General features: G+C 58.1%; 49 protein-coding genes, 1 CRISPR repeat array and 1 riboswitch (1 of these 51 running past the window's edge). Of the genes, 33 read left to right on the top strand and 16 right to left on the bottom strand.

Annotated features, from left to right (window positions below; all coding sequences use genetic code 11):
• A protein-coding gene (locus BUA15_RS09600) for a PLP-dependent cysteine synthase family protein (RefSeq protein ID WP_072715779.1) crosses the window boundary here: on the bottom strand, positions 1–671 show its 5' portion. It extends 283 nt beyond the left edge of the window; the window shows 671 of its 954 coding nt (coding positions 1–671); its start codon is at positions 669–671; the stop codon falls past the left edge of the window.
• 771 nt (positions 672–1,442) lie between these two features.
• Between BUA15_RS09600 and BUA15_RS09595 the strand changes: the two genes are divergently transcribed.
• The 4 genes from BUA15_RS09595 to BUA15_RS09580 all read left to right on the top strand — a co-directional run bounded on the left by BUA15_RS09595 (position 1,443) and on the right by BUA15_RS09580 (position 5,221).
• On the top strand, positions 1,443–2,765 hold the full coding sequence (locus BUA15_RS09595) for a nucleotide sugar dehydrogenase (RefSeq protein ID WP_072715778.1): 1,323 nt from the start codon (positions 1,443–1,445) through the stop codon (positions 2,763–2,765).
• Complete coding sequence (locus BUA15_RS09590) at positions 2,762–3,697, top strand: Gfo/Idh/MocA family oxidoreductase (RefSeq protein ID WP_072715777.1); 936 nt, start codon at positions 2,762–2,764, stop codon at positions 3,695–3,697. Before BUA15_RS09595 ends, BUA15_RS09590 begins: the two co-directional genes overlap by 4 nt.
• Complete coding sequence (locus tag BUA15_RS09585; RefSeq protein ID WP_072715776.1) at positions 3,694–4,272, top strand: acyltransferase; 579 nt, start codon at positions 3,694–3,696, stop codon at positions 4,270–4,272. The genes BUA15_RS09590 and BUA15_RS09585 overlap by 4 nt, the downstream gene beginning before the upstream one ends.
• 193 nt (positions 4,273–4,465) lie before the next feature.
• On the top strand, positions 4,466–5,221 hold the full coding sequence (locus BUA15_RS09580) for a hypothetical protein (RefSeq protein WP_072715775.1): 756 nt from the start codon (positions 4,466–4,468) through the stop codon (positions 5,219–5,221).
• Positions 5,222–5,308: 87 nt separating this feature from the next.
• Here the strand turns inward: BUA15_RS09580 and BUA15_RS09575 are convergent, their stop codons facing one another.
• The 5 genes from BUA15_RS09575 to hemG form a co-directional block, all read right to left on the bottom strand.
• Positions 5,309–6,151 (bottom strand): sulfurtransferase, encoded by an 843-nt coding sequence (locus BUA15_RS09575; RefSeq protein ID WP_072715774.1) that lies wholly within the window; start codon positions 6,149–6,151, stop codon positions 5,309–5,311.
• Positions 6,152–6,308: 157 nt separating this feature from the next.
• Positions 6,309–7,052 carry a precorrin-2 dehydrogenase/sirohydrochlorin ferrochelatase family protein gene (locus BUA15_RS09570; RefSeq protein ID WP_072715773.1) on the bottom strand — a complete coding sequence of 248 codons (744 nt, stop codon included), beginning with the start codon at positions 7,050–7,052 and terminating at the stop codon, positions 6,309–6,311.
• 2 nt (positions 7,053–7,054) lie between these two features.
• Positions 7,055–7,870 carry a uroporphyrinogen-III C-methyltransferase gene (gene cobA / locus BUA15_RS09565; protein ID WP_072715772.1) on the bottom strand — a complete coding sequence of 272 codons (816 nt, stop codon included), beginning with the start codon at positions 7,868–7,870 and terminating at the stop codon, positions 7,055–7,057.
• A 257-nt stretch (positions 7,871–8,127) separates the two neighbouring features.
• Positions 8,128–9,288, bottom strand: coding sequence for a trans-sulfuration enzyme family protein (locus tag BUA15_RS09560; RefSeq protein WP_072715771.1), 1,161 nt, complete (start codon positions 9,286–9,288; stop codon positions 8,128–8,130).
• Positions 9,289–9,434: 146 nt separating this feature from the next.
• Positions 9,435–9,545: riboswitch (SAM riboswitch) on the bottom strand.
• 54 nt (positions 9,546–9,599) lie between these two features.
• Entirely contained in the window at positions 9,600–11,009 is a 1,410-nt protein-coding gene (gene hemG, locus BUA15_RS09555) for a protoporphyrinogen oxidase (RefSeq protein WP_072715770.1), read from the bottom strand.
• Positions 11,010–11,123: 114 nt separating this feature from the next.
• On the opposite strand from hemG, the gene BUA15_RS09550 reads away from it, so the two are divergent.
• From BUA15_RS09550 to BUA15_RS14090, 4 genes are all read left to right on the top strand, one after another.
• Complete coding sequence (locus BUA15_RS09550) at positions 11,124–11,597, top strand: hypothetical protein (protein ID WP_072715769.1); 474 nt, start codon at positions 11,124–11,126, stop codon at positions 11,595–11,597.
• Positions 11,598–11,673: 76 nt separating this feature from the next.
• On the top strand, positions 11,674–11,865 hold the full coding sequence (locus BUA15_RS09545) for a general stress protein CsbD (protein ID WP_072715768.1): 192 nt from the start codon (positions 11,674–11,676) through the stop codon (positions 11,863–11,865).
• 103 nt (positions 11,866–11,968) lie between these two features.
• Positions 11,969–13,651 carry an acyl-CoA carboxylase subunit beta gene (locus BUA15_RS09540; RefSeq protein WP_072715767.1) on the top strand — a complete coding sequence of 561 codons (1,683 nt, stop codon included), beginning with the start codon at positions 11,969–11,971 and terminating at the stop codon, positions 13,649–13,651.
• A gap of 83 nt (positions 13,652–13,734) precedes the next feature.
• On the top strand, positions 13,735–13,860 hold the full coding sequence (locus tag BUA15_RS14090; protein WP_072715766.1) for a 30S ribosomal protein THX: 126 nt from the start codon (positions 13,735–13,737) through the stop codon (positions 13,858–13,860).
• A gap of 17 nt (positions 13,861–13,877) precedes the next feature.
• Here BUA15_RS14090 and BUA15_RS09530 read toward each other — a convergent pair whose 3' ends face one another.
• From BUA15_RS09530 to BUA15_RS09500, 7 genes are all read right to left on the bottom strand, one after another.
• Positions 13,878–14,426: a hypothetical protein gene (locus tag BUA15_RS09530; protein ID WP_072715765.1), complete on the bottom strand. Its 549-nt coding sequence runs from the start codon at positions 14,424–14,426 to the stop codon at positions 13,878–13,880.
• A gap of 89 nt (positions 14,427–14,515) precedes the next feature.
• Positions 14,516–15,085, bottom strand: a complete 570-nt coding sequence (locus BUA15_RS09525) for a hypothetical protein (protein WP_072715764.1) — start codon at positions 15,083–15,085, stop codon at positions 14,516–14,518.
• Positions 15,086–15,160: 75 nt separating this feature from the next.
• On the bottom strand, positions 15,161–17,977 hold the full coding sequence (gene ppc, locus BUA15_RS09520) for a phosphoenolpyruvate carboxylase (RefSeq protein WP_072715763.1): 2,817 nt from the start codon (positions 17,975–17,977) through the stop codon (positions 15,161–15,163).
• Positions 17,974–18,846, bottom strand: coding sequence for a 2,3,4,5-tetrahydropyridine-2,6-dicarboxylate N-succinyltransferase (locus BUA15_RS09515; protein WP_245771999.1), 873 nt, complete (start codon positions 18,844–18,846; stop codon positions 17,974–17,976). Before BUA15_RS09515 ends, ppc begins: the two co-directional genes overlap by 4 nt.
• A gap of 107 nt (positions 18,847–18,953) precedes the next feature.
• Positions 18,954–19,850, bottom strand: a complete 897-nt coding sequence (gene dapA / locus BUA15_RS09510; protein WP_072715761.1) for a 4-hydroxy-tetrahydrodipicolinate synthase — start codon at positions 19,848–19,850, stop codon at positions 18,954–18,956.
• A gap of 5 nt (positions 19,851–19,855) precedes the next feature.
• On the bottom strand, positions 19,856–20,620 hold the full coding sequence (dapB, locus tag BUA15_RS09505) for a 4-hydroxy-tetrahydrodipicolinate reductase (RefSeq protein WP_072715760.1): 765 nt from the start codon (positions 20,618–20,620) through the stop codon (positions 19,856–19,858).
• On the bottom strand, positions 20,617–23,253 hold the full coding sequence (locus BUA15_RS09500; protein WP_072715894.1) for a bifunctional aspartate kinase/diaminopimelate decarboxylase: 2,637 nt from the start codon (positions 23,251–23,253) through the stop codon (positions 20,617–20,619). The genes dapB and BUA15_RS09500 overlap by 4 nt, the downstream gene beginning before the upstream one ends.
• Before the next feature lie 182 nt (positions 23,254–23,435).
• Between BUA15_RS09500 and BUA15_RS09495 the strand changes: the two genes are divergently transcribed.
• Both BUA15_RS09495 and BUA15_RS09490 read left to right on the top strand, forming a co-directional pair.
• Entirely contained in the window at positions 23,436–24,092 is a 657-nt protein-coding gene (locus BUA15_RS09495) for a hypothetical protein (RefSeq protein WP_072715759.1), read from the top strand.
• A complete protein-coding gene (locus BUA15_RS09490; RefSeq protein WP_072715758.1) occupies positions 24,089–24,655 on the top strand; it encodes an endonuclease dU in 567 nt (188 codons plus the stop codon). The genes BUA15_RS09495 and BUA15_RS09490 overlap by 4 nt, the downstream gene beginning before the upstream one ends.
• Positions 24,656–24,705: 50 nt before the next feature.
• Here the strand turns inward: BUA15_RS09490 and BUA15_RS09485 are convergent, their stop codons facing one another.
• Positions 24,706–26,970 carry a methyl-accepting chemotaxis protein gene (locus BUA15_RS09485; RefSeq protein ID WP_072715757.1) on the bottom strand — a complete coding sequence of 755 codons (2,265 nt, stop codon included), beginning with the start codon at positions 26,968–26,970 and terminating at the stop codon, positions 24,706–24,708.
• Between the two features lie 331 nt (positions 26,971–27,301).
• On the opposite strand from BUA15_RS09485, the gene BUA15_RS09480 reads away from it, so the two are divergent.
• Positions 27,302–28,435 (top strand): T9SS type A sorting domain-containing protein, encoded by a 1,134-nt coding sequence (locus BUA15_RS09480; protein WP_072715756.1) that lies wholly within the window; start codon positions 27,302–27,304, stop codon positions 28,433–28,435.
• A gap of 19 nt (positions 28,436–28,454) precedes the next feature.
• Here BUA15_RS09480 and BUA15_RS09475 read toward each other — a convergent pair whose 3' ends face one another.
• On the bottom strand, positions 28,455–29,324 hold the full coding sequence (locus tag BUA15_RS09475; protein ID WP_072715755.1) for an NAD-dependent protein deacetylase: 870 nt from the start codon (positions 29,322–29,324) through the stop codon (positions 28,455–28,457).
• A 74-nt stretch (positions 29,325–29,398) separates the two neighbouring features.
• On the opposite strand from BUA15_RS09475, the gene pdxA reads away from it, so the two are divergent.
• From pdxA to cas1b, 22 genes are all read left to right on the top strand, one after another.
• The gene (pdxA, locus tag BUA15_RS09470) at positions 29,399–30,469 is read left to right on the top strand and encodes a 4-hydroxythreonine-4-phosphate dehydrogenase PdxA (protein WP_072715754.1); all 1,071 of its coding nucleotides are present in this window, start codon (positions 29,399–29,401) and stop codon (positions 30,467–30,469) included.
• Positions 30,466–31,230, top strand: coding sequence for a class I SAM-dependent methyltransferase (locus tag BUA15_RS09465; protein ID WP_072715753.1), 765 nt, complete (start codon positions 30,466–30,468; stop codon positions 31,228–31,230). The genes pdxA and BUA15_RS09465 overlap by 4 nt, the downstream gene beginning before the upstream one ends.
• Positions 31,231–31,245: 15 nt before the next feature.
• Positions 31,246–31,929, top strand: a complete 684-nt coding sequence (locus BUA15_RS09460) for a cell division ATP-binding protein FtsE (RefSeq protein WP_072715752.1) — start codon at positions 31,246–31,248, stop codon at positions 31,927–31,929.
• 126 nt (positions 31,930–32,055) lie between these two features.
• Positions 32,056–33,777 carry an alanine/glycine:cation symporter family protein gene (locus BUA15_RS09455; RefSeq protein WP_072715751.1) on the top strand — a complete coding sequence of 574 codons (1,722 nt, stop codon included), beginning with the start codon at positions 32,056–32,058 and terminating at the stop codon, positions 33,775–33,777.
• Positions 33,778–33,779: 2 nt separating this feature from the next.
• Entirely contained in the window at positions 33,780–34,409 is a 630-nt protein-coding gene (gene upp, locus BUA15_RS09450) for a uracil phosphoribosyltransferase (RefSeq protein ID WP_072715750.1), read from the top strand.
• A gap of 7 nt (positions 34,410–34,416) precedes the next feature.
• The gene (locus BUA15_RS09445; RefSeq protein ID WP_072715749.1) at positions 34,417–36,306 is read left to right on the top strand and encodes a Na+/H+ antiporter NhaC family protein; all 1,890 of its coding nucleotides are present in this window, start codon (positions 34,417–34,419) and stop codon (positions 36,304–36,306) included.
• 456 nt (positions 36,307–36,762) lie between these two features.
• Positions 36,763–37,806, top strand: a complete 1,044-nt coding sequence (locus BUA15_RS09440) for a helix-turn-helix transcriptional regulator (RefSeq protein ID WP_072715748.1) — start codon at positions 36,763–36,765, stop codon at positions 37,804–37,806.
• A 12-nt stretch (positions 37,807–37,818) separates the two neighbouring features.
• A complete protein-coding gene (locus BUA15_RS09435; protein WP_072715747.1) occupies positions 37,819–38,547 on the top strand; it encodes a CRISPR-associated endoribonuclease Cas6 in 729 nt (242 codons plus the stop codon).
• Positions 38,548–38,561: 14 nt separating this feature from the next.
• Positions 38,562–40,049 carry a hypothetical protein gene (locus BUA15_RS09430; protein ID WP_072715746.1) on the top strand — a complete coding sequence of 496 codons (1,488 nt, stop codon included), beginning with the start codon at positions 38,562–38,564 and terminating at the stop codon, positions 40,047–40,049.
• A 24-nt stretch (positions 40,050–40,073) separates the two neighbouring features.
• Positions 40,074–41,141 (top strand): type I-B CRISPR-associated protein Cas7/Cst2/DevR, encoded by a 1,068-nt coding sequence (cas7i, locus tag BUA15_RS09425; protein WP_072715745.1) that lies wholly within the window; start codon positions 40,074–40,076, stop codon positions 41,139–41,141.
• Complete coding sequence (gene cas5, locus BUA15_RS09420) at positions 41,138–41,857, top strand: CRISPR-associated protein Cas5 (RefSeq protein WP_178139408.1); 720 nt, start codon at positions 41,138–41,140, stop codon at positions 41,855–41,857. The genes cas7i and cas5 overlap by 4 nt, the downstream gene beginning before the upstream one ends.
• Positions 41,854–44,226 carry a CRISPR-associated helicase/endonuclease Cas3 gene (locus tag BUA15_RS09415; RefSeq protein WP_072715743.1) on the top strand — a complete coding sequence of 791 codons (2,373 nt, stop codon included), beginning with the start codon at positions 41,854–41,856 and terminating at the stop codon, positions 44,224–44,226. Before cas5 ends, BUA15_RS09415 begins: the two co-directional genes overlap by 4 nt.
• Positions 44,227–44,229: 3 nt before the next feature.
• Positions 44,230–44,769, top strand: coding sequence for a CRISPR-associated protein Cas4 (cas4, locus tag BUA15_RS09410; protein WP_072715742.1), 540 nt, complete (start codon positions 44,230–44,232; stop codon positions 44,767–44,769).
• On the top strand, positions 44,747–45,751 hold the full coding sequence (cmr1, locus tag BUA15_RS09405; protein WP_084660572.1) for a type III-B CRISPR module RAMP protein Cmr1: 1,005 nt from the start codon (positions 44,747–44,749) through the stop codon (positions 45,749–45,751). Before cas4 ends, cmr1 begins: the two co-directional genes overlap by 23 nt.
• The gene (gene cas10, locus BUA15_RS09400; RefSeq protein WP_143149598.1) at positions 45,721–48,609 is read left to right on the top strand and encodes a type III-B CRISPR-associated protein Cas10/Cmr2; all 2,889 of its coding nucleotides are present in this window, start codon (positions 45,721–45,723) and stop codon (positions 48,607–48,609) included. The genes cmr1 and cas10 overlap by 31 nt, the downstream gene beginning before the upstream one ends.
• Positions 48,606–49,745, top strand: coding sequence for a type III-B CRISPR module-associated protein Cmr3 (gene cmr3, locus BUA15_RS09395; protein ID WP_072715739.1), 1,140 nt, complete (start codon positions 48,606–48,608; stop codon positions 49,743–49,745). The genes cas10 and cmr3 overlap by 4 nt, the downstream gene beginning before the upstream one ends.
• Positions 49,730–50,653: a type III-B CRISPR module RAMP protein Cmr4 gene (cmr4, locus tag BUA15_RS09390; RefSeq protein ID WP_218587578.1), complete on the top strand. Its 924-nt coding sequence runs from the start codon at positions 49,730–49,732 to the stop codon at positions 50,651–50,653. Before cmr3 ends, cmr4 begins: the two co-directional genes overlap by 16 nt.
• Positions 50,654–50,666: 13 nt before the next feature.
• Positions 50,667–51,083, top strand: coding sequence for a type III-B CRISPR module-associated protein Cmr5 (gene cmr5, locus BUA15_RS09385; RefSeq protein ID WP_072715737.1), 417 nt, complete (start codon positions 50,667–50,669; stop codon positions 51,081–51,083).
• Between the two features lie 324 nt (positions 51,084–51,407).
• The gene (gene cmr6, locus BUA15_RS09380) at positions 51,408–52,298 is read left to right on the top strand and encodes a type III-B CRISPR module RAMP protein Cmr6 (protein ID WP_072715736.1); all 891 of its coding nucleotides are present in this window, start codon (positions 51,408–51,410) and stop codon (positions 52,296–52,298) included.
• Complete coding sequence (csx2, locus tag BUA15_RS09375; protein ID WP_178139407.1) at positions 52,286–53,788, top strand: TIGR02221 family CRISPR-associated protein; 1,503 nt, start codon at positions 52,286–52,288, stop codon at positions 53,786–53,788. The genes cmr6 and csx2 overlap by 13 nt, the downstream gene beginning before the upstream one ends.
• A 9-nt stretch (positions 53,789–53,797) precedes the next feature.
• Complete coding sequence (locus BUA15_RS09370) at positions 53,798–54,496, top strand: ribonuclease H-like domain-containing protein (protein WP_072715735.1); 699 nt, start codon at positions 53,798–53,800, stop codon at positions 54,494–54,496.
• Entirely contained in the window at positions 54,493–55,575 is a 1,083-nt protein-coding gene (gene cas1b / locus BUA15_RS09365) for a type I-B CRISPR-associated endonuclease Cas1b (protein ID WP_072715734.1), read from the top strand. The genes BUA15_RS09370 and cas1b overlap by 4 nt, the downstream gene beginning before the upstream one ends.
• Here cas1b and cas2 read toward each other — a convergent pair whose 3' ends face one another.
• Positions 55,576–55,842 (bottom strand): CRISPR-associated endonuclease Cas2, encoded by a 267-nt coding sequence (cas2, locus tag BUA15_RS09360; protein WP_072715733.1) that lies wholly within the window; start codon positions 55,840–55,842, stop codon positions 55,576–55,578.
• Positions 55,843–56,103: 261 nt separating this feature from the next.
• Positions 56,104–56,462: a CRISPR direct-repeat array (repeat unit 30 nt; unit sequence CTTTTAATCGCACCTATTTGGTATTGAAAT).
• Positions 56,463–56,516 lie beyond the last annotated feature (54 nt).

The following is a 56,516-nucleotide window of genomic DNA, read 5'->3' as shown; positions in this document are numbered from 1 at the left end:
AGGGGAGAGTCGGGCTGCAGGGCGTAACAGCGGATGGCCGGGTTGTGTGCCTTAAGCCTTCGGCTGACCCCGACGAACGTGCCCGTTGTGCCCAGCCCGGCGACAAAGTGGGTGACGCGTCCGCCGGTCTGTTCCCAGATTTCGGCGCCGGTGCCGTCGTAATGAGCGCGCCAGTTGGCGTCGTTGTTATACTGATCCGGGTAGAAGTATCGCTCAGGTTCCTGTTGCACAAGGGCGCGCACGTAGCGCTGGGCGCCGTCTGTTCCCTCCATGGGGTCTGTCAGGATGAGCTCCACGCCGTAGGCCTGAAGCATGCGCTTTCGTTCAGGCGAGGCGTTGGCCGGCATGGCCAGCGCTACCGGAAAGCCCAGGGCGGCCCCCAGCATGGCATAGGCAATGCCTGTGTTGCCGCTGGTAGCATCAATGAGCACCCGTCCTTCGCGCAGCGCGCCACTGCGCAGTCCCTCAAGCACCATGCGCAGGGCGGGTCGATCTTTTACAGACCCTCCAGGATTCAAGTGCTCGGCCTTTACATAAACGGCCACAGTTTCGGGCAAATGGCGCGTCACGCGTCGAAGGCGTATCAGGGGAGTGTGGCCGATAGCACGAAGCAGCTCAGCGCGGGCAACTGCCCGGGGCTCGACGGTCACAGATGCTGTTTCGGTAAGCATACGCTGCGCTGGTTTGTGCAATAAAAAACCCCTCGCGGAAGCTTCCGGAGGGGCAACCTGTGCGTGGCGTTTGGTTTCTCTATGGGCTATCCAGAGCTTTCGCCGGTGCACACGCACCTGTTACCCCTCCAACTGGACGGGCACAACAACAACAGCAACACCGGTGCACGGGCGAAAGCCACCTCATAAACACAACTGGATAGCACAACCGGAAAACTCTGCTCTCCAAACGAAAGGGAACCGGAAAAGTTCTCCCTGTACACCAGGCAATTGCTACGAAAATCGTTTGAGTGTGCCGATGGTACGTCTTTTGAAGAAAGGATAAAAAGTGACAGGGATTCAACGAATGGCGATAGGCTCATGACCAAGTTGCTGTTGTTGGGCGGCGCGTTGCTGCTGACAGGCTGGTGGTTCCGGCAGCAGAGACGCAGGCCCGTTGTAGAAAAAGAAGTATTTCTTTTTGTGTGAGATAGGGTTCCCTTAAGTTTTTCTACGTAGTGCCGATACCCTGTTCAGACGGGGTCATCCACGGCTTGTGGGGTGGTGGTTCACGGGGGACGTCGGCGCCAGCGGTCGTCCCGGAACACAGGTTCCCTTGGTGGATGAGGCGCGCAGGCCCGGTGCTTTTGGGGTGGGCACCGGGCCATTTTTGTAGGGTTTTACTCCAGCAGTGGGGAGGTGGCAGACTGGCCGTATCTTAAATAATCTGCGCTGCGGCTGGCATGCCTTCTGAGAGCGAGCGCATCGTAATGCGAATAAACTCAGAGCATTATGGAATCGCTGGTTGTGGACAAAGCAACGCTTTTGGAGCGGATTCGGACGAAGGAGGCGGTGGTGGGCGTTGTGGGATTGGGCTATGTAGGGTTGCCGTTTGCGGTGGAAAAGGCGAAGGTGGGCTATCGGGTTATCGGGATTGAGCAGAATCCGCGGCGGGCAGCAAAGGTCAACCGTGGAGAGAACTACATTCGGGACGTGCGCGACGAGGAGCTGCGTCGGCTGGTGGCCGAAGGGCGGATTGTGGCCGAGACGGACTTCGAGCGGGTGGCGGAGATGGATGTGGTGGTGATCTGCGTGCCGACGCCGCTGACGAAGAATCTGACGCCGGATTTGCAGTACGTGGAGCGGGTGACGCACGAGATTGGGCGGCGGCTGCGGCCGGGCCAGCTTATCAGTCTGGAGTCGACGACCTATCCGGGCACGACCGAGGAGGTGATGCTGCCAATCTTGGAGGGGGCGAGTGGCTTGCGTGTGGAGCGGGACTTTTTCCTGGCGCATTCGCCGGAGCGGGTGGATCCGGGCAATCGGCGGTACACGACGAAGAACACGTCGAAGGTGGTGGGAGGCGTGGGGCCGGAGAGTCTGGAGGTGGCGGTGGCTTTTTACAGTCAGACGATTGCGCACGTGGTGCCGGTCTCCAGTGCGAAGGCGGCCGAGCTGGTGAAGGTATTTGAGAACACGTTTCGGGCGGTGAACATTGCGTTGGTGAATGAGCTGGCGTTGTTGTGTGATCGGATGGGATTGAGCGTGTGGGAGGTGCTGGAAGCGGCTTTTACGAAGCCGTTTGGGATCATGCCGTTTTGGCCGGGTCCGGGAGTGGGCGGGCATTGCATACCGGTGGACCCGCACTATCTGGAGTGGAAGGCGAAGGAGTTGCATTTCAACACGCATTTTATTGCTTTGGCAGGGGAGATTAATCGGAAGATGCCGGAGTTTGTGCGGGAGAAGGCCTACCGGGTATTGAACCGTCTGGGGATAGCGCCGTCGCGGGCGCGGGTATTGCTGCTGGGGATGGCCTATAAGCGGGATTTGGAGGACTGGCGGGAGAGTCCAGCGCTGGAGGTGTGGCGTTTGCTGGAGGCCGATGGGGTGGCGGTGCGCTACCATGATCCATATGTACCGGAGGTCGTGCTGGGGAATCGGGTGTTGCGGAGCGTGCCGTTGACGTCGGAGGAGGTGTCGGCGGCGGACCTGGTGATCATTACGACGGATCATAGCACGATTGATTATCGGTGGGTGGTGGAGCGGGCGCAGGCAGTGCTGGACACGCGCTATGCGACGCGCGGCATTGAGAGCGAAAAGATTACGTTGCTATGAAGCGGTTTGCGTTAACGGGAGTAGCGGGTTACATTGCGCCGCGGCATTTGCAGGCGATGCGGGAGGTGGGGGGGAAGCTGGTAGCGGCCCTGGACGTGGTGGATGCGGTGGGGGTGTTGGACCGGTACTTTCCGGAGGCGTTGTTTTTTTTGCATCCGGAGTTGTTTGAGGCGCATCTGGAGGATTTGCGGGATCGGGGGGAGGGGGTGGACTATGTGTCGGTTTGCGTGCCGAACTATTTGCATGGGGCGCATGTTCGGATGGCCTTTCGGGTAGGGGCGGATGCGTTGTGTGAGAAGCCGCTGGTGTTGGAGCCGTCGGAGCTGGTGCGGTTGCGGGAGCTAGAGGCGCGCTGGGGGCGGCGGGTGTGGACGGTGTTGCAGCTTCGGGTACATCCGGCGCTGGTGCGGCTTCGGGAGCAGTTGCAGGGCGAGGGCGGGATCAAGGAGGTAGAGCTGACCTACATTACGGGGCGGGGGCCGTGGTATCTGCAGAGTTGGAAGGGGCGTGAGGAGCTCAGTGGGGGGGTAGCGATGAACATTGGGGTGCACTTTTTTGATCTGTTGCACTGGTTGTTTGGCGCGCTAGAGCACGCGGAGGTGCATGTGCGGACGGCGACGACCTGGGCGGGTCGGTTAGAGTTGGAGCGGGCGCGGGTGCGGTGGTTTTTGTCGATTGATGCGCGCTATGTGCCGGAGGCGCTGCGCCGGTCGGGGCAGCGGACGTACCGGTCGATTCGGATTGAAGGGGAGGAGGTGGAGTTTTCGGGGGGATTTACGGAGTTGCACACGGAGGTGTATCGTCGGACGCTGGCGGGGCAGGGGTTTGGGATAGCAGAGGCGACGCCGGCGATTGAGACGATAGCGCGGTTGCGCCGGCTGGAGGTAGTGCAGGCCGGTTCGAATCAGCGACACCCCTTGGTAGCGGTATGAGTTGGTGGAAGCACGAGACGGCGGTAGTGGACGCAGGTGCCCGGATCGGGGAGGGCACGCGGATCTGGCATTTCTGTCATGTGATGGGGGGGGCGGAGATTGGGGCGCACTGCACGCTGGGGCAGAATGTGTTTGTGGCGCGCGGCGTGAAGGTGGGAGACCATTGCAAGATCCAGAACAACGTGTCGTTGTATGAGGGGGTGGAGCTGGAGGACTATGTGTTTTGCGGTCCGAGCATGGTGTTTACGAACGTGCGGACGCCGCGGGCAGCGTTTCCGCGGAAGGGAGCGTACGTGCGGACGCGGGTGCGGTATGGGGCTTCGATTGGAGCGAACGCGACGATTGTGTGTGGGGTGACCATTGGGCGGTGGGCGCTGGTAGCAGCCGGAGCAGTCGTAACGAAGGATGTGCCGGATTATGGGTTGGTAGCCGGGGTTCCGGCGCGGCTGGTAGGCTGGGTGTGCGAATGTGGGATTCCGTTGCGTTTCGAAGACAGGCAGGCTACCTGCCGGGAATGCGGACGACAGTACGTGCTGGAGGATACGCAGACCGTGCGTCGGGTGGAGAAGACGTAAACTCACTTCAAGCACTTTTCAACTGACCACGCTTCCTGTACCGTTCAGCATGACTTTTTGACCAACGAGCTGGCAGAACCTTGCATTTTCCCGGCGGTTATCTTTGTGTTCTTCATCCCTGCTTTACAAACCATGCCAGGGGGCCGATATTGCCTGTAGAAGAAGTTTCACCAACGGTTGGGCGCGTAGTACCATGGAACGTTCGTTTGCGCGTGGTGAAGGCAAAGGGCTGCGTCTGGAGCACTTTTTGAGTGGCGTCTCGGATATGGAGCGGGCTCAGTACGAAATCCTGGCCGCGCTGCAAGAAACCCACCGGGAGTTTTCGCGCAATGTCATCTATCCTTATTTGAGCGATCTGATTCACCTGTTCGAGCAACTCCAGCACATCCTGCGGGGGCTGGAGGGTATTCGGAATGCGGCTCCTGGTGAAGTGCGCCAGGTGGACTGGGAAGCCTGCCGCGTGATCTATGAGCGGCCCGCTTTTGATGCAGACCGGATTGCGGCAGTCGAAGAGCTGATTCGCTGGGCACTTCCGCATATTCAGGAAGCTATTGAGGAAGGCCGGACCATCTTTGAATTCGTGGAAGAGCATCTGCATATGGAACCGGTCGGGATTGTGCCTTCCTATCAAGAGGAGGGGTACCTGATCGTGCCAGATCAGCGAGGCCAGATGCTGCACATCTTGCAGTATCAGCTTTCGGTGGTCAGTGGAGGTTCGGAGCGTTACCGGACGTTGCGGACTGTGCATCTCAAGCAATTGCCGCTGCGGGGTGTGTACCCGGCTCCCCAGCGCATCAAGCTAGATCTGATTGCCGAGCGGCGCGAGCTGCCGAATCCGGCTACTTACTTTTTTGCTACGGATCTGGATTTTCCCTTTGCGCAGACGGTGCTGCCTGTGGCCAAACGCAAGCTCATGCGCCATCTGTTCCTGCAGATTGGCCGTGCCTGAAAAGGAAAAAAAAGACCGGACGGCATCCAGCTCCGTCTATCGCGCTGGCGCGGACGCCGTCCGGCGTCTGGCGTTTGTGTGCGCGGCTCAGCGCTCGATAGGAGCGCCTACCAGGTTGCCCCATTCGGTCCAGGAGCCGTCGTAGTTGCGGACATCTGGATAGCCCAGTAGCTCGTGGAGCACAAACCAGGAATGCGAGGAGCGTTCGCCAATGCGGCAGTACGTAATCACGGGCTTGTCGGGTGTTACGCCTTGGCCGGCATAGAGCGCCTGGAGCTCTTCAATCGACTTGAACGTTCCGTCTTCTCGCACGGCCTGTGACCAGGGGATGTTTGTTGCACCTGGAATGTGACCGCCCCGCTGGGCTGTTTCCGACAGGCCGGGAGGAGCCAGGATTTCGCCGCGGAATTCTTCGGGCGAGCGCACATCAACCAGCGCGAAACGCTCCTGTCGGATCAGTTCGGCTACATCATCCCGGAAGGCGCGCAGGTGTGCATTGATACGGGTCACCTTATAATCGGTCGGCTCGTAAGCAGGCACTTCGGTGGTTAGCGGCCGGTTTTCGGCCACCCATTTTTTGCGGCCGCCGTCCATCAGGCGTACGTCTTCGTGGCCATAGTACTTCATGAGCCAGTAGGCCCAGGCGGCGAACCAGTTGTTGTTGTCTCCATAGAGCACGACCGTCATGTCGGGCCGAATGCCAGATTGGCTCAGCAGCCGTTCATAGTCGGCCTGCTGAACAATGTCGCGGCGGATCTGGTCCTGTAATTGCGTTTTCCAGTTCCAGCCTACCGCACCGGGCAGATGGCCCGTTTCGTAGGCGGAGGTATCGACGTCAACTTCGACGAAGCGCACGTTGGGATCGTTCAGGTGCGCTTCAGCCCATTCGGTATCTACCAGAACCGCAGGACGCTGGGAGGTCTGTGCCATGGCTTTTTTCGGGGTTTGGTTTTTAAGGGGTAGCCTATTGTATGTGTTATGGGTGTCAAGGGGTAATATCAAATCAGCGTACTGGGTAGCGGTTGATTCATGGCTTATCGGTATTTTGATTCGAGGTGAGGGAGGTAGAACGTGAGGTAGCAGGGCGTCAGGGAGGAGCGTGGGCGTTCAGGTTAGAAGAAGGGGACCAGGCATATTCGTCCTGATAATGTGCAAAGAGACGGGCCATTGTGTCGGGGTCTGGCAGGGCAGCCGCGACGGGTTCGCCAACGAGTTCGCTAATGCGGGTGCGCGCCGCTGCAAAGCGTTGCTGGCGTAGCAGGTCAAGCACATTGCTATCGACCAGGGCATACCAGCGCGCTTTGCGTTCGCCAAAGTCTGGATAGTGGGTTGCCATTGGCAGGCGCAGCGCTCCCATGAGATCCAGAAAGAGTGCGTATTCAGGCCCCAGGTGCTGCTCCAGCATTTCGCGAAGTCGCACGGCAAGAGCAGGGGATTGGCCGCTGGTCGAGATGGCAATGACCAGCGGGCCGCGACGAACGACCGCGCCGGCTACAAATGTGCAGTGGGGAACATCGTCCATAGCGTTGATCAGGACGCGTTCGCGCTGCGCCTCCTGCCAGATGGGTTCAGTGGCCTGAGGGTCGGGAATGGCCACAATGGTCAGGAAGGCTCCTTTCAGGTCACCCGGCTGGTAGTTGCGGGCATGCCAGGTGAGCCGTCCTTCTCGGGCCCATTGCTGGAGTTGGGGGGTAGCCGTTTCACTGATGAGAACTACGTCGGCGCCGCAGGCTAGCAGGTCGGCCACCTTGCGTTCGGCTTCGTGCGTGCCGCCAAAAACGACGCAGCGACGTCCGTCCAGATTGTTCAGAAAAATCGGGTAAACGCGCATGGTTATGTATCGGAAGGCTGCGGTTCAGGATGCCGGGCAAATGGAGAAGGTGCGGGCGCAGGGTGGAACCAGGCCAGCTCATTGGCCAGGCGGACCACTTCCCCCACAATGACGGTAGCGGGTGTGTTTAAGGAGGTTGCGCGCTCGGCAATGTCGGCCAGCGTGCCGACGACATGCTGCTGGGCCGTCGTTGTGCCATTGCTAATGACGGCGACCGGGGTCTCCGGTGCGCGGCCGTTTTCGCGCAGCAGGCGGGTTAGTTCAGGTAGGCGGCGCAGGCTCATGAGCAGCACCAGCGTATCGATGCGTGCCAGCGCCGACCAGTCCAGCGCGAGCGTTTCCAGGTCGCAGCGGTGGCCTGTTACGACGGCAAATGCGCCCGCTACGCCGCGCTGCGTTACCGGAATGCCTGCATAGGCCGGTACAGCTATGGCGCTGGTAACGCCGGGGACGATTTCGAAGGGAATGCCGGCTTGGGCCAGGGCTCGGGCTTCTTCGCCGCCTCGGCCAAAAACGAACGGGTCGCCGCCTTTGAGTCGGACTACGATCCGGTTGCGGCGGGCTCGGTCGATTAATAACGCCTGGATTTTCTCCTGGGGTAGTGCGTGGCGACCCGGTGTTTTGCCCACATAGATGCGTTCGGCAGTAGGAGGCACTTCTTCCAACAGGGCGGGATGCACCAGTCGGTCGTAAACGACAACCTCCGCCTGGCGCAGGAGCGACAGCCCGCGCACGGTAATCAGCTCGGGATCACCCGGGCCGGCGCCTACCAGATAAACCTTACCGGGCTCGGCAGAACGGTTATGGGGGTGCTGCATGGTGATACAGGCAAGATGCGACAATATTCAACGAAAAAGCCCCTCACCGCATGGCGGGAGGGGCTGCTGTATTAGAGGAATAGCCTGGATTCAAAGCCAGCATCTACAGGTACAGCAGGCCCCTCCCGCGTTGCAGCAACAACACGGACAGCCACTCAGCGGAAGGTAACCTGGCACCTGCATAGACGGCATAGCGTTTTGCGAAAACGAAGCGGATGTTTTCAATTTAACCCTTAAAAGCTACCCTGTGCAACTACTCAGGCCGTTACTGTAGCCGGTTCGTAGGCCAGCGCCTGCTCCAGGTCCGCAATCAGGTCTTCGGTAGCTTCGATGCCGACGGAGAGCCGGATCAGGTTGTCGGTAATGCCGGCGGCTTCGCGTTGTTCCGGCCGCATGGAGGCATGGCTCATGGTGGCCGGATGCTCGATCAGCGACTCTACGCCACCCAGCGATTCGGCCAGGGTAAAGACGCGGGTAGCCCGCAGGATATGATGTACGGCCTCCAGTCCCCCTTTCACAGTGAACGAGACCATGCCGCCAAAGCCTTTCTGCTGGCGTGCAGCAATGTCGTGTCCTTCGTGGGAGGGAAGGCCAGGATAAAAGACACGCTCTACATTAGGGTGCTGCTCAAGGAAACGCGCCACGGCCATTGCGTTGTGTTCATGCTGTCGTATCCGTACGGGCAGCGTCTTCAATCCCCGCAACACCAGCCAGCAATCGAAGGGGCCAGCAATGGTACCATGCGCATTGGCCACGAACTGCAACTGTTCATTTAGCTCCTCGGTGCGCACGATAACGGCGCCGCCGACCACGTCGGAGTGGCCATTCAGGTATTTCGTCGTCGAGTAAACCACAATGTCGGCACCAAACTCAAAAGGACGCTGCTGCAGGGGGGACAGAAACGTATTGTCTACAACAACCAGCAATCCGTGGGTTCGGGCAAACTGACAGAGGGCCTTTAGATCCACGATGCGCAGCAGCGGGTTGGATGGCGTTTCCACCCAGATGATTCGTGAGTTCGGGCGGAGGGCGGCTTCCGCCGCCTTTAAATCCCGCAAATCGACAAACGACACGTCCAGTTTGCCCTGCCGGGCCAGCAAATTGAGCAGCCGCTCGGTGCCGCCGTAGCAGTCGTGCGCACAGATCACATGAATGCCGTGGTCAAACATGGACAGCACCGTTGAGATGGCTGCCATGCCACTGGTCGTGGCTACAGCGCCAACCCCTCCTTCCAGGTCGGCCAGAACCTCTTCGAGGGTGCGGCGCGTGGGGTTGCCACTGCGCGAGTAATCATATCCCTTGGTCTGGCCGACGTCTTCGAAACGGAACGTCGAACACTGATAGATTGGAGGAACGACGCTGTTATAACTGGTGTCAGTCTGCTGACCGGCCAGCGTCAGACGCGTCTGTGGCTGCATAAGCCCTGTCGGTTCTTGATGGTGAGACAAAAACTTCTTACCAGATCTCATCAAGAACCGAGCGACTGGAACCCCGGCAGACGCCAGCAGCTCTCATCTTCCCCGGAACGACACAGCTCGGGAAACAGCAACGCACGCTTGTTTCCGCCCCACGCTCCGGGCAGGATTTAGCACCAGGCGGCATCTTCCTGCCGGTAGAAGATGCCCGGTTGCTACGACGTCATCGGGCCTGTTCCCTCAGTCGTTCTTGATGAGATGATATAAGATAGAGCTGGCTGCTGCGGATAGCAAGCAGACCAATTCTTTTTGACTCAATCTCCCAGGAGTAGTTTGGCCAGGCCGCCGGCAGCTTCTTCTCGTAGATGGAGGATGATCTGCTGAGCAGCTTTCAGGCCAGAGTGCAGGGCATCGACTACGGAGATTCCTTCGCGATAGTTGCCTGCCAGGAAGAGTCCGGGTCGGCTCATTTCGACGTCGCGCACGCAGGCAATGACGGTGTCGTATCCCAGGCGGTACTGAGGAATTGAGCGCTCCCAGCGCCAGATGTGTCGGAACACTGGTGGGCCTGAGATGCCCAGCAGCCGGCGCAGGTCTTGCAAAACCAGGGCCTCCAGCCGGTCGTCGGGCAGCAGCGCCTGCTCGGGGTGACGCATGCCGCCGACAAAAGTGGTCAGCAGCACATGGCCCTCCGGGGCCCGGTTAGGAAAGAGCGATGAAGAAAACAACGTGCCCAGAATCTGGAATTCTCGTTCTACTGCTGGTACCAGCAAGCCAAAGCCGTCTAACGGGTGGGCTACCTGTTCGCGGCGAAAGCCCAGGGCTACAAGCGCGAGGGGAGGATGCTCGACGGTGCTGAGGGGCTGGCGATCCAGAGGGGGAAGAATGCGAATTTGCGCCAGATGGTGGAGGGAGGTGGCGCAGACAATTACGTCAAAAAAGCGTGTGGCCGTGCGACCGTTTTCGCGAAAGCTCAGCGTCCAGGGATTCTTTTCATCCCAGCGGATGGCCAGAACCTCTGCGTTTCGAAGGATTGCCTGGGCAGGCAGCCGATCGGCCAGTGCCCGGGGAAGCATGTGCAGTCCCTCGACAAACGAAAACATCGACCGGCGCGGCGCAGGATGATAGCGCTGCTTCATGCGGTCGCGTATAAAGCCCCAGAACAGGGAGCCGTACTGCTGTTCCAGCTCGAAGAGCTTTGGGAAAGCATGGCGTATGGAGAGGTGCTCCGGATTACCTGCAAAAATACCGGCCACGAAGGGTTCTACCAGATAGTCCAGCACTTCGGGACCCAGGCGGCGGCGGGCAAATTTGGCGACGGACTCCTCCGTGCTCCGGTGGGAGCGTGCAATGAAGGGCTCGGCCAGCAGCCGAAGCCGGGCACGGGGCGAGAGCAGAGGGGTGCGCAGCAGCTCGCGAGGGGAGCGAGGTAAAGGAATGGGACGGCCGCTGCGAACAATAAAACGCTTTGAAGCCACCGGCTGGGCCGCAATACAGGCATCTTCCAGGTCGATGCGACGCAGCAGCTCTTCCAGATCGGCTGAAGTGCGCTGGAGCGTCTGCGGGCCATACTCCACCAGAAATCCTTCCATGCGTTCCGACTGAATAAAGCCCCCAATCCGGTCAGACGCTTCAAAGACCGTAACCTCCAGGCCGCGGCGGTGCAGCTCGTAGGCAGCGGCCAGGCCTGCAATGCCGGCACCAATGATTCCTACAGAAGCCATAAATGTGCGCTTGCCTTTTTAGCGGGGCGCTCTTTTCTTCCAACAATCCGATGCGCTAACGAACCGTGCTGCTCGGAAGGTCGCAAAATCTTCTGGACAAAAATACGATCAGCCATGCTGTTTCTGAAGAGCATCTTTGTCCTGCTGCATATTTTGACCGCGGCGGCCTGGTTTGGACTGGGGCTTCGACTGGCGGCGCAGGCGCGCCGCGCCCTGGCGCTGGAGACGCAAGCTGCGCAGGCATTGCTTGAGGAAGGAGGGGCGACCGTGCGACTCATGGGCGTTTTTCTGGTCGCCACCCTGATTTTTGGCCTGGGCGCTTTGTTGAGTGGCGGAGGATTTGGCGTTTACGGCGCGCCGTACCACACCAGCTTGCTGCTTTTGCTGGTGCTGATTGGCCTTCAGTGGGGCCTGTTGCGTCCGTCCTGGCAGGGCCTGCAGCAAGTGCTATCCGGTCATGCGCCCGATGCCCAGCAGGCCGAGCGCTATCGCAAACGCATTGCCATGGCGACAGGCCTGGGCCATTTCCTCTGGGCAGTCATCCTTGTGCTGATGTACTGGAATACGCTGGTGGCAGCCTCAGGATAAATGTTGGAACCGGCTTTGCAGCCGTCCCGTTTTTTTCAGTCCAGGCAAACGTAAACCAGAAAAACCCCGGAGCATTATGGCCACCAGACGGATGGAGGAGAGCTGGGAGCGTACTAAAGAGCAGATCCGCGTCATCTGGGGCGACGTTCTGAGCGATCAGGAATTGCAAAAGGCGCGTGGTAATCTGCATGCCATGGTTTCACTGATCCACGAAAAGACAGGCGAGTCTCGCGAAGAGATCCTTCAGAAAATGGAAGCCCTTCTTTAAAAGGGCTCCGGGGGATGTTGCGCTAGCGGGCGATTTTCAAGAAGGCAAAGTTTTAGCTTGCCTTCTCAACGCTGGGGCTATATTGGAAGCACTTTTTTGAGCAATGGAGAAAAGTGAAGCGCAGGTGGCCGGCGAATTCGGCTCACCGCTGACCACGAATAACCCTGTTGTACAAAACTGGATTGCTCAACATCGGGCGTTAATCGAAGCACTGCAACGCCAGGCCGAACAGATCCGGCTGGGCGGCGGGGCCAAACGCATTGAGCGCGAACATCAGCGGGGTAAACTAACAGCACGGGAGCGAATTGCTCGTCTGCTGGACGATCCTGAGGAGTTCTGGGAACTGGGGCTCTGGGCCGGCTATGGGATGTACACGGAGGAGGGAGGGTGTCCGGCGGGTGGTACGGTCATGGGATTAGGACGCGTGAGTGGCCACTTATGCATGATTGTGGCCAACGACGCTACCGTAAAAGCCGGGGCCTGGTTTCCCATTACGGTGAAGAAAAACCTGCGCGCGCAAGAAATAGCCCTGCAGAACCGCATTCCCATTATCTATCTGGTTGATTCGGCCGGCGTTTACCTGCCCATGCAGGATGAAATCTTTCCCGACCGCGATCACTTTGGCCGCATCTTTTTTAACAATGCACGGCTTTCCAGTCTGGGTGTGCCGCAGATCGCGGCCATCATGGGCAGTTGCGTGGCAGGAGGCGCATATCTGCCCATTATGAGCGACGAGGCGCTTATTGTGCAGGGCACTGGATCGGTATTTCTGGCAGGGCCTTATCTGGTACGAGCAGCGATCGGGGAAATCGTCGATGCCGAGACGCTGGGAGGAGCTACTACGCACACGGAAATTTCGGGCGTGACCGACTACAAAATGCCAGACGATGAGACGTGTCTGGAGACAATTCGTCGCCTGATGTCCCATCTGGGCCCGCGCCCGCGGGCCGGGTTTCCCCGCAGCACGCCGCGCCCGCCTGCCTTTCCCCCGGAAGACCTCTATGGGCTGGTGCCGCCTGATCTGCAGCAACCCTACGATATGCGTGAAGTGATTGCGCGCATTATCGACGCGGATTCCTGGACGGAATACAAGGCAGGCTATGGCCAGACCATTATTACCGGCTATGCCCGTATTGATGGCTGGAGCGTAGGTATTGTGGCCAATCAACGGTTGGTGGTACGCAGCCGCCAGGGGGAAATGCAAGTGGGCGGCGTAATCTATTCCGACTCGGCTGACAAGGCGGCCCGCTTCATCATGAACTGCAATCAAAAGCGCATCCCTATTGTTTTCTTCCAGGACGTAACAGGCTTCATGGTCGGGAAACGGGCCGAACACGGCGGTATCATCAAGGATGGAGCCAAGCTGGTCAATGTGGTAGCCAACTCGGTCGTTCCGAAGTTCACGGTGGTTGTTGGGCACTCATTTGGAGCAGGTAACTATGCGATGTGTGGACGGGCCTATGAGCCCCGACTCATGCTGGCCTGGCCAACAGCCCGCATTGCGGTGATGGGCGGCAAACAGGCAGCGCAGACGCTGCTGCAGGTGCAGCTTGGCAAGCTCGAACGCCAGGGGAAGACCCTTTCGGAAGAAGAAAAACAGCAGTTGCTGGAAGAGATTGAGTCGCGCTACGAAGCCCAAACCTCTGCCTATTATGCAGCCGCCCGCCTCTGGGTAGATGCGATCATTGATCCGATAGAAACGCGCCGTTGGATCAGTCTGGGTATCGAGATGGCGGATCACAACCCGGACCTGCCCCCCTTTAACCCGGGTGTGCTTCAGGTCTGACAGGACGGCTTGCTCGGCAGGGGCCGTAGATGTTATATTGGGAAGCCTTTTTTCTGGATTGAAACGAAAACGACACAGCACTCATGGGGAAAGGAGATCGTCGTACGCGGCGCGGTAAAATCTGGCGCGGCACTTATGGGAAGTACCGCCCCAAAAAGAAAAAGAAAAAGAAACAGCAACAGGAAGCTGCGGCGGCGGATAGCCAATAACCAGAGGAGTATTCATTTCAGGCATCCGGGGTTGGCTCCTGCGCTAACCCCGGATGCTTTTTGTTTGCTCTGGATGCGAACTCCTGGGGAGGGGTAGCGACAATCTCAAAGGTATCTACATATCCGTGCAGGTAGCCAATCAGGCCACCGCTGAATGCGCCCAGGGGAACAGTGTAAGCACCGGTGACAAGGACAAGGGCAGGGAGCAGCAGGCAACCCAGCCCTTCACAGTCGCTGGTTAGCAGCAGGGCGGGCGGCACCAGGCCTGCCAGGGAACCAACCAAGATCCCACGCCACAGGCCTGCGCTGCGCCGCCGAAACCGAATCCATTCAATTTCGCGCAGCGCATAGGCTTGTCGGGTCGTGACAAGCGTGTCGGGGCTAAGATGTAACACGCGGGCTTTAAACGTCGGGCCGCTGCGAAGCCGAATGGTGGCTGTATGCCGGCTTCCTAACGCCTCAAGCTGTTTGTACGCCTGGTCTGGCACCCCGGGAGTTAGTTGGTAAGTGCTGGCACAGCCTGTGCTTCCCAAAAGCAGCACCAGTCCCAGCACGACGTACCGCATCGGGGTACAGAGCAGGTTCTGGATGCAGGGTGTATAGATTAAACGCCTGACTCCTTTAGAGGAGCTGCACGCGTCTGGCAGGCCACCGGTCAGGGATCCGGTACCTGCTGGGAAGGCGTTTCGGTCGGCCTGGCCGGGGGCCGTGAGGGAGCGATGTAAAACGTGGTTTCTGAGCCCGACAGGTAACCTACTGCGGCCCCGATCATGGCGCTGAGGGGAATGATAACCAGGCCGGTGGAGATGAGCAGCCCCCCTACGATCGCACCGGCTGCACTTGGCGGATCCGTATCGTCAGCATCGTCATCCTGGTCGATCGTCAGGCCACTCAGGATCAGCAAGCCTCCGAAAATTGCCCCGGTCATTGCGCCTATTCGCATGCCGCGGCTCATCTGGGCCGCGTAATTCCGGAAGCGGATCCATTGTACCTCAGCGAGCGCATACGTACCCTGCGTGGTAACCAGTGAGTCATTGCGAAAATGCAGGGTGCGGCTGGTGAAGCGCTGACCTTTCTTTAACTGGATCGTTGCCGTGTGGTGGCGGGCAAGCTCCCTTGCGCGATAGTAGGGCATGTCATACACGCCCGGCGTCAACTGATAGGTGTACGTGCAGCCTACCCCGAACAAGAGGAGCCAGAGCCCTATCCATTGTATCCAGCGCATGGTTCGGGGTGTTAAGTGATAAGTTCATATCTTACTATGGGTTAATGTAGTGTGAAAATTCTGTGATTGCAATAGTTATCCGGTGCTTTGCATGGCGGCTGCAAGGCCGTTAATGCTTAGAAACAGCGCGCGGCGGAGCAACTCCCGGTCGGCTTCGGGCGCCTGGCGATAGCGTCGCATCAGTTCGACTTGCACTAGGTTGAGCACGTCGGTGTAGGGGTTACGAAGCTGCACGGATTTACGGATGATCGGGTCATGATCGAGCAGCTCTTGCTGATCGGTGATGCGCAGGATAGCCGAGCGGGCGCGCTGGTAGTCCTCTTCGATGAGCCGATGAAAGTCAGTCGGGCCGTTGCCCAGCAGCCGGTCGTAATAGGCGGCGATTTCCAACCGAGCGCGTACCATTTCGCGCTGCGCATTCTGTAAGATGGTTCGGAAGAACGGCCAGGATTGATACCAGGTGCGCAGGGTCTGGAGCTGTTCGGGCGAGGCTTGGAGCAGCTCGTCGAGTGCCTGGCCAATTCCGTACCAACCGGGGATCAGGTAGCGCACCTGCGTCCAGGCAAATACCCAGGGGATGGCGCGTAGGCTTTCAAAGTCCACCTCGTGCGCGCTGCGGCGCGAAACCGGTCGGGATGCGATGGGCAGACGGCTGATCTGCTCGATAGGAGTAATCTGGGTGTACCAGGTCCAGAAGGCGGGAGCGTCGATGAGACGACGGTAGGCGCGCATGGAGCGTTCGGCGAGCGCTTCCATGAGCTGGCGGCGCGTGGCCAGTTCGTCAGGGGCCCTGTCGGCAGCAGGTGGTAGGCCTACGGCGCGCAACATGGCGTTGACGATTTGCTCTAGATGGCGGTGCGCTATTTCGGGCAGGGCATAGCGAAAGGAGATCACTTCGCCCTGTTCGGTGAACCGAATGCGGCCGTTATGCACGACCGGGGGCATGGCCAGAATGGCTTGGTTGGCGCGTCCGCCTCCTCGGCCGACCGTGCCTCCACGCCCATGAAACAGGCGAAAATCGATGCTATGACGGCGACACACCTCGGCCAGTTGTTCCTGCGCCTTGTGCAGCGCCCAGTTGGCCGTCCAGTAGCCACCGTCTTTTGTGCTGTCGGAATAGCCCAGCATAATTTCCTGAAAACCACCCCGGGCGGCTACCTGCATGCGATAGACAGGGTGGCGTAGAATGGATTCGAGCCGATGGGCTGCGGCCTTCAGGTCATCAATGGTTTCAAAAAGCGGCACAAAATCGATCGGGCAGTGCACGTGGCCTGGTTGGCCGCTCTGGACAGGGCGTTCGTAGCGCCAGAGGCCTACCTCCTTAGCCAGCAGCATGGGCTCTAGCAGGTCGCTGACGGTGTGCGTCATGCTGACGATGTAGCTGCCCACGCTGCGGGGATCGAGCTGCACCAGCTCCTGGATGACGGAGAAGGTGTCCAGAACCTGGCGCGTGCTTTCCGAAAGCGGGGCGCCCGGCGGCAAAAGCGGACGAGGATTGGTCAGTTCATGGGCCAGTAGCTCCTGGCGGCGCGACTCAGGCAGCGCTCGGTAGTCGTTCTCCACACCGGCCAGGCGTAATAGTTCGGCGACGGCTTCCTCATGAACACTGCTGTGCTGGCGCACGTCCAGCGTGACCAGATGGAAGCCAAACGTCTGCGCCAGCACCAGCAAACGGTTAAGCCGGCCGTAGCGGGCGATGCGCTCCAGGCCGCAGGCCTCAAGGCAGCGCTGAAGCAGGCGAAGATCGTCAACAAAAGCCTCGGCGGTGTAGGCAGGCGGAGACTGGCTCGGATCGTCCAGGGCTTGCAGCAACGCGTGCAGCCGCCCCATGATGTAGGAAATCTTGAGTCGGAAGGATTCATGCCGGAACTGTCGAAGGACGTGTGGCGGGAGCACAACTTCACGAGCATCGCGAGCCAGCGATCTGCGCAGAGCTTCTGGAGGGGGAACGTAGCGGTCGGACAGGCTAAGCTGCCGCCGGAGCTGACGGAGCTCCTCCATGTACCGCTGGAGTACCAGGCGGCGCTGCGTCAGGGCTGTCCACCGGGTGATTTCGGGCGTAACGTACGGATTGCCGTCCCGGTCGCTGCCAATCCAGGAGCGGTATCGCAGGAAGGGGCGAAAGTCCACGTCCGCATTATAATAGCGGCGCAGCGCCCGGCGCACGTCTTCGTAAATGCGTGGGACAGCCTCCCAGATTGTGCTCTGAATGAAGTACAGGCCCTGCTCCACTTCATCGCGAACGGTGGGGCGTTCCTCGCGCACTTCAGCGGTGCCTAGGAGCAGGGCAATCTGGTTATGGAGGTCCACCAGCAATGCTTCCTGCTCTTCTGGCGTGAGCTGGCATCGACGTTGCCGGGCTAGCAGGTGCGCAATATGTTGTTGCTTATAGAGAATGCTGCGGCGGCGGGCTTCGGTTGGATGGGCGGTTAGCGTGGGTTGAATATCCAGGCGTTCCAGGAGGGCCAGCACCTCGTCAAGGGTCCGTCCCTGTTGCTTCAGGGCGCGAATGGCCTCATCAATTGATTCCGGACGCGGTTGTTCTGGAGTGCTGCGCAGGGCCCGTTCTCGGTTGATCCGAATAATTTCCTGTTGCTCTGCCTGGTTGACCAGATGAAAAAATGCCGTGAAGGCGCGCAGCAGCCAGAGCAGTTCATCATAGGTGGCGCTCTGAATGCGCCGGTAGGCCTGCTCCCGTAGCTCTGGGCGATTTTCGAGGGCCGCCTGCTTGCACAGGCGACGCAGCGTTTCGACCAGCTCCAGCATTTCGGAGCCGGCGGCCTCCTGGATGACCTGGCCCAGCAGGCGGCCCAGCAAATTGACATGCTCGCTGAGCGGTCGTGTGATACCGGTACCTTCCACTTCGATCGGGAGGGAAGCAGGCCTGCTCATCGTAGCGTTTCTTCCAGGGCGGTTGCTGCGTTGGTGCGGGCGTCGCGATATTTGACAATAACCGGTGTGTACAGGGAAAGCCCGTGGGCTTCCCCAAAAGGAGAACGTACGGCGCGGGCGCCAGGCACCACCACTGCATAGGGAGGCACCTCTAATGGTTCGCCAGGCGGCGGGGCCAGTATGCGTTCGTGCACCAGATCGTACAGTTTTGTTGAGCCCGTCAGAATGACACCGGGGGCCAGCACGGCACCTTTACGAATCAGGCATCCTTCGTAGATGCCGCAGCCGCCTCCTACAAACACGTCATCTTCAATGATGACCGGCCGGGCGCCCACCGGCTCCAGCACGCCGCCGATTTGCACGGCGGCCGACAGGTGCACGCGCTTGCCAATCTGGGCACAACTGCCGACCAGCGCATGTGAGTCGATCATGGTCCCTTCATCGACGTAGGCGCCCACGTTCACGTACATGGGCGGCATGCAGACCACGCCGGGTGCCAGGTAGGCGCCGGTGCGAATCGACGAGCCGCCTGGCACCACGCGAATTCGGTCGGCCAGGGTGATCGGCTTCAGGGGGTACGTGTCTTTATCGAAGAAGGGAAAGCGTTCCGTAGAATAATCGACCAGCCGTCCAATTCGAAAGCCAAGTAGAATTCCCTGTTTGACCCAGGGATGGGTAATCCAACGGCCGTCTTCAGCAGGCGTAGCTGCTCGAATGGTGCCCTGGTTCAGTCCTTCGAGCAGTTCATCGAACGCTTCCCGAGCGGCGCGTTCATCCAGCGATTCCGTGGGCTGGGTAGCCAGTGCTTCGATGCGCTGGCGCAGCGTTGCGTAAAGCTCAGTCTGCATTGCTTCCAGTGTTTGCCTCATGGACTCCAGAAGTTGTAACGCGCATGTGGGAGCACGAGGAGGCTCTCCGTTGTTCAGGGGCAGGAAGGTGCTGTCGTGCTGGAGTATTTTCGGCCGTAATCCGTCAGTCAGGCAGTTGTCAGGAAGGCTTCAAACGCCTCAAGCACACGGCGGCGGGTTGCTTCGTCAGGCGGTACCAGGGGCAGGCGCAGGACGTCTTCGATCAGGCCCATGGCGTGCAGGACTGCCTTGATGGGGATGGGGTTGGTCGCGTAGAAACAGGCGCGCATGGCCGGCAGCAACTCGAAGTGCAGTTTGCGTGCTTCTTCGAAACGGCCTGCCAGGCCGGCCCGCACCAGCGCGGTAAAGCGTTCAGGCAGCGCATTGCAGACGACTGAAATTACCCCGTCAGCGCCCAGCGCCAGCAAGGGCAGCGTGATTTCGTCGTCGCCTGCGTAGACGGCCAGCTTGCGCGGTCGATGGGCCAGGATGTCACCGATCTGGGCCAGGTTGCCCGACGCTTCCTTGATGCCAACCACTGTAGGTATTTCTTCTGCCAGTTGCAGAACGGTTTCGGCAGTCATGTTGAATCCAGTGCGGCCGGGCACATTGTAGAGGATCAGGGGAGTGTCCACCGCTTCTGCGATGGCGGCTACGTGGGCTCGAAAGCCTTCCTGCGGGGGCTTGTTGTAATAGGGGCCTACAATCAAGAGGCCGTCGGCGCCGGCTCGGGCAGCCTCGCGCGAAAAGATCAGACTTTCGCTGGTTGAATTATTGCCCGTTCCTACAATGACGGGCACGCGTCCGTTCACGTGCTCCAGCGTAAGTTCGACAATGCGACGGCGTTCTTCGGGCCAGATGGTGGCGTTTTCCCCTGTGGTTCCCAGTACGACCAGGGCATCGACGCCGCCTTCGATCTGGCGGTCGATCAGCCGTCGCAGGGCAGGTTCGTCCACGTTGCCGTCGCGCGTAAAGGGCGTTACCAGAGCAGGAGCGGTTCCTCGAAATACCGGTTGTGCAGCCATGGTATTCAGCGCGGGTTGGTTTCAGAGGATATATGCAGCCATTCGTGCAGCATATCATCGAGCGAGAAGAATCCGCGGCGGCCTACAAGCCATCGGGCGGCCTGCAGGGCACCGGCGGCAAAGCCGTCGCGGCTATAGGCGTGATGCTCGAGCGTCAATTCATCAAAAGGTCCACAGATGCCAATGGTATGGCGACCAAAGACCTGACCGGCCCGTGTTGAAGTTACATGCAGCGCATTGGATGCGATGCGCCCATGCTGCGTTTCGGTTTCAATGCGGGTTTTGCGCGAGAGGCCGTCCACGATCAGGTGGGCCAGCATGAGCGCCGTACCGCTTGGGCTGTCGGCCTTGCGGGTATGATGGACTTCATGCACGTAGAGGTCATAATCGGGCAACTGTTCCAGCAAAGGCAGCAGTTGCTTCAGGATGTGCTTGAGCAGGGCTATGCCCAGCGAAAAGTTAGGCGCATAGAGGAGTGCAGTGCCGCTGGCCTCGACCAGCCGGCGCACTTCCTCCAACTGGTCGTACCAGCCCGTAGTGCCGATTACGGCCGGGACGTGCCAGCGGCAGTAGGCGTCGATGTGCGCGCGCACCACGTGCGGCAGCGAGAAATCCATGACCACGTCGGCGCCGTTCAGCACCGATACGTCGGCATGGACCGGCAGCGGATGTGCCGTGTTAAACCGCGCCACAATTTCATCGCCTTGTTGCCGGGCCAGGCGCTCAATGGCCTGGCCCATGTTGCCGGTTCCTACCAGAGCCAGTCTCATACAGATGCTGCGTTTGGGGTAACCGAGGAGGTTGGGTTGGCGGCATCGGCTGGCAGAAAGATTTCGCGAGCTGGCGGCCGTCGATTGTAGTGCGAGCTCATGACCGCGCCGTAGGCGCCTGCCTGGGCAATCAGGAGCACGTCGCCTTCACGCGTGTCAGGCAGCCGGCGGCTGTGCCCCAGCACGTCACCTGACTCGCAGATGGGACCCACTACTTCGACAGTCTGCGTAGCCGGTTCCTCCAGTCGGGTTAGATTAACAATTTCGTGGTAGGCGCCGTAGAGAGCAGGTCGAATCAGGGAATTCATGCCTGTTTCAATGCCTACGTAGCGCACGCCTCCTTTTTCTTTGACCTGCGTGACGCGGGCCAGCAGCACGCCGGCTTCAGCTACGAGAAAGCGGCCGGGCTCTATCCAGAGTTCGAACCGGGGGTGTGCTGCTTTAAAGCGGTGCAGATGCGTCTCGACCGCCTTGAGGTCCAGGCCAGGCAAGCCGGTTCGGTCCGGGACGCCCAGGCCGCCGCCTACGTCGAGGTAGCGCACGTCAGGAAAGTATGTTTCGGCCAGTTCGGCCAGGAATAGCGCGGTTTCGGCCCAGGTTTCCGGCAGCAGGATGCCGCTGCCCACATGGGCATGCAATCCCACGATGCGCATGTTCAGCTCCTCGGCCAGCTTCTGCAGACGTCTGGCCTGGGCAGGAGCGATGCCAAACTTGGACTGGGCGCCGGCGGTGCGCACGTAGCGATGGTGTCCGTCGCCGCGTCCGGGATCAAACCGCACCAGTACCGTGCGGCCGCGGAAAAGCTTGGGCCAGGCTTCCAGGGGGTACAGGTTATCCAGCGTTACGAACGCTTCTAAATCAAATCCGCGGCGATATTCATCGGCCGGGGCAAAGTTGGGCGTAAAGAGGAGTCGTTCAGGGGGCAGGTCTGGAAAGAGTTGACGCACGTGGGCCAGTTCGTTGGCCGATACGCATTCAAAGCCAAGGCCCGCTTCATAGAAGAGGCGCAGTACGTCCGGGTGGTCGTTTGCTTTGAGCGCGTAGAAGAGGCGGTCGACGGAGGCAAGGCGCCGCAGCGCTTCGATTTGTGCGCGCAGTGTGCCTTCGTCGTACACATAACAGGGCGCCTGCGTCTTGGCCAGACTGATCAGCTCGTGGCGACGGCGGTGCCACCAGGGACGGGAGGTTGCAGGCTTGGTGGGAGGGGCGAACAACTCGCGCCAGGTAGGCCCGAAAAGGGTATCGGACTCCACGTGACCGAACAATTCGGCATGCAGCCGCCGCACCAGGCGTTCGGCCTGGTCTTCGTCGACGACAAAGCTGAAGTTCAGATCGCTGGCAGCCTGCGAGATCAAGTACACGTGGTGTGCCGCAAAAATTTCGAAAGCCGGGGTCAGTTCATCCAGCAAGGCGCGGACGTGACGCCCGACCAGGCTTACCACGGCACAGGGGGCAATCACGCGAGCCTGACAGTAGGCGCTGAGATCTTGCACCAGGGCATCGAGCTGGGCAGGCTGCAGCGCATTGGCCAGGGGATCGAGCGAGACCGTAACGTTTGTTTCGCTGGTGGCGATCAGATCGATAGAAAGTCCGTGTCGCTTGAAGACACCAAACACGTCGGCCAGAAAGCCTACTTGCTGCCACATGCCGACGGTGTCCATCGACACAAGGGTGATGCCTGTCTTGCAAGAGATCGCTTTTACGCGCGGATTGACATCCGGGGGATTGGCCGAAACGATGGTGCCTTCCAGTTCAGGATGATCCGTGCATTTAATGTGTAGTGGAATCCCATAGGCGCGTACAGGCTCCAGGCATCGAGGATGCAGCACGCGAGCACCGGTAATGGCCAGTTCCTGGGCTTCATCGTAGTCGAGATGCCGCAGCAGACGGGCCGAAGGAATCTGGCGGGGATTGGCAGTAAACATGCCTGGCACGTCGGTCCAGATCTCAAGCCGCTCTGCCTGCAACTTGGCAGCCAGGTAAGCGGCCGACGTGTCCGATCCACCTCGGCCAAGCAACACGGTTTCGCCTCGGCGATTGCGGGCAATGAACCCCTGCGTTAGCAGAACGTCGGCCGGGATCGCAGCCAGACGGGCCTGCAATGTTGCATCTGGCTGATAATCGCAGGTAACAGACAGGTAGCGGCGCGCTTCGTTGCCATGGGGTTCGTCGAGGGCCTCCAGCAGCTCTCGGGCATCCAGCCATTGCGTGGCAAGGCCCACCTGGTTCAGGTAGGCTGCCCCCAGGGTGGTAGCCATCAGCTCGCCCATCGCCATGACGCGGGCCTGGAGTCGCGGCGTGACGTCGCGCACCAGGGCGGTTCCCATGGTAATGCGCGCGAGCTCTTCAAAGTAGGGGTGCAGCAAGGATTCGACCTCCAGGCCCAGGGCCCGGCCCAGTTCCAGATGGGGCTGGCGGATGGCTTCCAGGGCTGCTTCGCCGCGTCCGGCCATAGCCTCGGAGAGCAGTCGATCCAGCGCATTCGAGATGCCAGAAAGGGCCGAGCACACCACCACCGGCCGCAACCCTTCGGTCAGCCGATGGCGCGCGATGCGGGCAATGGTTTCCCAACGCGCAGGGGTTGAAACGCTTGTTCCACCGAATTTCAGAACAATCCAGCGTGGTACTGCCATGTCGGTGCGTTTGGTTACCATCAGGGGCTCAGCTCGTCCGCCAGAGTGCCTGGTGGCGCTGTTACTAGACAGCAGGCGTCTTTAGAATAGGCACAATTGGCCTTGGAAGGAAACTTTTTGGAGAAAAATATCACATCGCAACATAATTTGTTATATTTATAACAAAAAGGTCAAATCGGCCCATGCGGAAGGTATCCGAGGCAGTGCAGGCCCTGATTGAGGTCAACCCGGCCTTGCAGTTTGGATTGCATCATCGATTGCTGAATTTAAGTCAGGTAGCCCGTTTTATCTGTCCGTTGGTGGCGGCGCGCGTGCGCAAGCCGGTGCGTCCGTCGGCTGTGCTCATGAGCTTGTCTCGGTTGCAGCGACGTTGGGAGGCGCAGCAGCCGGCTCCGCAGCGGCGGTTTCGGGTAGACCGGATCAACGTGCAAGGGGGGTTGTGTGCGTTAACGTTGCCCAAGCAGGTGGCGACGCTTCGCGAGTTGGCCGAACTATTCGGTCGGGTGCAGGAGGAAGGAGGGTATCTAACGCTGACAGAGGGCGTTAGCGAGGTAACAGTCATTCTGGAGCAGCGGCATTTGGCGCTGGTGCCCGATGTGCTCAGCGTAGCTCCGCGTCGGGTGTACCATAATCTGGCCGGATTGGGTGTCAAATTTCAGGAAACGTATCTGGAGACGCCGGGCCTGCTCTACCAGCTCTTGCAGCAGCTTGCGTTGCAGAACATCAATGTCGTTGAGGTAGCCTCAACGACGACGGAGTTCAACATTTACTTAGATGACCGGGACGTGCAACTGGCCTTTGAGTCGATTTACAACCGATTTATCCGCGAGGCTTCATGACGGCCAGGCGACCCCACGTGCTGGGCATTGACGATGCGCCGTTTGAGCGCGAACGGGACAAGGTGGTCCCTATTGTGGGGGTGATGATGGAGGGGGCAACGCTTGTTGAGGGCGTAGCGATCACGCGGTTTCCGATTGACGGCGCCGGAGCAACGGACTTTCTGGCCGGGTGGATTCAGACGTTGCGCTGGAGGCCATCGTTGCAGGCAGTTGTGCTGGGGGGCATTACCCTGGCGGGTCTGGGAGTGGTGGACCTGGTAGCGCTATCGGAGCAACTCGCGCTGCCGGTGTTGGCAGTGACGCGGCGTGATACAGCCGGCAGTGAGCTGGCCGACGCGCTTCAGGCGGCCGGATTGGAAGACCGTCTGGCTATTCTGGAGCGTACGCCTCCGGCCGAACCCATGGGGAAGGGGTTGTATGTGGCCTGGGCCGGGACGGATGCCTTTGAGGCCAGGCAGCTTGTGCAGGCTATGCTGCACAAAGCGCGTCTGCCCGAGCCGCTTCGCATCGCCCATTTGATTGGGGCGGCACTTGTTCGGGGCCAGTCGCGCGGGCGGGTATAAAAAAGCCGCACCCCTGTGCGGGTGCGGCTTGCCTTCCGGGACGGCGATGTTCAGGGGGTAGAGACGAGCGGAGAAGCGCCATCGCCTGCAGGTTCGAGAACCTCCTCCTGTTCCTGATGGTACCGGAAGCGGGCGAGAATTTGCGACAGTTGCTCCAGGCGCTGGCTCAGATGCTCAAAGCGCGTTCGGATGTTGTGGGTGCTGCGCGAGATTTCTCCGATGGCTTCAGTGATGATGACCACGTTTCGGGCCATTTCGTCGCTGGTGCCTGCCTGTTGCTGACTGGCCGCGGCAATCTGCGTGACGAGATCCATTGTCTCCCGGGCATTTTGCAGCAGTTCGCCAAATTTCTGGCGCATGGTTTCGGCCTGTTCCAGGCTGGTTTCTAGTTCGGCATAGCCGCGTTCCATGGTCTCAACGGCCGTTTCGGTTTCCTGCTGCACCCGTAGGATCATGTCGGTAATTTCCCGGGTGGCTTCGGCTGTGCGTTCGGCCAGGCGGCGTACTTCGTCGGCTACCACGGCAAAGCCGCGACCCGACTCGCCTGCGCGGGCGGCCTCGATGGCTGCGTTGAGTGCCAGCAGGTTGGTCTGGTTGGCAATTTCTTCGATGACGGCGACAATCTTGCCGATCTGCTCACCCGACTGCCCCAGTTGCCGTACGCTTTCAACGGACTGGCGCAGCGTCTGGGCAAGCCGATGAATGCTGGTGATGGTCTGTTCGATCGCTGCCTCGCTTTCCTGCGCGGTAACCTGGCTGCGCTGGGCTACCTGAGCAGCCTGGCCGGCACTTTCGGCGTTCGATTCGGCTGTGCGCGCCATTTCTTCAACGGCGGCAGCAACTTCGCTGGACTGCTGCGATTGCTGGCTGGTCTGGTCCACAAGGGTTTCAGTCGCCTGCAGAATATCGTAGGTGTTTTCAAGGAGCTCCTGCATAACGTCTCGGACGCCTGCCAGCATGGCTTCGAGCTGGCGGGCAGCCGTGTTAAAGCCCTCAAAGAGCTGCTGGAACAATGCCTGCGCCTCTTCGGCCGTAGGCGTATCTTCCTGATGGACGTGCATGCGGACCGTCAGATCGCCCTCCGCAAATTGCTGCATGCGCTCCATCATGTAGGCAACGTGCGTCTCAAGGGCCTGCTTCTGCGCTTCGATATGGGCTACGGCCTCTTGGATGCGTTGCGCCTGCTGAGCCTTTTCGGATTCAAGCAGGGAAATTGTTTGTTCCACCGTATCGGCCAGGGTGTCCAGCGCAATGCCTACATGACTGATTTCATTTTCGCTTTCCTGCTCGTGCGTCCGAGCACTCCAGTCACCTTCGCGGAGTTTCTGTGCTACGCTGGCAATCTTTTCAATGCGTTGGCTGAGCAGCAGGCTGCCGCGGCGCGCCAGAATGAGCAGGAGGCCAATCCCGAACAGATTCAAGAGGAATAGCTTCAGGGTTAGCATGTAAACGTCGGCAAACGCCGTCTTTTTCGGAATCTCAAAAGCCATAATGAAGGGACCACTGCGCGCTTTCTGATAATGACCGATGACCTCCCCGTGATGCGCTGTGCGAACAATGCCAAAGAACTGGTCGCTTGCTTCTAACTTCTCTGCAATGTAGGGATAGGTGGGAATTTCGTTCGTTTTAGTATGGACGATTTCGCGTCCTTCCAGGGTAGTCAGGAAAAAGCGCGTTCCTGCAGGCAGGTGCTCGGCTTCCTGGTTCATCCAGTCGAGCAGATACTGGATAACGATCTCAATGCCTACGAGACCCACGGTCTGGCCCTGGCGTGACCGGACGGGGTATAGCACGAGTTGGTGATAGTGATCCTTTTCTTCGAACCCAAAAAAGTCTGTTAACAGGGGTTGTTGCAGGGCCTGCTCAAAGTAGGAAGAGGCCCGAATGGAATGGCCTTCGTGCGCCTTCTGGGCTTGTCCGTGCGGGGGACTGAGCACAACGGTGCCCTCCTGATCGATCAGAAAAATGTGATGATATTGCCCCCATTTAGCCTCCTGTAATTGCTGAAGCAACTGCTGGACGGCTGCTGTGCGCCGTGGAGACTTTCTATAGGCAAACCATGAGATAACAGAGGGATGAGTGGCAATAGAGTGGGCATCTTGCAGCGCATGCTGATAGAACTTGTCAATTGCATGGTCTTTGGTCTCGGCCACCAATCTGAAGGTTCGTTCGATCTGCTTTTTCGTATTGCGCTGCACGTTCCATAAGACCACGCCGGTGAAGATCAACATGGGGGGCACAGTCAGCAGCAGCGTAAACCATATAATCTGCTTCCGGATGGACTTCTGGGAAAACCGCGAGATCAAGTGCCGCATGGTGGTGGCAGGTTGTAGGTGGGTGGGAACACAATCGCTCCCTTTCTATCGGCCATTCTGGCCGGTTTTAAATGGCAAAAAATGGAACCTGCGGCCCAGAAGTCGAAGTGCCTGTGCCGGCACATATGCGTTTGCGCGGAAGTTCTGGCTGGAATATTCTGTTCAACCTGCTATAAATGAAGCAGATGGGAGGAGACTGTTTAAGCAGGCCGCTGTACGTAAAATGGGTGGGTGGTATGCGTGACCCGGCAAAGCGGGTCCGGTGTTTGCGGGGACCACGCGATGTGCCAGGTGCTGATAGCGTAGAAATGCTGCACCATCTACAAGGAGTATGGAATCGCTGCTTTTACGCATGTTAAGGATCGGGTGGTGTTTCTGGCTGGGATGGGCGGTGCCGGTATGGGGGCAGCATTTCCCCAGGCTGGCTACAGAGCCGATCCTCTTTGGTCCCTTCCATTTGCCGGTTGATCAGTTTGGCGCTCCTTTCAGCGGGACGCTGGTGCTGTTGCGGGATACGGCGCATGCCCGGCACGTGCTTGAGGCGGCCCGGGCGCAGGGGATGCAGTTGATTATCAATCTGGCCGGGAGTCGGGCTACCTTTCAGGATGTGGACGGGGCGTTCAGTCTGGAGCGGTTCCGGCAGCGCCTGGAGCGATGGGTGTCGTTTGACTTTACGCCGTACGTCTCGGACGGCGTAATTCTCGCCCACATGCTGTTTGACGAACCCCACGACCCCAACAACTGGAATGGTGAGACGGTATCGCCAGCAATGGTTGACTCGGCGGCGGCCGTGAGCAAGCAGTTGTTTCCGACGATGGCGACCGCGGTCGGTTCGCCTCCGTCCTATCTCTATCAGGGGGCGCCGTTTGCCTTTCTGGATTTTGCCTTTGCGCAGTATGCGGTCCGGAAAGGGGATATTACCGAGTGGTTGAATCGCGAAGTGCAGCGGGTCCAACAGGCCGGGCTTCAACTGCTGCTGAGCATCAATGTGCTGGCGGGAGGCAGTCAGGGCGCTATGACGCCGGCGGAGCTGCGACAGTTTGGACGTGCCCTTGCGCTTGCGCCGCACAAGCGGGCTCTGTTGCTCTGGAAATGGGAGGCCGGTTATTTCGGGCAGGTGGACGTGCAGCAGGTTTTGGAGGAAATAGCCCAGACGCTTCGGGGAGGTGTTACGGCGGTTGCTCCACGCAAGGAGGCACCGGCAGCAGGAATACTGGTCTATCCGCAGCCGTTCCGCCAGACGCTCCGGGTGCGATTCTGGATGCCTGAGCCTGCTCCGGTGCGCGTGCAGCTTTTTGACGTGCTGGGCCGTGAGGTGCAACGCGTAACTTATGGCAGGCGCGAAGCTGGAGAGCAGGTGCTCGTGCTGAAGGCAGTAGGGCTTCCGGATGGGGTCTATGTGCTGCGTCTTTCAGCAGGTCGCCTTCAGGCCACGCAGCGCATTGTGCACCGTCAGATGCCCTGAGGGGCTGCGCAGCGCCACGTTACGGTGGGCAAGGAGGGGGCGGCTCCGGCACGGGCTGTCCGATAAGTGCCGCTGCCAGGCGGGGAAGCACCTCGCCGGTGCGCCCTTCCAACCGCAGCGTAGCGAGGGCATCCCCACGCGTGGGCCCCAGGTTTACAATCACAACAGGTTTGGCCTGGCGCGCTGCCTCCAGCACGAACCGATAGCCTGAATAGACCGCCAGCGACGAGCCGGCGACCAGCAGCGCCTCGGCAGCAGCAACAATCTGGCGAGCCGCTTCTACGCGGTCACGCGGCACATTTTCGCCGAAAAAGACCACATCGGGTTTCAAGATGCCGCCGCAACGGGGACAGTCGGGTACCCGGAAGTGTGCGGTAAGGGCGCGAGGAAGGTCGGCATCGCCATCTGGGGCCAGTTCGGCTGCCTGTTCGGTCCATCCGGGATTCAGGTTCAGCAACCACTGCTGGAAGGCTGCGCGGGGAATGGTGTATTTACAGGTCAGGCAGCGCACCGTCGCCAGGTTCCCATGCAGTTCCAGAACACGTCGACTACCTGCTTTGTGATGCAGACGATCTACGTTCTGCGTGATGAGGCCGGTGAGCAGGCCAGCCCGTTCGAGCCAGGCCAGCGCATAGTGCCCCGGGTTGGGTTGGGCCTTAGCAAGGCGTGGCCACCCCAGGGTACTGCGCGCCCAGTAGTGCGCGCGTGCGGCTGCATCGGTCAGGAACGTCCGGTACTGAATGGGACGTCGGGCGCGGCGACGCGTGCCTTCGCCGCGATAATCGGGAATACCTGATTCGGTGCTGCATCCGGCGCCGGTGAGCACGGCAATACGTCGGTTGCGCAGGTGAGTTACAAGCGCCTGAAACGTAGACGAGGTCGGGTACATAGCGGAGGGATCTCCGGTGTAAGTCCGGCCGTTCCGTTTCAGGGCAATATAGTACGGGTTAGGAGGAACGTCCCATGTCGATAGATCAAGGAAAGAGAAAGTTCGTGCGGCCTCGGATTGCCATAACGCTGGGCGATCCGAATGGTGTCGGTCCGGAGATTGTATTAAAGTGCCTGTCTGATTCTCGTCTGATGAAATTTTTTGATCCGATTATTGTCGGATCGGTCGATGTGCTTCGCCAGCATGCTGAGGTGTTGGAGCTGCCATTGCCGGAGGTGCACGTGGTGGAGACTGTACCTGAGCGGCTGGCGCCCGGGCGACTGGTGGTGGTGGACGTGCGTGAGGGAAAAGCGCTCAGGGTGACATTTGGCAAGATCACGCCAGAGGGGGGAAAGCTGGCCATGGCATCGGTGCGGCGGGCAGTGCAGCTCTGCCTGGATGGAAAGGTTGATGCGATGGTAACGGCCCCTATTTCGAAAGAGGCCATCTCGCTGGCCGGCTATCGGGATCCGGGGCACACTGAGTTTATTGCTCGGTTGACCGGTACCCGACGATATACCATGATGATGGTGTCGGACGAGTTGCGTATCGGATTGGTGACCGGCCACATCCCTATCTGGGATGTTCCTAAGCGGGTTACGCGCCCGGCGATTCTGGAGACGATTGAAATCATTCACGATAGCCTGGTGCAGGATTTCGGGATCGACCGGCCCAAGATGGCTGTGCTTGGCCTGAATCCGCATGCAGGAGACGGTGGGGTGTTGGGACGAGAAGAGAATGAGACGATCATCCCAGCTCTCGAGGAGGCTCGTCGGCGCGGCTACCTGGTATTCGGACCGTTTCCAGCCGACAGCTTTTTCGGGATTGGCGCCTACCGGCTCTATGATGCGGTGCTGGCCATGTACCACGATCAGGGACTGATTCCATTCAAGACGCTGGCTTTTGAAAGCGGCGTCAACTACACGGCTGGCCTGCCCATTGTGCGCACCTCGCCGGATCATGGTACGGCCTACAACATTGCCGGGCAGGGCAAGGCGTCGCCGGGAAGCATGCGCAGCGCCATCTATCTGGCCATTGACATTGCCCGCCGCCGCAGAGAGCGGCACGAAGCGGCAACGACGGCTTCTTCGGCAGCAGCGTCATGAGCGCAGGTGTTCGGGTGCAGGAGGTGGTGCCCTATAGTTTACTGGCGCGCGGGTACGACGCCGTGATGCACTACGTCGATTATGCGGCGTGGGCGCGCTATGTGCATCGCCTGATCCGGCGTTTTCTACCGGAGGCGCGGGTGGTGCTTGAGCTTGGATGTGGGACCGGCTCGCTGGCGCTGCATCTGCAACCGCTGGGGCCTTATAGTTACCGGGCCAGTGATCGCTCGGCCGCCATGCTGGAGGTGGCTCGGGAAAAGGCCGCCCGCATGGGCAGTCCGGTTGTTTTTGAACAGGCCGATTTTACCAGGTATTGCGTGGCAGAGCCAGTCGACGTGGTCTTGTTGCTCTACGACGGGCTCAACTACCTTCTAGAGCCTGAAAAAATTCAGGCGCTGTTTCGGTGCACCTGGCAGGCGCTTCGGCCGGGTGGTTTGTTTATCTTTGATCAGAGCACGCCGATGAATTCGCTGGCGCACGAAGCAGACTTCGACGACGAAGGCGAAACCAATGCGTTTCGCTATGTGCGCCGGAGCCACTATGATCCAGCGTTGCGGTTGCACACGACAATCTTTGAACTGGAGGTAGAGGGCAAGGTATATCGCGAACGGCACCTGGAGCGAGCCTACACGTTGCAGGAAATCAAGTCGCTGTTGTTGGCGCAGGGCTTTCGCATTGAAGCAGCATACGATAACTTTTCGCTGCGCCCGGCTACGGAACGCTCGGAGCGCATACACTGGGTGGTTCGTCGTCCTGCATAAAGCTATCGCGCGGCCGTGATTGTCTTTCGAAATGTCTGCATTTCGTATCCTCTGCCGGATGGCCAGCAGCGTCCGGTATTTGAGAATCTTTCGTTTGAAATTCAACGGGGCGAGCATGTCTATTTGATTGGCCCGACCGGAAGCGGCAAAACCACGCTCATGCGGCTCATCTACATGGATCTGTTTCCGGACGCGGGCTACTGTCAGGTAGGAGACTACCGCTCCGACCGAATCAAACCGACAGAAATTCCCTACTTGCGCCGCACGCTGGGCGTGGTGTTTCAGGACTTCCAACTGCTACCCGACCGCAACGTATATGAAAACGTGGCTTTTGCGCTATATGTAACCGGAAGACGGGGAGCTGAAGTAAAAACCCGGGTGCTGCAAGCGCTTGCGCTGGTAGGCTTGAGCCATAAGCGGCGGCGCTATCCGCACGAGCTCTCCGGTGGAGAGCAGCAGCGCGTGGTGATTGCCCGGGCAATTGTAAACGATCCCTGGATTTTGCTGGCCGATGAGCCAACAGGAAACTTAGACCCACGAGTGGCTGACGAGATTATGGAATTGCTGCTCAGCCTGCATCGCCAGGGGATGACGCTTCTGATGGCTACGCACGACTATCGTCTGGTTAAAAAATATCCGGCACGTACGCTGGCGATTCTGAACGGTCAGCTTGTCGAAGTCGATCCCCATACGCTTTGAGGGGCGGTTCTTTTGGTGGCAGATTGCTATATTAGGCCGAGTTTTGTTGGGGCCGGGCAATGAATGCCTGCAAGCAGGAGCGCCCGGCTCAGCAGCGTGATCTGAAAACCAAGGGCAAGCAAACCCATGGAGCTTTTTAGTCACGTAATTGAGCAGCTAAATAGTTGGCTGGCACCGGTTCTGGTGGTTGGGTTGCTGGGAGCGGGTTTATTTCTGACCTTGCGTTTACGCTTCATTCAACTGCGCAAGCTGGCGCATGGCTTTGCAGTAGCCTCTGGGAAGTATGACAATCCCGATGAACCGGGCGACGTCCCCCACTTTCAGGCGCTGACGACAGCGCTTTCGGCTACGGTGGGCATTGGCAACATTGCAGGCGTGGCAATTGCGATTCATATCGGCGGGCCGGGGGCGCTTTTCTGGATGTGGGTGACCGCTTTTCTGGGCATGGCCACCAAGTACAGCGAGGTAACACTGGCCCTGCACTACCGCGTACCTGTTGAATCGGACGGCAAGGTCTGGGCTGGCTCGGTGGCCGGTGGACCCATGTACTACATCGAAAAGGGGCTGGGCTGGAAGCCGGTGGCCGTCTTTTTTGCCTTTATGCTCATGATCACTTCGTTCATGACCGGCAATGCGATCCAGGCCAATACCATTGCAACCCAGGTGCGGGATACATTCGGCATTGAGACCTGGATCACCGGTCTGGTTACGGCCACCCTGGTAGGGCTGGTCATCATCGGGGGCATTCGCCGCATTGGTGCGGTAACGGGCGTGCTGGCTCCGCTCATGGCGGGTCTGTACGTAACGGGGGCGCTGCTGATCATTTTTGCTAACCTGGAGCACGTGCTCCCTGCTTTTGGAACGATCTTCCGCGAAGCCTTTAACCCGACCGCGGGCGTGGCCGGGACCGGCATGGGGGTATTGCTGACCACGCTCACCTATGGCGTGCAGCGCGGGCTTTTTTCCAACGAAGCCGGGCAGGGCTCAGCGCCTATAGCCCATTCAGCGGCTCGAACAGATGAGCCGGTCTCCGAAGGTGTGGTGGCGTTGCTGGAGCCGTTTATCGACACGCTGGTTATCTGCACCATGACCGGCCTTGTGATCGTGATTACCGGTGTCTGGAATGAGCGCGTGCCCACTACGCTGCCGCTCAACGATGTGAACATCACGTACGTCACCGGTAACGACGAGATCGGCTACACGCGCGTGGCCACGCCTGATTCGGTGCGGTATGTGGACGGGCGGCCGGTGGAGGGGCAGCCGCAACTGGCTTACTTCGAGGTAGGTGTGCCGCGGCTGTTCGTGGATGAGGCCCAGACGCAGCCCTTTACGGGTACCATCTATCCGTTGCAGGCGCAGGCGCGTGGTGACGATGGGCAGCGCTACACCCGGCTTTACGGCGATGCGGTGCGGAGCAGTGCGCCGCTAACCACCCTCGGATTTGAGCGCGGGCTGTCGGCGCTGGGACTGGGGGGCGTTGGCCGCTACATCGTGCTGCTAAGCGTGCTGTTGTTTGCGATTTCGACGGCTATTTCCTGGAGTTACTACGGTGATCGCTGTGCTTACTATCTGTTTGGCACGAAGGGCATTCTACCCTACAAGACCGTTTTCCTGATCATGCACTTTCTGGGCGCTGTGGTGGCCGTGACTACTGTGTGGGATGTAGGCGATGTGGCCCTGTCGCTGGTGACGCTGCCCAACGTAATCTCCCTGGTGTTGCTTTCAGGGACGCTCAAGAAGCTTACCGATAGCTATTTTGAACGGCAACCCTGGAAGGAAGACTACGAAGCGCATCGGCGCTGGGTAGAAACGCGCAGGCGCAAGCAACAGGGAGGGGAAACGCAATAGCCATGAGCACGCTGACCGTCGTTGATCACCCCTTGCTGAAGCGTGATTTAACACTGCTCCGGCGACGGGAGACCACGCACGGGCAGTTTCGGCAGATTGTGGCCGAAGCGGCTGCCATTCTGGCCTACGAGGCGCTGCGGGACCTGGCCGTCGAACCGATTCCTATTGAGACGCCTCTGGAGCCCACCACCGGCTATCGGGTGGCCGAGGAGATTGTGGTGGTTCCTATTCTGCGGGCCGGACTGGGGATGGTAGATGGTTTTGTGCGCTTTGTACCGGAGGCGCGGGTGGGGCATCTGGGCATGCAACGCGATGAGCGTACCAAGCAGCCGGTCGATTACTACAGCAATATTCCGGGCGGCATCGAAGCAGCGCGGGTGTTTGTGGTCGATCCCATGCTAGCTACCGGCGGCAGTGCAGTGCAGGCGATCCATCACCTGAAAGCCCATGGAGCCCGGCGCTTTACGTTTGTCTGTTTGATTGCCGCACCAGAAGGGATTCGAGCCCTTCAGGAAGCGCACCCGGACGTGCGTATTGTTACGGCAGCCATAGACCGCGGGCTGGATGAAAATGCGTTCATTCGGCCAGGGTTAGGGGATGCCGGCGACCGCATCTTCGGAACCGGAGGATAAAGCCGACATGCGTGCACGCACCATTGTCTGGTTGCTGGGAATCATGCTCGGGCTGACCCATGCCGTAGCGGCGCAGCCGCATCTACGGGTGCCCGGCCTTGTGTTGAAGGACCTGCCCTTTACGGTGACCCTGGAGGGTGTCGCGTCCGATAGCGGTTATGCTGTGCACGTAGCCGGCCAGACGTATGCCCTGAAGCTAATCGATGGCGTCCTCAAAGCCGACAGCGTGCGGGCCATGCGCAGCGGTCGGGTTGCGGTGGTGCTGACGCGGGGAGATCGGGTGCTGGCTCAAGCCGAAGTGCGGGTGTTGCCGGGGTGGACCTCGGTGTTGCCGCCTCTGCTGGCCATTGTCATTGCCCTGTTGTTTCGGCGGGTTGTGCCTGCGCTGTTTCTGGGAATCTGGCTGGGGGCCTGGCTGGCCGTCGATTTTTCGCTTGCCGGTCTATGGCAGGGGCTGCTCGACACGTTCGATGTGTACGTCCGCAACGCGCTGGCTAACCCGGATCATGCAGCCATTGTGCTTTTTTCGCTGATGATCGGGGGAATGGTGGGGATCATTTCAAAAAATGGGGGGATGCAGGGCGTGGTCAATCGCATCGTGCGCTGGGCCAGCGATCCCCGGCGTGGCCAACTGGCTACAGCCGTGCTGGGGCTACTGATTTTCTTCGATGACTATGCCAACACGCTGGTGGTGGGCAACACCATGCGGCCCGTCACCGACCGCCTTCGCATCTCTCGCGAAAAACTGGCCTACATTGTCGATTCAACCGCAGCTCCGGTCGCTGCGCTGGCTTTCGTGACAACCTGGATCGGCTATGAAGTGGGACTGGTTGGAACCGCCGTGGCCCAGCTTCCCGGCTATGATGAGAGTGCGTATTCCATTTTTCTGAATTCCATTCCCTACAGCTTTTATCCCTGGCTGGCCCTGCTATTTGTGTTTGCTGTAGCCTGGTCGCAGCGAGACTTTGGGCCGATGTACCGGGCGGAAGTGCGGGCGCGGTCGACCGGCCAGGTGCTGGGACCAAACGCACGCATTGATGAAGCTGCGGCCGAAGGCCGCGAGTTGCGCCCGCCTGCCGACAAACCACACCGCGCGCGCAATGCCCTGATTCCTATCCTCGTCCTGTTTGTTTCGGTGCTGGGAGGGCTCTACGCAACCGGGGAAGGGGAAACGCTCCGGGAGATCATCGGCAGCGCTGATTCGTACCGGGCGCTCATGTGGGGATCGCTGCTGGGCGTGTTAACAGCGGCAGCCCTTTCGATAGGCCAGCGGATCCTGACGCTCGACGAGACCATGGAGGCCTGGTACGCGGGCCTGCGTTCCATGTTTTTTGCCATGATTATTCTGCTGCTGGCCTGGGCGCTTTCCTCGATTACGGAGGAGCTGCGCACGGCCCAGTATCTGTCGTCGGTGCTCAGCGAGCGACTGGCGCCTGGACTGGTACCGGCGCTTGTGTTTGTGCTGTCTGCTGCCACGGCTTTTGCCACCGGCACAAGCTGGGGAACCATGGGTATTCTGCTGCCGCTGGTTGTGCCCCTGGCCTGGCATGTGCTGGCTGCCAGCGGACTGCATACCGAGGCGGAGTATCACCATATCATCTACTCGACCGTCTCAGCGGTGCTGGCTGGCGCTGTCTGGGGCGACCACTGCTCGCCCATCTCCGACACGACGATTCTTTCGTCGATGGCTTCGGGCTGTGATCATGTGGAGCATGTGCGCACGCAGCTCCCCTATGCGCTGTTTGTCGGACTGGTGGCGGTATTGCTGGGCACGCTGCCGACGGGTTTTGGTTTGCCCTGGTGGGTGGCCATGCCTGTGGCGGCAACTGTGCTGCTGTTTGGGCTGCGGTTGTTCGGAAAGAAAGTTCCGGCATCACCTGAGCCCGTTGAGGGATAAAGGGCACCGGTCGTATCCGTTCGCTGAAGCTCGTTTGTCCCGCTATTCCAGAATTGTGCTTAAAAAGTGGCTGGAATACAGGATAGTTGCTGCCTGAACAAGGCGGTTGATGCAGCTAGAAAAACTGTTGCAAATCCAGAAGCGCACAACCAGGATCCTGCTGAGAAGGATCATGACCTTCGCGAGTCGGAAGGTAAAGAGAGGGAGCATGGCCTAAGGGATTGATTTTTTAAGGAGGAAGAGCTTCTAGTCTGAGAGAGACCCCTCGGTTTTTACTGCCTGGTTTGGTGCCTTTTTGCTGGAAGATTAGGCAAGATGGAGGTCTGGCGCTGCGTCTTAGAGGGGGCCATTCCTATTGAGCAAAAAAGTTTTCCACAGGAGGTTATGAAGCTACCCTGCACGGTGTCTATTGTATTATGAAAGCGTTGGGGCAATGAGCTGAACCAGTAGGGTGTCATGGCCGGGCATGCGACCGGCGGCCGCCCGCTTCGAGGGCCGCAGATTTTGCGGTTGCAGCGTCTGATCGAATGGTTACGCAGTGGGCGTCCACTAACGACGGCGCGTGCGGCGCGTCATTTTGAGGTATCTCGTCGCACGATTGCCAGCGACATTGAGTACCTGCGGCGGTTGGGCGTGCCGGTCGCGTATGATCGCCGACGGCAGACCTACTATCTGGAGGAGCCGTTCACGGACAATCTGCCGTTGATTGCGATGGACCGGGCCGAGCTGGCTGCGTTTCTGGTGGCCCGGTTGGCGTTGGAGGCGTTTGGGGACACACCGGATGCAGCGTTACTGGAGGCCGCGGTTGAGCGTCTGGCAGCGCATCTGCCCGAGCCGATTCATGTGGATCCTGACACGCTCACGCGCACGCTACGCTTCGAGATGGGGCCTCGGCCGCGCACGCCACTGCGCTACCTGGACGTGTTGCGCCGGGCGGCTGCTGAGCAGCGGGTGGTCCATCTGCGCTACTATGCCAACTATGCGGACGCCGTTACCGAGCGCGACGTGGAGCCCTATGCCGTCGTGGCTTACCAGAGCCGCTGGTACCTGGTTGCTTACTGCCGGTTGCGGGAGGCCATGCGGGACTTCCGGATCGACCGCATTCGCCATCTGGAAGTGCGGGAGGAGACGTTTACCCGGCGGCCGGATTTCGACCTGGAAGCGTACCTGGGGCCGGCTTTTGGGATGCACCGGGATGAGCGGACCTATGCAGTGCATCTGCGTTTTTCGCCGTATCAGGCGCGCTGGATTCGGGAAGAGCAGTGGCATCCCAGCCAGGTGCTGATTGAGCGTCCGGACGGGTCGCTGGATGTGCATCTGCAGGTGACGGGGCTGGCCGATGTGGCGCGCTGGGTGCTCAGCTATGGGGCCGAGTGCGAGGTGATCGGTCCGCCGGTGCTGCGCCATCGCATTGCCAGCGAAGCCCGCCGTATGGCGGAGCGTTACGGTGCGCCTGTTTATCGGGGGCCGCACACGCCTTCCCGTTCACAGACGACTTAAACGAGGGGACGTATGCGTCTTCGCCTGTTTTTGACGCCTGCTTGCGAGCCGGTACCGTTTACCTATCCTTATCGGCTGGCGGGGGTGCTGCATCGCTGGCTGGGCCAGAATGACTGGCACGATGGATTGAGTCTGTACAGCTTCGGCTGGCTGCAGGGCGGACGATTGGGAAAAGACGGGTTGTATTTCCCGAAAGGAGCTTTCTGGACGCTCAGTTTCTATGAAGGAGAGCAGGTGCAGCGGGTGGTGGCAGGCATTTTTCGGGAGCCGGCGGTGATTGCGGGCATGGCTGTAGCCGAGGTGCAGGCAGTGCCGATTCCGGTATTTGGGGAGCGGGTGGTATTCCGGGTGGAAAGTCCGGTAGTGGCGCGGCGGGTGCGGGCTGATGGGGGGCGGGATTACCTGACCTGGGCGGATGAAGGAGCCGACGAGGTACTCACGCGCGTCTTTCGGCGCAAGCTGACAGCGGCGGGGCTGGGCCATCTGGCGCCGCAGGCGAGCATGCGTTTTGACCGCCGCTACCGAGGGGCCAAGACCAAGCTCGTGCGCATCAAGGGCATCGATCACCGGGGCAGCATGTGTCCCGTGATTGTCGAAGGTCCGCCTGAGGCGGTGCAATTTGCCTGGCTGGTCGGGGCCGGCGAACTCACCGGCTGTGGCTTCGGCGCCCTGGGGGAGCCGATAGGGCCCTCTGTGCGGGTACGCAGACGTCCACGCCCGAAAAGAAAGGCGCGAAACTAAGCGGATACAGCCATATGGAGACGCTCGTTGGTTTGCGTTGGACCGGACACGCGCTGATTGACATGGGGGTAGCTGTTGTTGTACTGGCCACAGGCAATGAGCGGCCTGAGGAAGTTACGCAGCGCCAGTGGGAACAATGGATGGATGAACTGGAGCAGGATTATCAGGACAAATATCTGCAGAAACCCTGTTCTATCTTGTTTACTTTGAATGCCTTTGATAATCCCTCATGGTCTAAAAAGCCAGAAGAGCGAGCTCAGAAGATTACCCGTACCTTTGAAAGTGCTCGCAACGCTGCGTCACTTCTTGCAGAGGCCTGTACGTTTTTTCCTGAACGTCCGGCCGTAGTTCGCGCTGCCCGGGATCTGTTTCCAATGCTCATGGGCCAACAGCAGCTTAACTTCTACCCGAATGGCCGCTCTGAACTCCCGCTTTCGGCGCTTGCGCTGGGGTGTGTGCTTTCGCTGCCGCGCGTTGCGCCCATTGTCAGCGGACGGGCCATGATCGTAGGAGCCGACGATCCGGAGCTACTGCTTGATCTGTGCGAATACTGGAAAGAAGACCTGGATCGAGAGCTGGCACTGCTTCGAGCTGGCGGAGCCTGGAAAGATCGCAAAGCACCGCGCACGCGTCTGCTGGAAGCGCTGGAGGAGGTGTTTGGGCCTGGCCGGATGCGCCGTTTTGCGTCGGATGAGCGTCTGTCAGGAGTGACGTTGTATCATCTGTCTAATAGTGGTAATGGTCCGGCGGTTGACCTTTACACTGTGCGTCCCCTGGTTAACCGTTTTCTAGCGCGGGCCGAAGCAGCTGCCCATCACCCTCGGTGGAAAGCGCTGGTGCGGGCTTTCTGGCGTCGTCCGAAAGATGGGAGCTATGAACAGGCTATCGTGCAGGGCAAGAAAAAGAAAGGGGCGGCCCCGCTTTCAGCGGAAGAGCGGCTGCAGGCCCGCAACGACGTGTATGAGCTATTGCCCGCTTTGCCAGAAAAAGCTGCACGCTTTGTAAAGCACGTCTTTTTGGGGTTTGCCCAGAACCGGGTTGGGCAGCGTAGAGACTTCCGCACCGACGACATTGATATCTGGCCACTGGTTGAACTGTTTTTAACCGAACTGATGCCAACGATGACGCCGGAACGCATTGAAACGATCCGTCGGCTGGCCGATGAGCTGGCCCATGAGATTCACGCCAATAATGATCGACGTCTGTATCGACAGCTAATGGGTCTGGTCTCCGGAATGAATTCTTACGGGGCATTCCGGGCGCTTCTGATTCGGGCGATTCGGGAGCGTCTGCGCCGGACCAATCAGCTTCTGCTGAGTTTTGACGATTATCTGCTTTTGTTTGAGGAAGGAGAGGGGTTCCCGCGGGCGGACTGGCGCCTGGTGCGGGATCTGGTGCGCATTCGCGTGCTGGAGCAACTGCACCGGGCTGGCTTCTTTGCAGAGGCTCCCGAGTTGCTGGAAGAGGTGCCTGAAGAAGAAGAGGTTGAAGAAGAAACGTGAACCCTAAACCATAGAAAAGCGGCCATGGCTTTCATTACGGGAATTCAGGTGATTCATGCGCCAGCTTCGGCCTTGAACAATGCGGGTATGCAGACAGGCAGTGCTACGGAAAATGCCGTCGTGGTCAAAGCGCTTCGCGTCAATGGCCGGAGCTATCCGTACGTATCGGCGCAGGCGTATCGGTACTGGCTGCGGCGCACGCTGGAGCAGATGCAGCCTGAAGGATGGACGGTCGCTCCCATCTTTCGGGAAAAAAAGGTAGCCTATACAGATGCCAATCCAATCGAATATGCCGATGATGATGTGTTTGGCTATATGCGGGCGCCAGGTAAAAGTATTGAAGCGGCCGACAGCCGGGCTGCCTTTGTCGATGCGACCGAGACCAAGGAGACGGTAACGCGCGTGTCGCCTTTCCGTGTTGGGACGCTGGTGGCGATGAGCGATGGTGTGGTGCAGGATTTCGGCACGATGAGTCGCCACGAAGGCGATCCGGTGCCGCATGAGCATCAGTTTTATCGCGCTTCGCTGAAGGGCATGTTCTCCATTGATCTGGGGCGAATCGGAGTATTTACCTACGAAAACCGTACGGGCTTTCTGAATCTGGACGATACGCGTCGGAAATTGGCGGAAGCGCGTGGGTTGGTGCACGACGAGAAAAACCGGGCATATCGGCTTCCGGACCACGTTCGCCTGCAGCGTATTCGGGCGCTGCTTTCGGCCATGCCGGTGGTAGATGGTGGCGCCAAGCAGGCGTTGCATTATACCGACGTGAATCCTGTCGTTGTGGTGATGGCTGTTGTGCGAGGCGGCAATAATCCGTTCTATTACGCTATTGACGGAGATCGCGAAGGACTGGCGCGTCCCGTACCGGAGGCATTTCAAGAAATTGGGGAAATCTGGGGAGACCAGATTCTGTCGCCCCTGTACATTGGCTGGGTAGAAGGGTACGCTCCTGAAGGACGTCGGCAGTTAGAAGCGATGCGAGAGACGTTGCAACAGGCGTATCCGCATGGCGTGGTGCTGGGGCATCCACGCCGGGTCTTTGCGCAGCTTGCCGACGAACTGAGTCGTCATCCGGAATGGCTGGCATGAGCGAAGAGCGTCTTGAAGCTATCAAGGTGGAGTTGGAAGGGCCGGTGGCATCGTTTCGTTATCCGCATTTTTTGATTGGCCGGCAGCCGACGTATCCGATGCCACCTCCTTCCACCATCTATGGTTTGATCAGCGCGGCGCTGGGGTATTTCCCCGATCCTCATGCGTTGCGCTTTGCCTACCGGTTTGAATGCGCCCGGCAGCGCGTCGATGACGTCGAGACCATATGGTTTGTCCAGCCCAACACCGCCACGCGGGGAGAGGCGGCGAAGAAGAATCTGGAGGCGCAGAGCAATATTCTGCCTCGTGAATGGCTGGTGCATCCGCGCCTGACGCTCTACGTAACGGGTCACGGCCTGGAGGCGCTGTACCAGGCGTTTCGCAGCCCCTCCTATATCCTGACGCTAGGGCGTTCCCAGGAGCTGGTCAGCGTGCGACGTGTTGAGCGCGTTGCGCTGCGTCCGGCTCAGAAAGGGTGGCTGACGCCAGGTTTATTTCCCGTGCACTTCCGGGAATGGGCACCGCTGGCCCCGGCCATTCACATGCCACGCTTTATCACCCCCCGCAGCCGGCGTCAGGTAGAGTGGGACTGGTTCCTGGCGCTGGACGCTCCGGTTCGGCTTACCACGGCGGTTCCAGAACTATGCTGGGCAGAGCTGTCAGATTTGTCTGAGCCGCATCTGCTTTATTTTCATGCTTTCCGTACGTCCTCATGAATGCGGAAGCTTTGCTGGCGAAAAGTCCTGCGCAGGGCGGGGAGTCACTCCCGGCACATACCCGCCAGGTCATTGAGCGATTGCGGCAACTGCGCTGGCGGATGCCATCTCTGGAAGAAGAGCTGGAGCTTCCCGGGCTTTGGGATGCGCTATTTGCAGCGGCCTGGGTGCATGACATGGGAAAGGCTGCTTGCGGATTCCAGGAAATGTTGCAGGGAGGGCCTGCCTGGGGCTATCGCCATGAGGTACTTTCGCTGGCGTTTCTTCTCTGGTTGCTGCAGCCCGGCGATTCTTGCTATCCGCTGGCTGCAGCGGCAGTAGCAGCTCATCATCGAGACTATCCTGTGCTGGCGCGCCAGTACATTGAGGTAGTAGATCCTGCGGATAGCGGAATCAGCGAGCGCTGGCAAGAGATGGATCGGGCTCGACTGGAGGCCCTGGCTCGATGGACTGCCAGCGAGTGGCCCTGCATCGTTGAGCAGGAGAACCTTTGCGTGCAGGTGCCGTCGCTGGAGGCGCTGTTGCAGGACGTGCCGGTATTGCACCGCGAGGGGCCTGAACGCATTTGCCAGGCGCTCACCTGCTATCAGCAATACTTTGAACTTCAGGCTTATCCACCACGGAGAGCGCGGCGACAGGTATGGCTGCGCCGGCGGCAAGCGCTTTTTGTGCGAGGATTAATCCTGCAGGCCGACCGCCTGGCCAGTGCGCAGGCGCCGCCGTTGCGAGCACCTCAATTGCAGGGGGTTGCCTCAGTCCTACCAGCACAGGAAACTGACTGGTATAGCCATCAGCGCAGTGCTTCCCGGCACGTAGGCTCACTGCTATTGGCGGCTCCTACCGGTAGTGGAAAGACGGAAGCAGCGTTGCTCTGGGCACATCGCCAGCTTCGGGAAGGGCGGCGAGGAGCTGTCTGCTATTTGTTGCCTTACCAGGCTAGCTTGAACGCTATGTACCGGCGTTTCGTGGAGCGCTATGGTCTGGAACGGGACGATGTCGCGTTGTTACACAGCCGAGCAGTTCAGGCAGTCTACCGGGAGCTAGTAGGGGCAGCCTCCGAGGAACAGGTAGACGCCTATCAAGCGGCGCAACGCCTGAAAGCGCTGGCCCGATTGCATCAGCAATCCGTACTGCTGGCAACCCCTTACCAGCTATTGCGGGCGGCTTTCCGGCTGCCGGGCTATGAAGGTCAGTGGGCTATGCTGCAAGGGGCGCATCTTATTGTGGATGAAATTCACGGCTACGAACCATTCCGTTTAGGTCTCCTGCTGGGGCTGTTTTCGATGTTGCAGCAGCATTTTGATGTGCGGATTGCTGTAATGACAGCCACCATGCCGTGCTGGCTTCGCACGCTGCTGGCCGGGGAACTGGACGTTACCTGGATGCAGGCCGATGCATCCCTGTACGCGCAGTTCTGCCGCCATCGTCTTTTTTTGAAGGAAGGACGATTGAGCGATGGCCCCATTCTGGAGGAGATAGTTCGGCGCGTGCAGGAGGGGGAAGCAGTACTGGTGGTGACCAATCTGGTCGTTGCAGCCCAGCAACTGGCCAGCGCCTTGGCAGAGAGACTCGGAAGCCGCTGGCCGCAGCAGTGTGATCCTGCGCATGATCCGGTGCTGCTGGTGCACAGCCGGTTTACGGCAGAGGATCGACTGCAACGAGAGGCCATATTGCAGGCCCGGGTAGATGACCGTTCTCGAAAGCAGGGGTTTGTAGTGGTGGCTACTCAGGTGGTAGAGGTCAGTCTGGATGTGGATTTTGATACGATTTATACCGATCCGGCCCCTCTGGAGGCACTGGTGCAGCGTTTTGGACGGGTAAACCGGCGCCGGCGCCATAGAGAACGTCCTGTTTTTGTGATGCGCGAGGCAATGGACTGGACCTGGCCATATCGTCAAGAGGCATTGATGCGACGCACCGTGGCGCACCTGGCCCAGTTTGATGGGGAGTTGATTGACGAAGCTATGATCAGCCAGTGGCTGGATGCGGTTTATGCGCCCGAGATTCCTGGGCTTTTAGAGCAGGTAGCACGTGGACGCCGCTCGTACGAAGAGGTAGCAGGGCCAGAGCGCCTGATAGCCTTCGAGTCGGATCCGAGCCGGGAAGATCAATTCGACGCACTGTTTGACGGGTACGAAGTATTGCCCCTTCCCTTACAGGAGGAATTTCTACGGCGCATTGAGAAGGGGGCGTACGTTGAGGCCTACGGGCTGCTTGTGCCGGTATCGCGGGGACGTTTCCATGCGTTTCGGCAACAGCATGCCCTGACGCGATTGCAGGAATATCGGGTGTGGGTGGCCGATTGTGGATATGATGCCTGCCTGGGGCTCCAGCCGGATGTTTCCGAGCTAACAGCGTACATGATATAGCATATGCAATTTTCCGTCACCGGTACGCTGGTAAACTATTTCGTGCTATGCCGGCGCAAGGTGTGGCTGGCCGTGCATGGGCTCTGGATGGAGCAGGAGTCGGAGGCTGTGGCGCTGGGGAAGCTGTTGGATGAGACGACCTACGCCGAAGAGCTGCGCCACGTGAATGTGGAGCTTGAAGGTCCGGATGGACTGCACCTGGCCGGCCGCATTGACTGGGCCGAGCTGCGCGACGGGGTGCTGCACGAGACCAAACGAAGCCCGACAGCCCTTGAGGCGCATCGCTGGCAGCTTCGCTTTTACCTGTGGCTGCTCAAGCTGCAGGGCGTGTGCCGAAAGGATGGGCAGCCGTTTGTGGGACAGCTCAATTTTCCGCGCCAGCGCCGCACCGAGACCGTCACGCTGACGGCTGCCGATGAGCAGCAGCTGGGTGAAATGGTGCGTGCTATCCGTCAGATAGCTGCACAGACCGCTCCACCACCCCGCCTCGAAAACCGCCGCTTCTGCAAAAAATGTGCATATGAGGAGTTATGTTTTGGATGAAATGGTGTCTATAATAAAGAAAGCAAGTATCCAGATGTTGATTGTCAAACTTGAGACAGTAACGCCGCTATTTTTAGCGGGCGCCGACCCTCGCGGAGCGCCCGAGTTGCGGGCAGCCTCAGTGCGAGGTGCATTGCGGTATTGGCTTCGAGCGCTCTTGGGCGGGGTTATCGGCGATCAAAACTGGGATGCTCTGCGCAAAGCTGAGGCCGCCGTTTGGGGAAGCACCAAAACCGGCGCTTCACCAGTCGTGGTGCGGATGTATGGCAAGTTGCGATCAGATTATTATCAGCCGCTATTACACAATCCTAAAAAGAAGTTCACTTTCCGGGGAATAAGTCCAGGACAGACTTTATGCCTTGAGCTTTCTCCTCGTCCCCCTTATAGAGAGGTAAGCTCTTTTGTGCTGTCTGTTACTGTCCTCTGGCTTTTACTTGGTGGTTTAGGCAAACGATCAAGACGTGGCTTTGGTACGCTCCAATTTCCAGAGGGCATACCAAGACAGCCATTTACACACGATGCTTATAAAAACATGAGTAAATTCGAGCAGACTTTGCAACAAGTTATCGAAAAAGCCCAAAATGAGGCCCAGAGCCACATAAGTACGCTTCAAATCGCTGCAGGTACACCGAATAATCTTCCTGCCTTTCCTCTTCTGCATTCCAACCATACAAAGATTCTTTTCTGCAGAAATAAGTTTTCAACTTGGGAAACAGCAATGATGGACTTTTGGAGATTACTACGGGGCGATCAATACCGGGACGATCCTGTTTTCGGTTTTGCCGGTCAGGCTGGGCGGCAAGCATCTCCTCTACATCTGCGAATCATTAAGATTGACAAGAGCTATCACCTTCTCCTGACTGCTTTTCGGAGCCGTTTCCAAAGTCGTGACCCAGATTGGAGGAAACTACAAGATTTCTTGAGAGACTGTGCTCACAGGTGGCAAGGAACGTGGATAATGGGAAAAAACATCAAATGGTGAATCGCTGGTCACAGAAAATCGTTGCCTTCCTGCACGACCCGCCGGGAAAGGCGCTGGTCCTGCGCTCGGTGTCTCATGATCCCCATGCTCAACTCGCTGAGGCGTTGCAGCAAATCGTGCTGGGGCGCCCGTCTGAGGCAGGGGAAAAGGAGCGAGCGGTAAAAGCGGACCATATCGCTTCGGCGGCTGACCGAGTAAACTTTCCTGAGCGGGCCACTGCATACTGGGACCGGGTCAACGCTATGCTCACTCATCCTCTTGCAGCAGGCACGCCACCTCAGTCTGTACCGCTACCGGCTCAAGATCTTCCGCAGCTGGACAATGAAATACAGGAAGAAGCTGGCCATCGTGTCCTCCGATCATGGATTACTCAGCTGGCTGCACAGCCCGACAGCGAAAAGCGTCTGTATTTCCACATATGGAGACTTTTGTACGCAGAACTTGCCCGGCGGACAAGCCTCAGAGGATGGGTGCGCCTGCTTCCGGCCGATACCCGCCAGCCTGATCATCCACTTGAGCAGCACCTTTCGATCACGGCAGCCATTGCGGATGCCTTGCCTGAGCCTGCGTTCTTAGTCTTTTCTATTGGGCCTGTGCAAGAATTCATCGCTGCTGCCCGGCGTACGCAGGATCTGTGGATGGGAAGCTGGCTGCTTTCCTATCTCACGTGGAGAGCGATCGAAAGCCTGGCAGAGGAATATGGCCCCGATGTGGTCGTTTTCCCTTCACTTCGCGGACAGCCCCTGTGTGACCATTGGCTACATACAACGCACAATCTTCCCTGCCGACCTTCCGAAGCTGATCTTGCCCGGCCTACATTTCCTAATAAGTTTGTAGCCCTGCTGTCCATCCAGGAAGCTGCGAGGGGGGCAGAGAAGGCAGAGAAGGCAGTTCGGGAGGAATGGAAGCAACTGAGCGAAGCACTTTATCAAGAGCTATCCGTTTGTTTTCCTGCTGATGAACAAACGCGGCAGCTGTGGGAGGCCCAAATCCAACAGCATCTGGAAGTGTACTGGGTGGTGCTGCCCTGGATTGGTGCCGATAACGCACCTGGGAAACCTCAGGCAGAGGCTGTCAAAGCAACGTATCGAGCGCTTTTGCCTCCGGATGGTTCATGGCCATTCGAAGAGATCTATCAGGTCTTGGATCAAAGTGGGCGGTATGACCCCAACTGGGGAACGGTCTATAGCCTGCTCTATGATCTTGCAGACCGCGCCTTCAATGCACGGAAAAATCTGCGCAACTTCGAGCCTGTCTGCGAAGAAGGACCGAAATGTACACTCTGCGGACAGCGTGCCGCTCTGCGCTCCAAACAACATAATGCACGCAGGTTCTGGGGGCAGACTGCTAACAGCCGGCGTGCTCAGAGAAAATATGACATCAAACCCGATGGGAAAGAGCGCCTCTGCGCCGTCTGTGCGGTGAAGCGGTTCGTCCAGCGGGAGGTTTTAGCGCAGAAGATAGGGCTCCGGAGCAGTTTTCCTTCCACAAGCGAGATTTCGGCTGCAACTTTCAAGGCACAGGTTCTGGATAATCTTGATGACACACACATCAAACAGGCTTTGCAAACCTTTTTCGATCACGTCGACCAGATTCAACTTCCTCAAACAGTCTCTGAAGATGCTATCCCCTATTTGCAGGCCAAAGCAAGGAGCCGTGGAGAACTTGCGCAAAAGCTTTTGCGCCTGGACGGCGAATATCTTTTCTCAGAGGCCTGGACGCCCAACGTTCTAGAAGAGACTATTCCTGGTATAACAGCAGAGCAAGCTCAGGAAGGCCGCCGATGCCTTAATCAGCTCTACGAGGCCATAGATATGAGGCCTAAAAAATACTACGCTGTTCTCTATATGGACGGCGATCAAATGGGCCGATGGCTCAGCGGTACGCACGAGAAGCTGGCCAGCTTCGCAAGCATTTTACATCCCGACGTTGCAAACGTTTTGCAAAACGACGCTCAATGGCAGCGAGTCTTGAACCAGAGGCGTTTCATTACGCCAGCAGTTCATGCAGCGATTTCGAGTGCACTGGCCAGCTTTTCGCTTAAACTTGTGCGCTATGTGATTGAAGAGCGCTATGCTGGTCGGGTGGTGTATGCGGGTGGGGATGATGTGCTGGCGCTTCTTCCTATGGACCATGTGCTGCCAGCCGCAAGGGAGCTCAGGGCTCTTTTCTCAGGGGAAGTCAAGGTTGGATGCAGTGACCGAAACACTGATCTACGGCAAGCCGCTTGGGAGGTGGCTTTCAAAGATGACCAGTGCACAGGATATCTGGTTTTTGATGGAGAGCCATTGCTCACAATGGGGCCAGGAGCAACGGCCTCTATTGGGGTAGCCATTGCGCATCATCTGCAGCCGCTGGATCTGGCGCTCCAGGCTGCTCGCCGCGCCGAACACCGTGCCAAACAGGTTTGGGAGCGCAATGCCCTTGCTATCGAAGTGCTCAAGCGCTCTGGCGAAGCGCTTTCTGTCGGGACAAAATGGTTTTATGACGGGGTACCCGATGCTGTTGGTGACTTTATAGCCTTTTGTGAGCTGCTTGAAAAAGAGCAACTGAGCGGTAGATTTCCTTATGCTGTGCACGCTGTGGCCCGAACGCTTTGTGGTGTACCTGAAGAAGCGCAAAAAGCAGAACTTCGGCGCCTTATTAGGCGCCAGGCTGGTGAAAGCTTGAGCCAGGAGGAGAAAAAAAGGCTGGCCGAAGATTGGTCAGATAAGCTGATGCGATTAGCGCAGGGAATGGTAGCCCAATGGCCAAAAAACGGAGGAAGAGCCATGCAAGAGATCAAAAGAATAGGACTTGAAGAGGTAGCCCAATGGCTCCTGGTGTGCTCATTCATCGTCCGGGGAGGTAAGCAATGAGCTTTGATCTTTTGATCGAGCCGCACGACGTGTTGCTCTTTCGCGACGGCAGACCCTTTACGGCGGGGGAAGATACGCGTGCACGCAGTCTCTTCCCGCCTACACCTTTTACCATACAGGGCGCAATTCGGGCACGGATGCTTTTTTCAAGCGGCGTAAGCCCGGCTGATTATGCGAGCTCAAATCCTTCGCCACAAGCCCAGCAATTGCATCAGAAAATTGGCGTGCCGGGCCAGGATTATGGGAGTCTGCGCTTGCGAGGTCCACTTCTGGTTCGCAAGAAAAGTGAGAATTGGACGCTTTACTTTCCTGCGCCAGCTGATGTACTAAAGGAAGAAGGTAGCCGCTATACGCTACTGAAGCCTTTGAAAGGTAACGAGCTTTCGTATAAGACCAATTTATCAGATAATTTGCTGCTTTCCTGGATACGAACCATTGACCGTCTTAAAGAAGCGCGTGGCTGGATTAGCGCAGAAGATTTCCAACGTTACCTGAGCGGTCAGGCGCCGCAGCGCGTGTTGTGTGAAGAAGAGTTCGTTGTCCGAGAGCCTCGTATAGGCATTGCAATAGAGCGTGGACGCCGCACCACACGGGAAGGACATCTGTATATAGCGGAGTTTTTGCGGCTCAAAGATGAGGTGGCGCTGTGGGTGCGTGTGGATGGAATAGAGCCAGGGGATTTCGGGCCCAAAAAGGGAATTATCCAGTTAGGCGGGGAGGCGCGGGCAGCCTATTACTGCCTACTGGATAACTTGCTTGATGCGATACCCGCTCCACCTGATCAGCTTCCAGAGTACTTTAAAGTTGTGCTGCTTACGCCAGCGTGGTTTAGCGGAGGCTGGCATCCAGCAAACGGAAGCTGGTCTCGGTTCTTCAACGGTTCGGTCCAACTGATTTCGGCTATTGTGCCACGCTATCAGTCAATTGGAGGAGCTTATGTGGATGACCGGCGTCGCCGCACAAACTTCCAGAAGCCTATGCGTCGTTTTGTACCTGCAGGGAGCGTGTTCTTTTTCAAATGCAACGACACCGTCACCTGGAACGGCAACCCCTTTACCGAGACGCCAGCAGGTGAAGGCGATTTCGGACAGATTGGATTCGGCTTCTGTGCAATTGGTTCGTGGAATTACGCCTGAAGGAGGTCGCCATGTTTGACAAAAGCGCGATCCTGTTTTGCTACACCGAGACCCCGCTCCATGCGGGCAGTGGAACGAGTCTCGGCATTGTGGACTTGCCCATCCAGCGCGAGCGCGCCACGGGCTATCCGATGGTGCAAGCCTCAAGCTTAAAAGGATGCCTGCGTGACATAGCCAATCGCACCGATAAGAAAAACGTTGAAATTGTATTTGGACCCGAGCAAGATCCAAGCGCGCATGCGGGCGCTTTATCTGTAGGGGATGCACGTATACTGCTCTTCCCGGTGCGCTCTCTTGTCGGAGTGTTTGCTTGGGTGACCAGCCAGAATGTGCTGGCACGTTTTCGACGCGATGCACAGTTGGCAGAATTGAGCGTGGATTGGACCGAAACAGGGCCAGGTGCGGACAATGCCGCCTTTGTTGCACAGGATAGTATGGTTGTAGCAAATGAGAGGGTTGTGCTGGAGGAGTTTGCATTTGAGGCGCAGACGAATACAGCAGTCAAACAAATCGCAGATTGGCTTGCGCAACAGGCGTTGCCAGTCAGCGATGAGTATCGCTATTGGCGCGAGACGCTTGCCAAACGTCTGGTAATTCTGCCAGAAACGGCTTTTCGGGATTTCGTACAGTTTTCCACCGAAGTCGTTAGCCGCGTCCGTATTGATGATGTGAAAAAGACTGTAGCCCAGGGCGCGCTCTGGACCGAAGAGCACTTGCCCTCCGACACGTTGCTTTACGCGACGCTCTTTGCCAGTAAACCCAGGGTAAATAGTAATCTGTCTGAGCTTCAGGATGCACAGGCTGTTCTGAATTTTGTGAAAGGCTGCGTGGATGGTAGACGGATGCAACTAGGAGGTGACAGCACCGTCGGACGCGGGTTCGTCAAAGTGCGTCTGGTCCAACAATAAGGAGACTTGTGCTATGGCAAGCCAACAGCAAACCCTTGAACAGAAGCGGGCGCAACAAGCATGGAGAGACATTCAGAGCGTTGTCAACCGTTCTGACGATTTCAAAAAGAAATATGGCAGTCTTGCCCGTCGTGTGCCGATGCTTGTGCTCACAAACGGCCTGGGACAGACACTGGCGTTTTTGTTGTCAAAGGCAAAGTTTAAAGAGTCGAAACGCGGAGTAGACGCTGAGGCAAGCGGTGCAGTGTTCGAGCATCTGTCGGCTTGGACAATGCGCCAGATAGCCCCCGATGCAGGCAGTCAGAATCTGCTTGATTGGGTACTTCAAAGCGACAGCGCTACCTACCGCCGCGCAACGGCAGAAGCTTTAGCGTATCTCTCATGGCTCAAACGTTTTGCTGAAGCAGAACTGCCTACAGAGGGAGATTAAATCATGCGACCGCAGCGACGATTCCGAAGGGAACGGGGTGGCCGTACCTCAGGGCCACCTCGAGCGGGTGGCCCCCCGGCCGGCTCTCAAGAGGCTTACCCGCTTCCGCAGGATACGTGTGCTCTTGCCCGGTCACGGGAAGTCCAGTGCCACAATTACGGTTTGCGGCTGGATCGGCTGCTACCTTGCGATGCCCAGACGTGGGAGCTGACCAGGCGGGCTAAAGAACGATTTACTAGCCCGGTGAATGGGAGAAAAGTTCTGAGATTTACGCAATCGGATCTTTCCCATCTTATCAATGCTTATGCAGTTCGGTGGAAAGCCATGCTCGACGATTACCGTGAGCATGGGTATGAGGTGTGTTCCTTCTCGATGCACACTGCCAGTCGTGTGATCGTTGGTCTGGGTGCAGAAAGTGTGCTGGAGACAAGCATCCGCCTGCATCGCATCTACGGTTTTCCCATTATTCCTGGGAGTGCGCTTAAAGGCCTGGCTCGGTCGTTTGCAGAACTGATAGAAAACAAGAACGAAACCGACGCGACCTTTGCCGCTGTGTTTGGTAAATCTCCACCCGATGCCAGTGCTGGCCAGGTCATCTTCTTCGACGCTGTGCCTGCAGATCCAGAAAGATTGCAACTGGACTTGGACGTAATGAATCCGCATTACAGTCAATACTATCAGGGGGGCAATATTCCTCCTGCAGACTACCTGAATCCGATCCCTGTTTTCTTTCTCGCTATTGCGCCGGACAGCGAGTTTCTGTTTGCGGTTGCTTCTAGGAAGCCCAGGCTGGCTCAGCAAGCACAGAGCTGGCTTCAGGCTGGGTTGCAGGAAATGGGGGTTGGGGCAAAGACAACTGTAGGATATGGGTTATGGAAGTCACAGCAACACCAGACTATAACTGCAACGTCGGAAAGTATAGAAGAAACTCAGGCAGACTCTGAAAGAGAAAAAAAGCCAGACTATCCTGAGCCTATCGAGCGAATTACACCGAAAACTGAACGTATACCCGCACAGGTTTTAGATAATTCCCGAAATCCTATCCGAGTCAGGTTGCTTGCTAAAGGATATGAGAACGAAGTATTTGAGTGTTACGGAGTACGTAACCTTTCATCCTTTCCTCCAGGTACGTACATATGGGTTAAAATCGCAGAATTCGATAAAAAGACACAGCGCATCAGAAAAGTCAGTCTTGCAGCATTATGGCGTCCTTGAAAGCGCTCACGTTTCTTGGCACGGGTCCTTATAAGACCGTCACTTACATCTGGCATGACGGTCAAAAGTGTCAAACTCACCTGTTTCCTGAGGCAGTTGCCCGCATCTTTCGACCTGAAAAGATTCTGGTTTTTGTAACGCCGCAGGCAAGAGCGCGTGAGCATTTTCAGTCGCTCAAGGAGCGAATGGGCAATAAACTGCAACCGGAGAATATCCCTGAAGGTAGGTCTGAAGCTGAACTCTGGCAGATTTTCGATTGTGTTGCCTCTTCGGTCGATGAGGGCGATACGGTTATTCTGGACATCACCCACGCTTTTCGTTCTATCCCGATGATAGTGTTCGCCGTCGCGGCGTATTTGCGACGGACAAAAGGCGTGACCATTCGGCATATCGTGTACGGTGCCTACGAAGCCCGCGAGCCTTTTCGCGAACCGCCTCAACCTGAAGACCGGGCACCCATCTTTGACCTGACACTGCTCTTGGATTTGCTGGACTGGCTAAGTGGGACGGAGTTTATGCTGCAACGCAGCGACGCTACCTTGCTGGCTGAACGGTTAGAGAGTGTCCACCAACAGGCATGGAAAACGCGAGCAGGTGACGATTTGCCAAGGCGTCTGCAGGGAGTTGCTAAGCAGCTGCGCTCCTTTTCCCAGGCGCTACATCTGGCGCGTCCACGCAATGTGATGGATAAGGCAGCCCGCTTGCTGCCCGTTTTACAGGAGGTTGCTTCAGAAGCGGAGCGCTGGGCAAAACCCTTTGCGGTCATTCTGGAGCAAATTCACGCAGAAATCGCTCCGTTTGCTCACGATGCACCGGACCGACTGGACCGAGAAAACCTGCAAAAACAACTGGCGCTCATTGAGCACCTGGTAAAAAAAGGCCTATGGATGCAGGCAGTAACGCTCGCGCGAGAGTGGGTGGTCTCCTGGGTAGTACTCCAGAAAGGCGATGGCGATTGGCTGGACAAAAATTACCGCGAACAGCAAATTGAACGCGTGCTGGGAGCAGCGGTCCGAAAGCTTCAGCAAGAAAAGACAGAGGAAGTACCTGCATGGTTTGATAGCCTGCCTGAGCGTGAACAAGTTGTTCAGGTGTGGGATTGGCTCCTTCAGCTTCGGAACGATGTAGCGCACTGTGGGATGAGACAGCGGGCTGCCAGCATTCAGAGCATCGCGCGGCGGACCAAGGAAATACCTAAACGTTTAGAGGTGCTGATGCATAACGCTCCCGACCATGTGCTCTGCGGGGGACGAGTCGAGATCGACTTGAAGAGCCTGTATGGCGAAGTGGCCAAACTGGAGGAGCTGTCAGTTTATCTTGAGCAGGCAAAAACACTTGCAGGTGAGGGTAATGAAGTGGTGTTGACAGGCCAGGCACCTGTATGGCTGTATCTTGCCGTTGCGCATGCGCTGCACGGAAAAGTGCGACGATTGGTGTATGCCTCTCCTGTAACTGGCGAAGTATGCATCTTTGACCATTCGCCCGAATAACGTGTGCCCATGCATTACCTGGCGCTGGATATTGAGACGTGTCCGCTGCCGAAAGACGGGTATTCCGAGCAGCAGCAGGCGCGACTGGCGCGGGAAATGCACTTTCAGCGGCAACGCGAGCCGGATCTGCCGGAAGACCATCTGGCGCTTCGGGCGGCCAGCTTGCATCCGCTGCTGAGCTGGATCGTCTGCATCTCGGTCCAACGCGCCGAAGACGATCCCTCACGGCCCAACCCGCCGTACACGTACGCCGCCGAAACGCCTGAGGAAGAATGCGGCATGCTCGAGCGTTTCTGGCGGGACATCCAGCGCCTTGTCGACCGCGGCGAAAAAATCTGCTGGATCACGTTCAACGGCAAACGGTTCGACGTGCCCTTTCTGCTGGCGCGTACGCTCCACCATGGCCTGCTGCCTGTTGCCTGCGGACTGCTGGACAATTACCCGTACCGGAATTTCCCGCACTGTGATCTGTTCAGTTTATTCTGGGGCATTAATCTGGGATTGGAGGATCTGTGTGCGCTGCTGCATATCCCCAGTCCGAAAATGCATGGTGATGGAAGCCTGGTGTACCAATTGCTGAAGACCGAAGGTATCGACGGTGTGCGGCGCTATTGCGAAGCCGATGTGGAGGCGACGCTGAAGTGCTTTGCTCGGCTACTGCCACTGCTTCCTCGGGACTGCCAACCCCCTCGGTCAGAAGGAAAATGAAGCGCCCGTATTACATTTTTTCCAGCGGACGACTCCGCCGCCGGCAGAACACGCTTTTTTTTGAAAAGGCAGCCGGCAAGCGCATTCCGGATGACCAGGACGAAACAGGGGCGCCTTCGGGTACGCCTACCGGAGAACGTATCCCGTTTCCGGTTGAGCAGGTCGATAGCCTGTATTTTTTTGGCGAGGTGGATCTGAACTCCAAGCTGCTCACTTTTCTGGCACGCCACGATATCCCGGCGCACTTCTACGACTATTACGGAAACTACACCGGCACCTACATTCCCCGTGACTATTTGCACAGCGGACGATTGCGCATTGAACAGGTGCTGCACTACGTGCGGCCAAAGCGACGGCTTTATTTAGCACGGGCTATCGTGGAGGCAGCCACCTACAATCTACTCCGCGTGCTGCGCTACTACGTCAATCGCCTGGAAGGGGCTCCGCAGCAGGCGGTGGCGCAGGCTATTGCGGTTATCGGTCAGGAGCGCGCGCAGCTCAAAACCGTGGAAAAGATTCCGGAGCTCATGGGCATTGAGGGCCGCAGCCGAGATGCGTACTATGGGGCCTGGCCAGCTATTCTGGCCCATGGTCCAGGCGAGGCGTTTGCCTTTGAGAAACGCGAGCGGCGACCCCCTTCGAATGAACTAAACGCGCTCATTAGCTTTGGCAATAGTCTCTGCTATACAACAACGATTCGGCAGATTCATCGCACCGCGCTGGATCCGACTATTTCCTACCTGCATGAGCCCGGCGAGCGCCGCTTTTCGCTGGCTCTGGATCTGGCAGAGATTTTTAAGCCTATTCTGGTAGACCGGGCCATTTTTCGTCTGATAAAAACCGGACAAATTACGCCCCGACATTTTGAAGCGCGCCTGGGTGGCATTTATCTCAAAGAAGAGGGGCGGCGCATCTTTGTGCAGCACTGGGATGAGCGATTGCGCCAGACTGTGTATCATCGGCGACTGGAACGACATGTCAGCTATGAACGGCTCATTCGGCTGGAGTGTTACAAGCTGATTCGGCACCTGTTGGATCCAAAGCAGGAGCGATACCGCGGGCTGCACATGTGGTGGTAATTAAAGAAAACGGCCTGTATGTCCTTGTTCAGTGCCGAGCACGAGCCGACGATGGTAGCGCACGTCGCGCAATTCATAGAAGATGACCACATCTTCATCTGGGTTCATGAGTTGACGGGCTTCGTGATGTAATCGTCGGAATTGCGCTTCGGTCAGCTCACCTTCAAAGACAGATCGTTGGACCCAGGTCAGGTACCGACGAAAGAGCTTGAGCATTTTGCCTACGCGTCGGACGTTGACGTCATAAACAGCAATGTAGTAAGGCATCGTAACAGACTGTATTTCTTGCAAAAGGAACGGCGGAGAAGTCGTCGGCCTCCAAAATAACAAGAAAGAATCAGCAAGACAAAACGCTGATGGTCTCCAGAGCTTTGAAGTAACTTTCGGAAACGTAATGGATTATAAGAAGTCGTCGGTCTGCCAGGGTGGGAGAGGAGACCGAAGGCCGACGATCTGGATCGATTGACAATCCTTGTAAAATCGCTTATAATATACCAAAGAGGTAGGTTTTACCTTGATGTATCAGGGCTTTTAATCGCACCTATTTGGTATTGAAATTTTTCAAAAATGAAGATTATATGGTTTCATTCGAACCTTTTAATCGCACCTATTTGGTATTGAAATTCGATAATGGAATTGAAAAAGTCAATAGGTTTGAGACTTTTAATCGCACCTATTTGGTATTGAAATGTAGTCGTGCGTCAACGTCTTCATGGCTTTTGCAGGCTTTTAATCGCACCTATTTGGTATTGAAATTGATAGTAAGCCGTTCCATAGCTCCACCTATTTGTTCTTTTAATCGCACCTATTTGGTATTGAAATAACGTACTGAGAAGTACGTTCTGGCGTGTTTGGTGCTTTTAATCGCACCTATTTGGTATTGAAATGTATTTGTTCTTTGAAGATTTGATGAAGAACGGAAAGACTTTTAATCGCACCTA

Origin of the sequence: Rhodothermus profundi (genome assembly GCF_900142415.1) — a bacterium.
Taxonomy (GTDB): Bacteria; Bacteroidota; Rhodothermia; order Rhodothermales; family Rhodothermaceae; genus Rhodothermus; species Rhodothermus profundi.
This window is presented reverse-complemented; position numbering and strand designations above follow the sequence as displayed.

Excerpts from the sequence above, each read along its gene's own strand:
- BUA15_RS09595 (WP_072715778.1), top strand. The coding sequence starts at position 1,443 with ATGGAATCGCTGGTTGTGGACAAAGCAACGCTTTTGGAGCGGATTCGG.
- BUA15_RS09590 (WP_072715777.1), top strand. The coding sequence starts at position 2,762 with ATGAAGCGGTTTGCGTTAACGGGAGTAGCGGGTTACATTGCGCCGCGG.
- BUA15_RS09585 (WP_072715776.1), top strand. The coding sequence starts at position 3,694 with ATGAGTTGGTGGAAGCACGAGACGGCGGTAGTGGACGCAGGTGCCCGG.
- BUA15_RS09580 (WP_072715775.1), top strand. The coding sequence starts at position 4,466 with ATGGAACGTTCGTTTGCGCGTGGTGAAGGCAAAGGGCTGCGTCTGGAG.
- BUA15_RS09575 (WP_072715774.1), bottom strand. The coding sequence starts at position 6,151 with ATGGCACAGACCTCCCAGCGTCCTGCGGTTCTGGTAGATACCGAATGG.
- BUA15_RS09570 (WP_072715773.1), bottom strand. The coding sequence starts at position 7,052 with ATGCGCGTTTACCCGATTTTTCTGAACAATCTGGACGGACGTCGCTGC.
- cobA (WP_072715772.1), bottom strand. The coding sequence starts at position 7,870 with ATGCAGCACCCCCATAACCGTTCTGCCGAGCCCGGTAAGGTTTATCTG.
- BUA15_RS09560 (WP_072715771.1), bottom strand. The coding sequence starts at position 9,288 with ATGCAGCCACAGACGCGTCTGACGCTGGCCGGTCAGCAGACTGACACC.
- hemG (WP_072715770.1), bottom strand. The coding sequence starts at position 11,009 with ATGGCTTCTGTAGGAATCATTGGTGCCGGCATTGCAGGCCTGGCCGCT.
- BUA15_RS09550 (WP_072715769.1), top strand. The coding sequence starts at position 11,124 with ATGCTGTTTCTGAAGAGCATCTTTGTCCTGCTGCATATTTTGACCGCG.
- BUA15_RS09545 (WP_072715768.1), top strand. The coding sequence starts at position 11,674 with ATGGCCACCAGACGGATGGAGGAGAGCTGGGAGCGTACTAAAGAGCAG.
- BUA15_RS09540 (WP_072715767.1), top strand. The coding sequence starts at position 11,969 with ATGGAGAAAAGTGAAGCGCAGGTGGCCGGCGAATTCGGCTCACCGCTG.
- BUA15_RS14090 (WP_072715766.1), top strand. The coding sequence starts at position 13,735 with ATGGGGAAAGGAGATCGTCGTACGCGGCGCGGTAAAATCTGGCGCGGC.
- BUA15_RS09530 (WP_072715765.1), bottom strand. The coding sequence starts at position 14,426 with ATGCGGTACGTCGTGCTGGGACTGGTGCTGCTTTTGGGAAGCACAGGC.
- BUA15_RS09525 (WP_072715764.1), bottom strand. The coding sequence starts at position 15,085 with ATGCGCTGGATACAATGGATAGGGCTCTGGCTCCTCTTGTTCGGGGTA.
- ppc (WP_072715763.1), bottom strand. The coding sequence starts at position 17,977 with ATGAGCAGGCCTGCTTCCCTCCCGATCGAAGTGGAAGGTACCGGTATC.
- BUA15_RS09515 (WP_245771999.1), bottom strand. The coding sequence starts at position 18,846 with ATGAGGCAAACACTGGAAGCAATGCAGACTGAGCTTTACGCAACGCTG.
- dapA (WP_072715761.1), bottom strand. The coding sequence starts at position 19,850 with ATGGCTGCACAACCGGTATTTCGAGGAACCGCTCCTGCTCTGGTAACG.
- dapB (WP_072715760.1), bottom strand. The coding sequence starts at position 20,620 with ATGAGACTGGCTCTGGTAGGAACCGGCAACATGGGCCAGGCCATTGAG.
- BUA15_RS09500 (WP_072715894.1), bottom strand. The coding sequence starts at position 23,253 with ATGGCAGTACCACGCTGGATTGTTCTGAAATTCGGTGGAACAAGCGTT.
- BUA15_RS09495 (WP_072715759.1), top strand. The coding sequence starts at position 23,436 with ATGCGGAAGGTATCCGAGGCAGTGCAGGCCCTGATTGAGGTCAACCCG.
- BUA15_RS09490 (WP_072715758.1), top strand. The coding sequence starts at position 24,089 with ATGACGGCCAGGCGACCCCACGTGCTGGGCATTGACGATGCGCCGTTT.
- BUA15_RS09485 (WP_072715757.1), bottom strand. The coding sequence starts at position 26,970 with ATGCGGCACTTGATCTCGCGGTTTTCCCAGAAGTCCATCCGGAAGCAG.
- BUA15_RS09480 (WP_072715756.1), top strand. The coding sequence starts at position 27,302 with ATGGAATCGCTGCTTTTACGCATGTTAAGGATCGGGTGGTGTTTCTGG.
- BUA15_RS09475 (WP_072715755.1), bottom strand. The coding sequence starts at position 29,324 with ATGTACCCGACCTCGTCTACGTTTCAGGCGCTTGTAACTCACCTGCGC.
- pdxA (WP_072715754.1), top strand. The coding sequence starts at position 29,399 with ATGTCGATAGATCAAGGAAAGAGAAAGTTCGTGCGGCCTCGGATTGCC.
- BUA15_RS09465 (WP_072715753.1), top strand. The coding sequence starts at position 30,466 with ATGAGCGCAGGTGTTCGGGTGCAGGAGGTGGTGCCCTATAGTTTACTG.
- BUA15_RS09455 (WP_072715751.1), top strand. The coding sequence starts at position 32,056 with ATGGAGCTTTTTAGTCACGTAATTGAGCAGCTAAATAGTTGGCTGGCA.
- upp (WP_072715750.1), top strand. The coding sequence starts at position 33,780 with ATGAGCACGCTGACCGTCGTTGATCACCCCTTGCTGAAGCGTGATTTA.
- BUA15_RS09445 (WP_072715749.1), top strand. The coding sequence starts at position 34,417 with ATGCGTGCACGCACCATTGTCTGGTTGCTGGGAATCATGCTCGGGCTG.
- BUA15_RS09440 (WP_072715748.1), top strand. The coding sequence starts at position 36,763 with ATGGCCGGGCATGCGACCGGCGGCCGCCCGCTTCGAGGGCCGCAGATT.
- BUA15_RS09435 (WP_072715747.1), top strand. The coding sequence starts at position 37,819 with ATGCGTCTTCGCCTGTTTTTGACGCCTGCTTGCGAGCCGGTACCGTTT.
- BUA15_RS09430 (WP_072715746.1), top strand. The coding sequence starts at position 38,562 with ATGGAGACGCTCGTTGGTTTGCGTTGGACCGGACACGCGCTGATTGAC.
- cas7i (WP_072715745.1), top strand. The coding sequence starts at position 40,074 with ATGGCTTTCATTACGGGAATTCAGGTGATTCATGCGCCAGCTTCGGCC.
- cas5 (WP_178139408.1), top strand. The coding sequence starts at position 41,138 with ATGAGCGAAGAGCGTCTTGAAGCTATCAAGGTGGAGTTGGAAGGGCCG.
- BUA15_RS09415 (WP_072715743.1), top strand. The coding sequence starts at position 41,854 with ATGAATGCGGAAGCTTTGCTGGCGAAAAGTCCTGCGCAGGGCGGGGAG.
- cas4 (WP_072715742.1), top strand. The coding sequence starts at position 44,230 with ATGCAATTTTCCGTCACCGGTACGCTGGTAAACTATTTCGTGCTATGC.
- cmr1 (WP_084660572.1), top strand. The coding sequence starts at position 44,747 with ATGAGGAGTTATGTTTTGGATGAAATGGTGTCTATAATAAAGAAAGCA.
- cmr3 (WP_072715739.1), top strand. The coding sequence starts at position 48,606 with ATGAGCTTTGATCTTTTGATCGAGCCGCACGACGTGTTGCTCTTTCGC.
- cmr5 (WP_072715737.1), top strand. The coding sequence starts at position 50,667 with ATGGCAAGCCAACAGCAAACCCTTGAACAGAAGCGGGCGCAACAAGCA.
- cmr6 (WP_072715736.1), top strand. The coding sequence starts at position 51,408 with ATGCTCGACGATTACCGTGAGCATGGGTATGAGGTGTGTTCCTTCTCG.
- csx2 (WP_178139407.1), top strand. The coding sequence starts at position 52,286 with ATGGCGTCCTTGAAAGCGCTCACGTTTCTTGGCACGGGTCCTTATAAG.
- BUA15_RS09370 (WP_072715735.1), top strand. The coding sequence starts at position 53,798 with ATGCATTACCTGGCGCTGGATATTGAGACGTGTCCGCTGCCGAAAGAC.
- cas1b (WP_072715734.1), top strand. The coding sequence starts at position 54,493 with ATGAAGCGCCCGTATTACATTTTTTCCAGCGGACGACTCCGCCGCCGG.
- cas2 (WP_072715733.1), bottom strand. The coding sequence starts at position 55,842 with ATGCCTTACTACATTGCTGTTTATGACGTCAACGTCCGACGCGTAGGC.